Genomic DNA, 57,106 nt, shown 5'->3' on the forward strand with positions numbered 1-57,106 from the left:
CGTCGTCTCGCCGTAGTCGACGACGTAGCCGTCCGAGGTCTGGAGCGCGAGCATCTCCTTCGAGGGATCGCGGCCCTCGACGACCTTCGGTTCGATCTCTGCGATCTCCTCGCGGCCGATCGCTCGAAGTTTCGGGAAGAGATCGCCGAACCCTTCCGCCTCGAATCGGCGCTCGAGCTGCTCGACCTCCTCGTCACCGACCCCGAGCACCATCTTGCTGCGTTTGTCGTGCATCTCCCGATCGGGGTCGTGGTTCTCCAGGTAGCCCGCGAGGAGCTCGGCGCCCTCCTTGACGTCTTCGGCCTTCTCGAGCGTGTAGTTCGTCTCGATGTCTCCGAAGTGGAGCGTCTGAGAGTTGTTCGTGTGATCCGTATTGATCGCTGCGATCGACGGCTCCTTTTCGACCAGCGCGATGGAGTCGATATCGGAGAATTTTGCAGTCGTGTACAGAAGGGAGGCCCCACTGATCCCACCACCGACGATAACGAGGTCGTATTTGCCAGACATGATTGGTTCTGTTATATACCCTACCCGGACCTCGCGACTCCGCACAGATAACTCATATTTTTTCGAACGGGTTTTCGGTAATCGACGAACGGGGTATCGACACCCTCGATTTCGGCGGCCGAACTGCGACCGGTACGAGCCGTTCGACGGGCCGTCGCTGTAGAGTCTGTTCCTTTCGTATATGAACGCAGACATATACACGACGGGTGCTCACCGCGGCCGACCGATGCTCCAACACGGTCCCTGCAACCAACCGGCAGTGGTTTCGCCAGTACCGTCTCTCATCCCTGGCGGCACCGGGATCGCTCCGCTCAGCGCACGTCCGAACTCGAGGCTCGAGAGAGCAGATAGACGGCCACCCCGCCGAACGCGACGCCAAGTCCCGCGAGGACGGCGACGGCGGGAACGATCGTGTCGAGCGCGCCGTCGAACGCCGTCACCTCGAGGACGGTCATCACGTCTTCGTCGAGCATGATCGCACGCGCCGCGTCGACGCCGTACGTGACGGGGTTGATCCGAGCGAAGAGCTGGATCCAGTTCGGCAGCACCTCGAGCGGGAGAAAGGCACTCGAGAGGAACAACAGCGGGAACTGTAACAGGTTCGCGCCGATGATCGTCGACTCCTGATCGCGGGTCAAGACGGCGAGGGTGTTCGAGAACGCGATAAACCAGAACGAGAAGACGATACCGACGCCGATGATTCCGAGGGCACCGACGACTCCCGTCGTGATCTCCGCACCCAGAAGCACGCCGAGGCCGAGGATGATCGCGATCTGCAGGGCGATACGGAACACCTCGGCGAGCGTCTTCCCGACGAAGACGGCGGTTCGGTTCATCGGCGAGACGAGCACCTTCTCGAACATGCCGTTCTCGATGTCGTTGACCAGCCCGATCCCGGAGGTGACCGCCGACGCGAGTGCGACCTGAATCGCGATCGCCGGCACGAGGAAGGTGGTGTAATCGATGCCCGGACCCAACCCCTCGCTTACCGCCCCGCCGGCCACGTTGCCGAACACCTCCGTGAATAGCACGAGGAAGATGAACGGCTGTGCGAGCGAGACAACGAGGACGAACGGGTTTCGGACGGCCTTGAGGTTCCAGCGCTTGAAGTTGACCCAGACGTCCCCGGCGAACGTGTTGGACGAGCGCGGAATCTCGTGGTCGGCCGACTGTGTCTCGCCACTCACGACGTCTCCTCCGTTCCAGCGGCGGCTTCCGTCTCGACGCCACCGGCCGTCGACTCGATATCGACACGTTCGCCGGTAATCGCGAGAAACACGTCGTCCAGCGTCGGAGCGCGGACGTTGAATCCGGTGACCGTCAGCCCCGCGTCCCGAAGCGCGACGAGGAGATCCGTTCCGGATTCACGGGCCGTTTTCGCGGTGACGCTGATCCCTGTTTCCGTCCCCTCGACGATCGCATCCTCGAAGGCATCGAACTTCCCGGCGATCTCGACGGCCCGCGCTCTGGCATCCTCGCCGTCTTGCAACTCGATGTCGAGCACGTCGCCCCCGACCTGCCGTTTCAACTCGTCCGGCGAGCCGTCGGCGACGATCCCGCCGTCGAGGATCACCGCCAGCCGCTCGCAGAGCTGATCGGCCTCCTCTAAGTACTGCGTCGTCAGGAACACCGTCGTCCCGCGAGCGTTGATCCGCCGAAAGTACTCCCACAGTCGATTGCGCGCATTCGGGTCCAGCCCGGTGGTCGGCTCGTCCAGAAAGACCAGCGGCGGCCGGTGAACCAGCGCCGTCGCGGCGTCGAGACGCTTTTTCATCCCGCTGGAGAACCCCTCCGAGCGTTTGTCGGCGACGGCGGTGAGGTCGACGAGATCGAGCAGTTCGGCGGTTCGATCGTCGCGCTTACTGCGGGGAACACCGTAGGCCTCACAGGCGAACCGGATGTTCTCCTCGGCGGTGAGCTCCGGATCGATGCTCGTCTCCTGGGCCATGTAGCCGATCGACTCGCGGACCTTTCGCGGCTCCGCTCGGACGTCAAACCCGTTGACCCGCACCTCGCCGGCGGTCGGCGAGAGGAGCGTCGCGAGAACCTTGATCGCGGTCGTCTTGCCCGCGCCGTTAGGCCCCAAAAATCCGAAGAACTCGCCGTCTGCGACCGTCAGATCGACGCCGTCGACCGCCGCCGTTCCGTCGCCGTAGGTCAACTCGAGGCCGTCGATCTCGATGGATGGGGCCGTCGTCGGCGTCGTTCGGTCCACCGCTCCCTGTCGCGACTGCTCGCGCTGAGTTTCAGCATCCGCTACCGATCGGTCGTTCGACATAGCGTCGGTACGGGATCCGAGCTAAAATACGCCTCCCTTCCAGATCAGGCAGTCCCGGCGAAAACCGACGTTCGGTGTCGCGTTCGCCTATCATCGTCCCATCGGTCCGTTCCCCGACTGAGTCGACGGGAGACCCTTTTACGCTCGAGTTGCCGGTAGCGCCACGAAGAACGTCGACCCCTCGTCGGGCGCGGAGTCGACCCAGATCTCGCCGCCGTGTCGATCGACGACGCGCTGACAGAGCGCGAGCCCGATTCCGGTTCCATCGTATTCGTCGGGGCCGTGTAACCGTCGGAACACCTCGAAGATCCGATCGTGGTGTGCCGGATCGATACCGATCCCGTCGTCACGAACTGCGATCACCCGTTTCGGCCCGTCCGCCTCGGCGGTTATCGCTACTCGCGGACGTTCCCCGCCGTAGGTGATCGCGTTACACAACAGGTTCTGGAACACCTGTCGAAGCTGGTCGGCATCGCCGTCCACTCGAGGCAGCGACGACACGGTAATCTCGGCGCCGCGCTCGTCGATCTGTATCGCCAGGTCGTCCAGCACGTCGTCGAACAGCGCGTCCAACTCGACCGACTCGAACGAGTCGCCCTGGGTCTCGACGCGAGCGTACTGGAGTAGTCCCTCGATCATGTCCGACATCCGTTCGGCGCCGTCGACGGCGAACTCGACGAACTCCCGGCCGTCAGCGCCGAGTTCGTCGCCGTAGCGGCGCTCGAGCAATTGAAGGTAGCTCGAGACCATCCGCAGCGGCTCCTGGAGGTCGTGGCTGGCGGCGTACGCGAACTGCTCGAGTCGCTCGTTCGACTCCCGCAGCGCGCGTTCTCGTGCCTTGCGGTCGGTGACGTCGCGAACGACGCCGATCGTTCCCTCGTACTCGCCGGCGTCCGACGTGAGCGCGGTGAATCGGCTCTCGGCCGGGAGTCGATCGCCGTTCCCTCGCAGGATCTCGGCCTCGATGGTCGCCGCCTCCTGACCGTCGACCGTCTCCAGCGATCGCTCTGCGGCCTCGGCCGACACCTCGTCGCCGACCACGAGCGAACAGTGCGAGCCGAGCAGCGTTTCGCGCGGGTAGCCCGTCATCTCGACGTAGGCCTCGTTGACGACGGCGAATCGATACTCCTCGTCGAGCACGTAGATTCCGTCTTCGACCGTCTCGACGATCCGCTCGTACTGCGAGAGCTTCCGCGCTCGTTCGACGCGAGCGGCGACCGTACTCACGTCGCGGACGACGCCGACGGTCCCTCGAAACTCGCCGTCCTCGACGAGACAGTTGCATCGTAGTTCGCAGGGCAGCGCGTTCCCAGCCGCGGTCTCGATCTCGAGTTCGAGCGTCGGCGGGTCGACGTCGGTCTCGAGCGCCCGTCGGATCGCCGCCTCTATGCGCGAGATGTCGTCCTCACAGAGTACGAGCGAAACGTGTTCGCCGAGCAACTCGGCTCTGGCATACCCGGTCGCCTCGACGATTACGTCGTTGACGGCGACGAACCGTCCCGACGGATCGAGTTGGTAGATGCCGTCGTCGATGGTGTTGACGAGCGTCCGGAAACGCCGGAGTGCACCGTCTCGGTCCGTTTCCGCCCAAAACCCTGACTCCGTTGTCTCCCTCCGCTCGCTCATTGCGTCGTAGTCGCTACTGGGATAAATAAACCCTCGTAAACTGACGGTCGGTTGGTGACGCTATCGTCGCTTTCGGACCGTCAGTCCCTCGGATGGTTGTACCGAGTCGAGACTAGGCTCTCAGAATTCGGACGGGTCCGACGAGCGTTTACGTGTCCGCCGACGATGTGAGACGTGGATTCGAAGGTAGTTAGTCGACGATGGGCGGAACGGTCCGGAGAGTACTCGCCAGAATATTACGCCTACTACGGGCCGAACGAGACGAGCGAGACCATCTGTGACACGCTCGAGCGGTTCGTCGACCGAGACGCGGCTATCCTCGAACTCGGCTGTAGCTCCGGTCGTCACCTGGCACACCTGTACGAACACGGTTTCGAAACCCTGGCGGGAATCGACGTCAACAACGACGCGTTCGACGTGATGGCGGAGACGTACCCCGAACTCGCCGCCGAGGGAACGTTCTACCACGACCGGATCGAAGCCGTCGTCGACGATTTCGAGGAGAACCAGTTCGACGTCGTCTACTCGGTCGAGACGCTCCAGCATCTGCATCCGGACGTCGAGTGGGTCTTCGAGGATCTCGCGCGCATTACCGACGACCTCCTCATCACGGTCGAGAACGAGGGCGAAGCCGAGAGCGATTCAGCGCAGTCGGCCGACCCCGACGTGACTTACGTGAACGACGAGTTCCCCCTGTACCACCGCAACTGGAACCAGGTGTTCACCGAGTTCGCGTTCGTCGAAGTCGACGCCGAGTCGGGCAAGCGGGATACCGTTCGAACGTTCCGCTCGACGGCGGAGTGAGCCGGGCGTAACTGGGTGAGTCCTCACGGCAAACGGTGCGTTCCCGTGTGGCGCCGTCTATCGGCGGTTCAAGGGGTTTCTCGGGCTTCGGCCCTGAGGCAGTTCACACTCGTGTGAGGCCAGCTTCCAAGACCATTATTGACGCGGTCGACGAGTCAGCGGGCCCGTATCAGTGTCGCAGTATCTGAGGGCGTGAGTTACTTCCCTGGCGACGCAGCGATCACGAGAGCGGCGTCCGATCGATGGCTGGCTCTCATCTCGAAGAGACCCGTGCCTACTCATCACCGGTGCGTTCGCCGTGACGGGCGAACACGTCAGTTGTCGTGACGATACCATTGTGTGCCTTCGGATCCTTGAAACACGTAAAGGGCGACCGAACAGTCCGAGAGATCGCTTCGAGACACAAACCACGACATACGCCACTGCGACCCACGATAGCCACACCAGACACCGATTTACATCGACCGATGATCACGACCACTGACGACGCTCCACGGGTAACACACCACCTCAACCAGCGACGGTCCCGTTCGACGCTCGCTCGACTCGTCGAGCTATCCGACACGCCGACCGTGAGCTCCTCGCTCGACACGGACGAACCGCCGGCGCCAACGGGGCGTCGGTCACGATGACCGACGAGGGTCCGGACGAGGAGTTCGAGTTGGGGTCGGACGTCCGCGACACCCTCGAGAACGCCGTTCCGGACGACGTCTCGCCACACCGGCTCGACCAGCTCTACGACATCGCGACCGGATTCGTCGAACGCTCGACGGAGACTGCCGTGTACAATCACGTGATCGACGGCGCGTACGATCTCTTCGACGTCCGGTACGTCATCGTCGTGATTTCGCGGGGAGACACCTGGACGACGGTCACCAGTACACAGCCGGATCCGGACGTTCAGTTCGGACAACACCCCATCATCTGTGCGGCAGTCGAAACGGCACTGGACCGAAACGAGACCGTCGTGGTCGACGATCTCGAGGCGGCGACCGACGGTCTCGTTCCGCTGGAGAACGGCTGTGCGCTGTCGACACCGATCGACGACACGACCGTGCTGCAACTCGTCCGAGACGAGGACGACTTCGACGAGATCGACGTTCAACTCGCAAAACTCCTCGGGTGGACCGCCGGATCGCGTCTCGAGCAACTCTCGCTTCGCGGAGAGGTCGAGACGATGGTGGACACCCTCACCTCGTTTACCGACTTTCAGGAGGACGTTCTCGAGCAGACGGCACACGATCTCCGGACGCCGTTGACGGCGGTTATCGGCTACGCCGAACTCCTCGTCAACGAGGACGTCGGACCGCTCACCGACGAACAGCGAGCGGTCGCAGGGGTCGTTCGGCGAAAGGCGACCGATCTCGACGCCGCGATCGAGGCGCTGACGTCGTCGTTCGACACGGGGCTGGCGAACGTGCGCGCCGGCCGAAGTGGGGTCCCTGCCGGCGATCCAGTCGCCGTTTCGGATGCCGTCGACGGACCGTTCGTCCTTCTCTCCATCGACGACGGACTGGGGACGTCGCTTGCAGCACAGCTCGAGGGGCTGGACTACGACGTGACGATCGCCGACGATCGCGAGGCTGCTCGGGAGGCGATCCGCCGGACGCCGTCCTCGACGCTCCTCGCCGAGCTGTTTGCGATCGGCAACGCCTCCGACGCCAACACCGATGCGGAGGTCGAAAACGGCGTCGCCATCGCGGAGACGATCCGTCGTGAGGCGGGGACCGAGGAGACGACGATCAGGGTGGTGTCGTTCCTTCGCGACGAGCCGGGCGGGCTGATACAACTCGGCGCCTCCGCGTACGTTCCCGAGCGTTCGACGGCGATCGCGGAGGCGATCGAACTGGTACTCGGGGTGGACGAGGACGAACACCTTCGCCTGCTGGTGTTCGATACGACGGCGTCCGAGGAGCCGATAGCCGAGATTCCTGACCCTTGGGAGGTGACGGCACTCGATCAACTCGAGAGCGTCCAGGCCGGCTCGCAGACCGGCCCCTACGATCTCGCGCTGGTTCGCGTCACCGATCTCACCGATCGGGAACTGGAGGTCGTCCGGACGCTCCGACAACGACAGCGCGGGCGCAGGCTGCCGGTCGTCCTCGTCGATAGCGGATCGGTGGTGACCGACAGCCAGTACGCACTCGGTGGGAAACTGTTCATCCAGCGTCCGCCGTCCGTGTCGGATCTCGTGTCGATGCTGGTCTCCGCTCCGACCGACGACGACCGACTCTCCGACTCGTGACGGTACGCCCCTCGAACTGGACTGAGTGGGTGGGTTCATCCACGACTGGGTGAAGGGCGAGCAGTGCGACCGGACTGACGGCGGATGAACTTATTCGGCTGCTTCACGAACGGAGACGTATGACTACCTACCGCGGGAGCTGGGGCGCAGACGGAGTCGAGGCGTTCCTCCGAGAGGCGGAAATCCCGGTCCGAATCGCCACCCATCGGCCCGACGGCTCGCTGTGGCTCGTGACGCTGTGGTATCGCTATCGCGACGGCGCGCTCGAGTGTGCGACGCAGGCGAGCGCGGACGTGGTAGGCTTTCTCCGCAACGACCGGGACGTCGCGTTCGATATTTCGACGAATCGGATTCCATACCGCGGGATCAGAGGAAACGGAACCGTCACGATCTCGGACGACGACGGCAAGGCGGTCCTGCGGGATCTCGTCGAGCGCTACCTCGGCGGGGACGACCCCTCGCTCGCCAGGTGGTTGCTGGCAGACGATCGCGACGAGGTCCGTATTCGGATCGAACCGCGGGAGATCTACAGCTGGGACTTTTCGGATCGGATGGGGTCGGACACCGACGGCTGACCTGGAAGCCGGTCGCCCATCGCTTCGTTCGACATGCAGGTTCGAATCCGCTCGAGTCGCGCTCGAAAACACACCTCCTAGGTGATGAGTACGGCCCGGTTTCCAGCCACAGCGATCTCGAGACGCGATCCACTGCGGACGATATTCGTCTCTCGAGGGGAGCCCGGAACTCGCTCTCTCGAGGCGGTAGTACCTCGATAACAACGGTCGTGTAGGTGCCCCCATATGGGTGTGCAGCGTGCGCTGGTGTACTCCGTGACCTTTGGTAGAGCGACCCAAACAGCTACGGTCGAAACCCACCTCTCTCTACAGCGGGGAACTGCCATGCCAGCCGTACATGGCGACCAGCACGCACCGAACGGAAGGGCAAGATCGAACGCTGTAGTCGGTTAGATGCTTCGAACCATACTCGTTCTCTTCGCGACACGCTCGACCGGCGTTCGAGAGCGGGTGCGGAATTCAACTTACATCGACCCGGGGTGGGTCCGGATCGATACGCGGTCGCTGGCCGTCTTTCGCATCGTCGCCGGCGCGCTCATCGTCGCGGACATCCTGCTTCGATCGCGAAACTTCGCGTTCTTCTACACCGAAGACGGCGTCGTTCCCCAGTCGGTGGCGACGGAGCTGACGGTCGACAACGCGTTCTCGGTCTACTATCTCACGACGGATTCGACGATCATCGCGGCCCTGTTCGTCGTGCAACTCCTGGTCGCGCTCCAACTCATCGTCGGCTACAAGACGACGCTTGCGACCGTCCTCTCCTTCCTGCTCGTCGTCTCGCTGGACCACCACAACCCGTTAGTGCTCAGCTACGCCGACGTGCTCTTCCGACTGTTGCTGTTCTGGGCTATTTTCCTGCCACTGGGGGAACGGTGGTCCGTCGACGCCCTCCACGCCGAATCGGAACTGAGACCGGGGGTCACCAGCCTCGCCTCCGCCGCGATACTGGCCCAGATCGTCTACATGTATTTCCACAACGGCTACCACAAGACGGAGTCCGAACTGTGGACCGGCGGCGAGGCCACGCCCCTGATTATGGGGCTCGACAACACGACGTTCCTTCTCGGCGAGTTCACGCGAAACTTCCCGACGCTCCTCCAGTACGGCGGGCTGACGTGGTACTACATGCTGCTGTTCTCGTGGCTCCTCTTGCTCCTCCGCGGGCGGGCCCGAACGCTCCTCGTCGCGATGTTCATCGGCGGACACGCCTCCTTCGCGATCACGGTCCGAATCGGCGCGTTTCCCTACGTCTCGATGATGGGATTGGTCCTCTTCCTACAGACGTCGTTCTGGGACGATCTGTCCGCCGTGCGTCGCTCCGTCCCCGTCGATAGCGGTCGATTCGCGTCGCCTCGAGCCGAACTCGAGCGAGTCGCCTCCCGCTTCCCCCAGTTCGGATTCGACTCCGAAACCCGAACGCGGCTCACGTCGGGTCTCTCGACGCTCGTGCTGGCCATTGCAGTCGTGTCCGTCCTGGTGATTCCGGCGGTGGCAAACCTGCCGATCGCCGGCTTCGTCGACGACGAGGGCGGTCCCAAGGAGCGAGTCGACGACACCGCGGCGATCATCGGCGTGAATCAGCCGGAGTGGAGCGTCTTCGCACCCCATCCGCGAACCTCCGACCGGTACTACGTCTTCTCGGCGGCGACGGCCGACGGCGATCCGATCGACGTCTACAACGATCGGGCGGTTACGTACGAACGGCCGCACGACGAACTCCAGCAACAGTTCGGGACCTATCGGGAACGGTTCTACATGAACAGCGTCAGGAGCGGCGGTCCCAACGACATCGTCTCGGCGACGCTCGCGGAACACCTCTGTACGACGTGGCAGGACGATCACGGCGAGGAACTTACGCACGTCAATATGTACTACGTCGTCGAGGACGTGACGCTCGAGACGATCGACGAGCCGGCGGACCGTGACACGGAGATATACCCGTTCTACGCCCATGGCTGCGGCGATAACGAGCCTCGAGAGATCGCGCCGCCTGAGTGATGAGGATCGATGCCGACCGTTCGACGATCTGGACCGGCACGGACACTCCCGGTTGGTGAGTGGACTCGAGCCCGAGAACTCCCCAACCGATTCTTGTGCGTTCGGACACGAACGGGTGTATGGACGCGCCACCACTCGAGCTCCCGTCAGTCGGCCTCGGAACCATGGGAATCGACGACCCCGCGGTGATCGAGACGGCGCTCGAACTGGGCTACCGCCACCTCGACACCGCACAGATCTACGAGAATGAGGCCGTCGTCGGCGAGGGGCTCGCCCGCGCGCTCGAGTCGAACGTCGTCGACCGAGACGACGTCACCGTCGCGACGAAAGTCTGGGCCGACAGCCTCGCGCCCGAGGACGTTCGCCGGACGACCTGCGAGAGCCTCGAGCGACTGGGTCTCGAGACCGTCGACCTCCTCTACGTCCACCGGCCGATCGACACCTACGATCCCGAGACCACCCTGCCCGCCTTCGACGACCTCGTCGCCGACGGACTCGTCGGTCACGTCGGGGTGAGCAACTTCACGGTGGACGAACTCGAGCGGGCGCGAGGGATCCTCGATTCACCGATTGCGGCCCACCAGGCCGAGTACCATCCGCTGTTCCAGTCCGAAGAGTTGCTCGAGCAGGCCCGCGAGCACGGCTCCCCGCTGGTCGGGTACGCGCCGCTTTCGGGCGGCCGCGTTCGCGACGTCGAGGCGGTCGCTTCGGTCGCGGCGAAACACGAGACGACGCCCGAAGCGGTCGCGATCGCGTGGCTGGTTGCGAAAGAGGGCGTCGTGACGATTCCGAAAGCGAGCAGTCGATCTCATCTGGCCGCGAATCTCGAGGCGGTCGAATTAGAACTCGAATCAGAGGACATCGGCCGGATCGACGCCCTCGAGCGGGAGGAAGAGCTGTTTCCGGAGTGAGTGGGCTCTCCCGGCCGGTGGTCTCTCTGGTCGGCCTCGCCGAACGCCGAATCCGAGTCGGCTCGAGGCAGTAAATCAACGAGCAGCCGATCGACATCGAGCACCCCACTGCTGGTCCTCAGTCGCTCGAGTCCTTCCACTCGCCGATCGCTTCGTCCTCGAACTCACCCTTCGCTTCGCGTTCGTCCCGTCGGAGGAGGATACCGAGGAGCCCGAGATAGAAGCTGCCGACGATAGCGAGGACGACCGTGCCCGGCAGCGTCCCGATCGACGCCGCCTCGAGAAACGGCGTCTCGGGCATGAACGCGGTGATACGAAAGAGCCAGGCGAGCAACAGAACGCTGATCAGCGCGAGGTAGATGCGTCGGAGTCGGTGTTCGACCGCCTCGAGCAGCGTGATTTTCATCGTCGGGTCGCGATAGTCCGCGGCGAGTTTCTCGCGCCAGTCACCGTGCTCGACTTCCTGCGCCGGATCGAGGGTCGTCACGAGCAAGTTCTGCTGAAAGAGCCTCACTCGCGAGCGGTAGACGTCGTAATCTCGATACCGCCGGGCCTCGATGAGCAAGAACAGCGTCGCGACCAGGACGCCGACGAGGATGATATAGTGTGGGTTGTCGGGACTCGAGAACGCCCAGGTGAGGATCGCGGCCATCACCGTCACGCTCCAGGTCGTCGTCTGATCGAGCCGCGAGCGCCAGGTGGTCTCGCGATCCAGTTCACCGCGGTAGGCATCGCCGAGAGCGGTGCTCAGTTCGGAGACGTCCCGCCCTATCGTCTCGCCCACGTTGGCGTCAGTCTCCGTATCGGTGTCGTCGTCCATCTGGAACCACGTGTGATAGACGACCGCTGGGCGGAAATACTCGAGCGGTTGCACTGTGAGTACGGACGGCTGTTCGAGGGGGACTGTCGAGTCCCGGAGGGGCGTCTGTTCTCGTGCCGACCGGATCCTGCGGGACGCCTCGTGGATACGGAGTTCACACGGCTCTCGTCGTCGTGTTCGATGGGTCGCCACAGAGCGTGAGACCGTTCCCTACCGACTGATAGTGTGGATCGACAACCGGAGCGATGGACGGAGACGAGAGCGCACTCGACGCCAGTCCCGTTCTCGACAGGGGTCGGGAGTTCGTCCGTTTCACGCACACGGTCATTCCGTCTACCGAACGTGTTAAGAGAACAATAGCAACGATCGTTCCTCCTCCCAGACGTGACAAGGGACCAATAGTAAGTTGCTGTAATCTCCTGATACGATCTACAGTTGAGTGGCAGACGTCGGTTTCTCGAAGCAACGGGGGCAGTAGCAGGCTGAACAGTGATCTCTAGCTGTGCCTCGGTTCAACCGCCGCCACCGCCACAGAACATCGAAACCAACGTCACCGGCGACCGGTTCCAAACGAGGCGAGACGGCGGGGAGTGGACGGATATCCGCACTCGAGGCGTGAATCTCGGCATGGCGAAACCGGGTCGCTTTCCCGGGGAGGCGGCGATCACGAAATCCGAGTACAGTCGCTGGCTGAGACAGATTTCGGCGATGAACGCGAACGTGATCCGAACGTACACCCTCCATCCACCGGCGTTCTACGACGCACTCGCCGAGCACAACGTCGACCGAGAGGAGCCGTTGTTACTCTTACAGGGAAACTGGCTCAACGAGCAGGTGATGGACGAAGCGGGCGATATGTTCGATTCCGACGTGCTCGAGATTCAAAAAGAGCGGACGGAGAACGGTATCGATGCGGTACACGGAAACCTCTTTCCAGTGCTCGCTCACCGTGGGGGCAGTTCGTTTTGCGCTGGAATCCAGTTACACTCACAGTCCCGCGAAGGGCAACAGCAGCTGTTATGACAGGGCTCGGCTGCATCAACGCGGACGATTGGACAGTCGAGTGCTCCCACCAGACACCGCATATTCTCACCGTCACCATCACCGTCGACGAGTGGGAACCGCATCCGCTCCTGGTGGTGTTGGTGCTCGTCGTCGGTCTCCTGTATCTCCTTCCCCGTCTGGGGGTTCCGGCCGGTGCGCGCCGAACGTTTGCTGATCGACGCGAGCTGCTGTGGCCCATCTCCCTCGTGGAATGCTGGAGGGAGGTAGGCGAGTGATTCGCGGTCGAATTCGCCGTCGTAGCAGACTGAACCGAATCCGCCTCGTTCGCGAGTGAATCCTGACTCCGCCGCCCGTCGCATCGCTGCGTAGTCGTCTCCGTGTTCGATATCGACGATATCGTTCGGGCCGTCGGCGACCAGCATCGTCACACTGTTTACGTAGAGTGCGGCGTCGTCGATGATCCAGCCACCGACGTAGAGCAACTGGTTGTCGTGACGGATACGCCGGGCGTGAAACAGCGCCGGCATCGGGCAGGGACAGCCATCGGGCTGGACCGTGACCGCACCGACGAGACAGGAACTCATCGCAGTCCCACCACTGCTCGTCTCCTCGCCCCAGGTTGACGGGAGCGTCGCCGATCCATCGGCGTCGCTGTCACGGTCGCGGTGGTCCGGGACGGACCGCCACGATGGTTCGTTTTCATCGCTGGGGATCGTACAGACGACGACGCTCTCTCCCGTGCGTTCGACGGCGATACCCCGACCGCTGCCGTCGGTGTCGATCGCGAGGTGTGTCGACCGACAGACGACGTCGTTGTCGTCGCCCGCCTCAGTGGCTTCCCAGGAATTACCGCCCCAGCAGTATACGTTCCCATCGTCGGTCCCCGCCTTCGCCCGGCCCCACGCGTATACGCTGCCGTCGCTATCGAGACGGGACGCCTCGGCGGAGAGGTGGTCGAGTAGAATCCCCGGTGTGATCACGTCCGCGAGTGACTCTTCACGGCCAGTCACGCTGGCGTCTGGAACGACGACGACGAACCGCTGGGAGACTGTCGGCTCATCGTCGAGATACTCGTAGAGTTGATCGATCGTGTCCTCGTCGAACTCGTCGTCTTCGTCGCCGACGTCGATTTGGGATCTCCGCTTGTTCGACCGGACGCTGTTGTAATCCTGTGCCATCATCTTCGAATCCATGTAGATGCCGTCGAGATCGACCGTTCTGGAGGCGCCCTCGAGCTCACCGCTAGCGGCGATGGGCACGTACTCTTGGGTGTACTTCGTTTCCACTTGCTGGCGCTCTCCCGTTCGATTTGCTCCACCGGCGTAGAAAAACGACGGGCTCACCGTCGTCGTCGAGACGAGTCTCCCGACTGCTTCGTCCTCAACCCGACCCCGGATGTCGTCGACACATCCGCCCAGACTGATCAGTCCTACCGCTCCAGCCGCGGCGAGCAACTCTCGCCTCGGTATCGGTCCATCGCTTCCTCGACGACTGTGTGCACTCATATTATCAACTTATTTATGATACTCTAGAACTTAACAGTATCTGTAATTAGCGTTTCAGTTCGAGCATAGACCGTTACGAGTGAATTACGTGTGGAAACGCTTCAGGAAGCCTTTCGACATCGATCTCGTCACTCCAAACAACGGAGCGATAGATCAGATCTCTTCGAAAGTACACTTCGTAGTTCGAACATAAACCCAATTCCTGTCGATCAAAATGGACCGGAAGCCTGTCCCCATTACGTCCACACCGGCAACTACAGTTCTCTTCATCGCAGCCAGAACAAGGCCGATCTCTGCCGATGTTTGTGGCATCTCATACGGGAGATCGAGCGCTTCGGGAGAGGATTTCTCCAAATAAATCGGAGAGAACGAAGCGATCTCACCACTACACATCGTCGCCCAGACTGGCAAGTACGTCGTCGAGCCCATATAGAAGGCGGTCTGCGTGTTCGTTCTCGAACACGAGCGGCGGGCGGATCTTCAACACGTTGTCGTGCCTCCCGGACGTCCCGACGAGGATCCGACGTTGCCGAAGCCGATTGACGATTTCCACCGCTTCGTCAGTCGCTGGCGTCCACGTCTCTCGATCGGAGACGAGTTCCACACCGACCATGAGTCCGCTCCGTCGAATCTCGCCGATACGTTCGTACTCCGTAGCCAACTTCGCCAGACCGGAATGGAGATGCTCGCCAACTTCGCCGGCCTGTTCCAGCAACTGTTCGTCTTCGAGAACGTCGAGGACTGTGAGGGCCGCGGCAGATGACACCGGATTTCCGCCGAACGTGCTGAATATGCCGGAGCCATCACGGAGCGTCGACAGGATCTCAGATCGCGTCACGACGGCAGCAACGGGGTATCCGTTCCCCATCGGTTTGCCCATCGTGACGATGTCCGGAACGATGTCTGCCTCCTGAAATCCCCACGTGTTCGAAGCGGTTCGGCCGAACCCTGACTGTACCTCGTCGGCGATGATTACGCCGTCCGCCTCGCGCACGTGATCGGTCATCTCGGTCAGGTGCTCGCCGTCTGGAGGAAAAATCCCGGTGCTCGTAAACAACGGATCGAAGATGAACGCAGCGGGCCCCACGTTTCGGTTTTCGAGCGCATCCAGCGCACCGATCATCGGTTCTGAACGTTCGGTCGTTTCGCTCCAGTGGTGACTCGACCGCCGGACTGGCGGTGCGACAGTTTCGACGTGAGCCGGCTGGGTGCCGTCCGACCAGTACTTCGGCGACAGCGACGCTGTCGATTCCGTAATGCCGTGGTACGCGTGATCAGCGACGATCGCCCCGTCGCGTCCCGTCGCAGCGGTCGCCAGTCGCCAGGCGATATCGTTCGCCTCGCTCCCCGAGTTGACTAACAACACCCGGTCGAGCTCGTCGGGCATCGTCTCCAACAGTCGTTCGGAAAGCGTGGTCACTGATTCGTGTAAGTACCGCGTGTTCGTCGTCAACGTCCGAGTTTGTCCGGCAACGGCCGCCGCGACGTCGGGGTTTCCGTGGCCGAGGACCTGTACGTTGTTGTACGCGTCGAGGTAGCGGCGACCGTCCTGATCGAACAGCCAGACACCGTCGCCAGCGGCGAAGTGTACGGGATCACGGTAAAAAAGCGGTGCCGGCCCGAGAACCTCGCGGCGACGCGAGAGCAGGTCGGACGTATCGGTCCGCTGGTACGGAACGTCTCCTTCCAGGGCGGCGGCTTGCAGCAGTTGCCGCATCACATCCGGACCGGTTTCATCGAGCGCGATCAACGAATCCCACACTTCGGCGACGTCGGTGGTGTTGTGTTCGTAATTCGCGCCTTCCCGTACGTGCATGATCCCCCTGACGGCGAGTCGTGCCAACACGAGATCGGGCAGCAGCCGAAGTTCGTCCTCCTCGAGCGGCGTAACGGTCACGTATCCCCTGACAATGGACTGGGCCGCCGACAGCGGGTCGTCCCGGCGAGGCAGTACGTTCGCGAGCACGACGGCGAGGTCGCAGACGAGTGCCGTGTAGGTGAGGTCACCGAAGTCCGTGATCCCGCTCACTCGGTTGTCGTCGTCGAACAGCACGTTGTTCAGCCCGAGGTCGTTGTGCACGACCTGCGCCCGGAGCGAATCAAAGACCGGGTCTACGTTCGCTTCGAAACGGTCGAGAACGCGTTCGGCGGTGGCGCGTCGCTGCTCGTCGTCGATCTGGTCGAGCATCGCGTGGAAATCGGAGGCGTACCGAAGATCCCAGAGTACGTCGTACCTCGCGTCCGGGTGGAAAAAGCCCCGTAGCGCCTTCCCCATCGTTGCGACGGACTCGCCGTACGCGAATAGCGCGTCGCGCGAGAGCTCCCCGGGCGAGGGGGTCCGCCCCGGAACGAACGAGTACAGTTGCACAAAGTAGCTGTCGCCGTCCTCGATGAGTGTGGTCCACGGCTCTCCATCAGTCGTCGGAATGGTCTCCATTACCGGCAGGTCGAGGTCGGCCCGGTGTACGTGCTCAATTGCCTGCGTTCGGAGGTCGATCACGCCGCGGTCGTCCGCTGAATTGACTATTTTGAGGACGAAGGCGTCTCCGCTATCCGCGTCGATACGGAAGTTCTGATCCCGCTCACCGCCCAGTTTCGTCGCCGTTCCGGATACCCCGAAGGCACGATCGGCGACCGTCGACGCTCCGGTGGCATCGATTGGCGGCGGGTCGGTCACGATCGGTTCGGACCCGCGTATTTCGTCGATCATCTCACGCCACCTTTCGGACGGAGTTCATACATCGACTGCTCCGAGTGGGCTGTTAAACATTTTGTGCAGCAGAACATCCAGTGTCCTCGAGATGTCGCTGCTGCCCGTCTCATCGGCGCCAACCTGCAACGGCTCCGTCGTCGGTGGGACGTGGCTCAGCGAACGCTATCGACGAATCGACTCCTGCTCGCCGAGTCACAGAGGCATCGACCCAAGCACTACTGGAGTACAGCCACTCTCGTTATGAGTTAGCCATTGCATGCATTTTGTATCGGTCACCAGCAGGGCGAGGGTTCCGACCGTTCTCGACCAACCGTACAGAATCAAGTAGTAGAATGAGGCCTCGGCACTCATAGGGCTCGTCACCGCCGGGTGCCGAGTCCGGCTCGGAGCGAGTGACTCGTCATCGGCCACTCGAGCATAGCGCACTCTCTCAAAAGACGGTTTGGATTACTCGAGCGGGATCAAATACCAACGAAGTTGCTACGAGCCGCCCGCGAACGCGGTGTTGAACTCGTCGATCAGGTTCTCGAGTCGCGCCCGATTCTGATTCGAGAACGTCTGCGGGGCGCGGTCGGTGGCCGTCCGCGGGTCCGTCGTGGGGGTCGTCGTTTCGGCGGGGGTCGCTCGAGTTGTGGTTCGGTCGGGCTGTCGTTCGGTCTGGGTCTGCAAGTGTTGTGTGCTCATGTCGGTCGGATGGATTTTGTGTCGTCGGAATACGATGCTGGGGACTCGTCGGAGAGAAGGGGCGAGTTTACGCTACTACGTGTACGACCGACATCTGTACTCACCCCTACAGGCTCCTCCATTATAAAAGTTCATGATAGATAATCCTCCCACCGAAACCCGCGCGAAAGTAAGTGCTAAGGTAGCAACTAACACAGTCGACTCGAGACGGCGATCCGGCTGACGTGACGGCCACGGTGGCGAACCGGAGATGCGAGCCATCCCGTCCCGAGAGTCGAGGAAGCCCCGCGAGCGCTCGGGTGCGCGCTCACAAATTAAGGCGGTACGGGTGAGAGCACTCGAGTAGACGCTTCGATGGGTGGTGACGACGATTCCGAAACGGACGCAGCGATCGATGACCCTCCGAGACCCGCTCGGCCGGACGTGAGCTTCGTGATCCCGACGCGAAACGAGGCCGACTACCTCCGGGCCGCACTCTCGAGCATCGCGGCGCTGGACACGAGCTACGGCTACGAGGTGTTCGTCGTCGACGGCGGCTCGACGGACGATACGCAAGCGATCGCTCGAGCGTACGATGCGACCGTGCTCGAGGCCCCCGACTCGGGCATCGCTCGCGCCAGGAATCTGGGTGCGGCCGCCGCACGCGGTGAGTGGCTTGCGTTCGTCGACGCCGACACCGAACTCCGGGCGAACTACCTCACCGAACTGCTCGGCTACCTCGAAGCGAACGGGCTTGCAGCCGGCAGCTCCTTCTGTCGGATCACCGGCCCGCGACGCGCGAGGCTGATGGAGGTGACGATCAACCACGTCTTCCCGCGACTCGAGTACCCCATCCTCCCCGGTTTCAATTACGTCATCCATCGGCGCGCGTTCGACGAGTTGGGCGGCTTCCCGGAGGTTCCGAACGAGGATACCGCGTTCAGCCGGCGGCTCGCCCGCCGGTATCCGACGGGCTACTGTCCCGAGGTGCTGGTCGAGAGTTCCGGCCGCCGGATCGCCGCGGACGGCCTGACCGGCACGCTCTGGCACTACGCGACGCTGGATGTCGCACGAATTCGGCAGTCGAGACGCAGCGGGTTCACGCCGTAATCGACATTTCGGCACCCACAGGGCCACCGTTTTTTTGTTGTCGCCGTCGGAGGACCCTCCGTGACGATTCCCCCAGAGGCCGAACGACTGCTCGAGAGCGAGCCGCTGATGGCCCACCTCGGGACCAGCGTCGACGATCGGCCACACGTCGCCCCCGTCTGGTACCGCTACGCCGAGGATGACGCCGTCGAGATCGTGACGACGGGTCGGAAACTGTCGAACGTTCGCGAGAATCCTCGCGTCGCCCTCTCCGTGCAGGCTGACGACGCGGGACAGACGCGCTGGATGGTGACGCTGCTCGGCACGGCGACGGTCGTCGACGACGAGGACGAAGCGACCGACGCACGCAGGCGGATCAACGAAAAGTACGGCGCGGAATCCGAAGCCTACGCCGAGAACACGCTCGTCCGAATCGACGTGGGTTCGGCGAGTTACCAGACGTACTGACGGTCCCGTTCGTCTCGCCTCGCGATCGGTATCGGTCGAACCGTTGCTGATCCGGACCGTCAGGCTACGTACAGTGGCCCGTGCTGTTCGTCAGCCGAGAGTCGGTGCGATGGCCGGCGAGACCGATCGAAATCGAATCGCCCCGTGAGCGCCAGTCTCAACCCGCTGCCACTTTCGCCCTCGAACCGCCGCGTTCGAACGTAGTAGGGAGAGGATACGGACTGTAACCGACCCTAACAGGTCTTGTACCGTGATCTATTGTCCCGTATGTGCTGGATTACGATTACTACGTTCGTTCTGTGATTAGTCGAGTAACAGACAATGGACGACCTGACTGGATTCCAACGAGACCTCCTGTACGTGATCGCCGGCGCCGACCAGCCGTCTGGTCAAGATGTAAAATCCGAGATAGAAGCCTACTATAGCGCAGACATCAACCACGGTCGGTTGTATCCGAATCTCGACACGCTCGTGAACAAGGAACTGGTCGACAAAGGCCAGCACGACAGGCGAACGAACTACTACGAAATTTCCGAGAAGGGGAGCCGGTCGATCGACGACCGTCAGCGGTGGATACAACAGTACATCTAACCGGTAGCTCGTCCGTCGTCCCGACTGCACGTCCAGCGTCGCCGCCCACTACTGCGTCTCGAGTCGTTCGAGCGCGGCCGCGACCACGAGCGGCAGCGTGATCGTCGCGTCCGCGTAAACCGAGACGTTCTCGGCGTCTTTCTCGAGTTTTCCCCACGACCGGGCCTCGTCGAGCGTCGCGCCGGAGAGCCCGCCGGTCTGTTTGGGGTCCATCGTCAACTGCACGCCGTAGTCGTAGGCCCCTGGTGTGACGAGCATCGTCTGGAGGGTGAAGTTCTTGGGGACGCCGCCGCCGACGACGAACGCGCCGGCCTCGTCGGCGTCGAACGCGATGTCGGTGAGCGGCGTCATGTCCGAAAGCGCGTCGAGCGAGAACGGGCCAGTCTGGGAGTACATCCAGGCCTGCAGGCCGAGCACGGAGTCTTGGACGGCAGGACAGTAAATCGGGACGTCGCTCTCGTAGGCCGCGGCGGCGATACCGGGGGCTTCGTCGACACCGTCCCGCTCGTTCACCTCGGCGTTGGCTCGCCCCAACTCTTCGGTGAGACGCTGGATCGAAACTGCCCCCTCAGATTCGCACTCAGCCTCGAGCACCGGAAACACCTCTTCGCGAAGGTGGCTTTCGAAGTCGGCGAAGAACTCCTGTGGGAGGTAGACGTTGTAGATCCGATCGACGCCCTCGTCGCGCAGCGTCTCGTCGTGTTCGCGCTCCGTCTTCCCCTCGGCGTGGACCTGTCCGTGGTGGTGTTTGCCGCCGATCGCCTCGATGGCGTCGTGGGTGAGGTTCGCGCCGGTCGTCACGAGGACGTCGATGTGGCCCTCGCGGATGAGGTCGGCGACGATCCGGCGCATTCCCGTGGGGACCATCGCGCCCGCGAGCGAGAAGAAGACGGTCACGTCGTCGTCGAACATCGACTCGGTGATGGCGACGGCCTCGTGGAGATCGGCTGCCCCGACGCCGGCGCTCCCGTACTCGTCGGCGAGTTCGCCGACCGTCATTCCGGCGCGCGCCTCGGCGTGGCCGATCGGATCGTGCGAAAACGTCTCGCGCTCTGGGTCGTGATGTCCGTCGTCCCCGTCCGCTGGATCGTCTGCGTGGTCGTTGCTCATATTCTCGAGTCGGCCGGCCAGCGGTTTGAACGCCGCGATTCGGTGCGCGTCTCGGATCGGAACCAATCATACAGACCGGTCGGCGGAGATGGCACTATCGTAGCCACTGCAAGTCAGTGCACACCTGATCGCCAGGCAGGTCGGCGATCAGTGTGTAACCCGTTGCAGTTGGTACTATCTCGCCGCGCCTGCATCGACAAAAAGTGAAGCGACGTCTCTCGTGCGTTACGGCGCGAGTGGACCACCGTTCGACGGTCGGCGATCCCCGCTGTGTGCTCGGTTAGCAATCGGATTCAGTAGTCACCATTGCAATCGGTACATTCCGTCTCCGTATCGGCCTTCTCGGTCGCGACCTCCTTTCCGTCGTGGGCGATCGTGACGTACGTCTTCTGTCCCTCGAGGACGGTGACCCAGAAGCTCTCCGAGCCCTTGCCGTCGGGGTAGAGTTTGCCGCCCTGTCCGTCGCCGTCGACGGTCCAGTTCGCTTTTACTTCGTGCTTCGTGTCGTTCGTGACGCGGAACTTCGCCTCTCGGATCGTCCGTTTGTCGGCGTCGTCGTCCTCGTCGGCTGCGTCCTCGCCGTTGTCGTAGCCGTCGTCGTCGTGGCCGTTGTCGTCATCACCGTTGTCGCCGTTATCGTCCTCGTCGACTTCTTCGCCGTCTTCGATGGTCTCGCCGTCGGGATCGAAGTCCTCGTCGGCTGCCTCCTCTTCGCCGTTGGGGTCGCCGTTCTCGCCGTTCGTGTCGGTATCACCACCGTTGTAGCCGGCGTCGTCCTTGCGCGTCCGGTAACAGACGGCCTCGAGGTCGAGTTTCTCCGCGATGCCTTTCGTCTCGCACTCGAGTTTCTCGACGTCCGCGCTGGCGACCTTCTTGCCGTCCGCGTAGACCGTGACCGTCGAGTCTTTCGTGACGGTGCCGACCCAGAACGTTTCCGAGTCTTTCTCCGGGACCGTCAGCTTCCCTTCGAGACCGTACTCGGCGTCGTCGCCGTTGTCGTAGCCAGTGTCGTCGCCGTTATCGTAGCCATCGTCGTCGTGGCCATTGTCGTCGTCGCCGTTGTCGTCCTCGTCGACCTCCTCACCGTCTTCGATCGTTTCGCCGTCGGGGTCGAAGTCCTCGTCGGCTCCTTGCTCGTCGCCGTTTGCGTCACCATTGCCGACCCCGCCGTGGGCACCGTTGTCGACCGTCCAGTTGACCTTCGCGGCCTCCTTGGTCTCGTTGTAGACGCTGAGCTTCGCGTTGCCTTTCTCGAAGCAGACGAGATCCAGTTCGAACGCGCCCGTCTTCGGGTCGGTGTCGGCCGCGTTCTTATCGTCCGCCTTGTCGTCCGAATCGTCGCCGGCCATCACGCTCGAGATACCAAGCGCGCTCCCGCCGAGTACCGTTCCCGCAGCGCCGATACCGAGCAAACTCTCGCGTCGTGAAAGTGAATTGAACTTTGTCATCGTTGGTCTTCTCGACGGACTAATCTCCGTGACCGTCGAGCTCGATCGAGTCTCTTCCCTCCCGAAGTATTGTTACTCGAGGACTATCGTCCCGAACTGATTTACAGCTATCTCTGATTGTATTCGACGAGAAATTGTTGACCAAATTACAACGTATGGAATAGGGTAGAACGCCGATCCCCCTGACGATATCGGGCGGAATTCCCTCACTACCCTCAACCTGATTACACGAGGTGCTTCGAGATATCGAGTTCGGAAAAATCGTTGTCGGTACTGAGCGATCGGGAGCGTGTCAGCCACGGCTCGCGCCCGGAAACGAGCGGCAACCAACGGTCTACGACGGTCGGCGAATCGACTCCGGAGCGATAAAACGTCGGTCGCGTTGTTCGGCTGAGGCCGCGATTCGACGGGTGCGATCGTTTACTGGCCACTGAGTCGAGGGACTGCTCGTCGGCGAGGCCAGGACGGTGCGTAAGCGCACCGTATCGTTCGAACACGGTCGTTTCTGCTGCATACGATTCGACTACGGGGGGTGATCGCGGTGAGCGAACCGGCTACAGTCCGGTCGGTTCCTCGAAGTAACTCGTCTCGAGGCCCCACCTTTCGACCAGTTCCTGCAGCGCGCGGACGCCGAACGTCTCGGTGGCGTAGTGACCCGCGAGGAAGACGTGGATACCGGCCTCTCGAGCTTCGTGGTAGGCCTTCTGTTTCCCCTCGCCCGTAATCAGCGCGTCCGCGCCGGCCGCTTCGGCTTCGTCCAGCCAGTCGGTGCCGCTGCCGGTGACGATCGCGATCTCCTCGATCTCGTCGGGGCCGAACTCGAGCGCCGGGACGGGTCGACCGCCGGTCTCGAGGCTCGACTGCAGCCGTTCGCGGAGTTCGTCGACCGTGTAGGACTCGGATGCGGTACCGCGCTGGCCGATGTACTCCGGCCCGAGCTCTCCGAAGGGGGCGCGGTCCTCGAGGTCGAGCACGTCGGCGACGCCGGCGGCGTTGCCCAGTTCCTGGTGGCCGTCCAGCGGGAGGTGCGAGACGTACAGCGCGAGGTCGTTCGCGATCAGGGGTTCGATCCGGTCGTACGTTCGCCCGGTTACCCGGTCGAAGCCGCCCCACGAGAGGCCGTGATGGGTGACGAGCGCGTCAGCGTCGGCCTCGACCGCGCGCTCGAACGTCGCTTGCACGCCGTCGACGGCGAAGGCGACGTGTTCGACCTCGCCGGCGTCGGGGCCGACCTGCAGCCCGTTCGCGCTGGCGTCGAGGTCGGCGTAGTCGTCGGTGCGCAGTTCCTCGTCGAGACGGTCGACGAACGTCGCGAGCTCCATGCCCCGAGGTTGTCCGGCGAGGTCCTTGTATTCGACTGGTTCCGCGTCGAGTCCGTATTCGACTGGTTCTACGACGAGTTGGCCGTATCGAGCCGGCGCAGCGAGCGAGCGCGATCGAATCGAGTGAGCGACGACGGCCGCGACGAGAGCCGCTCCCTACATCAGGTAGAACAGCGGGAACAGGAACACCCAGACGATGTCGACGAAGTGCCAGTAGAGCCCGAAGAACTCGACCGGTCGAGTATCCTCGAGATAGGCGTCGACGCTCGCGATCCGGTAGAGCATGAAGACGGCGATGAGCAGGCCGAGGAGCACGTGCAGGGCGTGTAACCCCGTCGTGACGTAGTAGATCGTGTACTCGAGCCCGTACCACCAGTACTCGCCGTCGGCGAACTTCACGTTGTACTCGTACGCTTTGACGCCCATGAACGTCAGTCCGAGCAGCAGTGTCGCGCTCAGGGCGCCGAGCAGCCCCTGCTTGTGCTGGCGCTCGGCGAAGGCGAGCGCGAGGACGACCGTGAAACTCGAGGTGAGCAGGATGTAGGTGTTGAGCAGGCCGGGCCAGGCGGCAAACGGCACGGTCACCCAGTTGTTCCAGCCCATGTGCAGGCGCATGAAGATGTACGAACCGATCACGGCGCCGAAGACGACGACGTCGGACGCCAGGAAGAACCAGACGCCGAGTTTCGTGTTGCCGACGCCCTCGAACGGCCAGCGCTCGGCGATGGCCATCTCGGGGGCATTGAACTCCTCGCGTCCGTACTCGAAGAGCGTGAACGCGAGAATCGCCACGCCGAGTACGGTGAAAATCGGATACAGCACGGTCGGCTCGGCGGCGGTGCTGGCGTCCTCGAGCCCGCGCGCCTGGGCGAACTCGAGTACGTACGGCGTCAGCCCCGAGAGCCCGAGGAAGAACACGAACGCCCCGAGTCCGATCCCGAGCGGCCAGATGCTCGCGTGATCCGCGTGTTCGACCTGACTCGCCTCCTCGGTCACCACGCCGCCGTCGGTCGTCGCCGACGTGTCGTCGACGAACTCGAGTCGGCCGCTGGCGTAGCTCGGCCGGCCGCTCCAGTTCTCGAGCGGCGGGGGAGAGGGGATCGCCCACTCGGCAGTGCGGGAGAACTCCCACGGGTTGTCAGGCGCATCGGGGCCCGAGATCCAGCTCTTCGCGAACGTGTAGAACATGATCAGGAACGACGCGCCGAGGACGAACGCCCCGACGGTCGCCAGCTGGTGGTAGAACTGCATCCCCTCGCCGTAATCGAAGACGCGCCGCGGCGTCTCCCAGGCGAGGAACATCGGGAAGTAGAGCAAATTAAAGCCGATGAAGTAGACCGCGAAGTTGAGCTTCCCGAGCGTCTCGGAGTACATCTTCCCGGAGAGCTTCGGCCACCAGTAGTAGAGGCCGGCGATCAACGCGGTAACCCCCGAAACCATCACGTAGTGAAAGTGCGCGACGACCCAGTAGGTGCCGCGGAACTCGTAGTCCAGCACGACCGCGCCGAGGAAGACGCCCGTGATGCCGCCGAGGATAAAGAGGACGAGCGCACCCAGCGAGAAGAGAAACGGGGTCGTAAACCGGATTCGCCCTTTGATCATCGTGTAGATCAACGCGAAGACCATCAGGTCGAACGGCAGCGAGATCCCGATGGTCGTCGCCATGAACAGCGTCTTCACCTCGAGGTTGATGGTCGTCAGGAACATGTGGTGCATCCAGACCAGGAAGGACTGAACGGCCACGAGCACCATCGAGATGATGACCCACTTTCGGCCGACGAGCCGGCGACCACAGAAGGTCTGAAACGTCTCGAACATGATCCCCAGCGCGGGGAAGAAGACGATGTACACCTCCGGATGCCCGAAGAACCAGAACAGGTGCGCCCACAGCAGACTCGAGCCCTGATCGGTCGCCATATACTGCGTGAGGAGGATTCGATCGCTCGCCTGCAACAGGAGGGCGGCGAGCAGCGCGGCGAACGCGAACAGCATCATCCAGACCGTCAGCAGCCACGACCAGGTAAACAGCGGCATGTTCCAGAGGCCCAGCCCCTCCGCACGCGACCGATGAATCGTCGTGAGGAAGTTAACGGTCCCGATCGTGATCGAGAAGACGAACAGGATCAGCGCGAGGATCGCCGCGTTACCGCCGGTCGTCGCCTCCATCGCCGGCGTGTACATCGGGACGTTCAGCGGCGCGTACATCGTCCAGCCGCCCGCGTACGATCGCCCCTGAAAGAACGACAACACGAACAGCAGCCCCGAAAAGAGGTAGAACCAGTAGCTCAGCGCGTTTAGCCGCGGGAACGCGAGATCCTTCGCCCCGATCTGCAGCGGGACGAAGTAGTTCGCGAACCCGGTCGCGATCGGGGAAAGGAACCAGAAGACCATCAGCAATCCGTGAGTCGAGACGGACTGATTGTACTCGCTTCCGGTCAGCAGCCCCGTTCCGCCCGGCGCCCACAGGTGGATGCGGAATATCAGTGCGAGAACGCCGCCCAGCAGGAGGAAAAACAGGGATGTCGCCAGATAGAGGAGGCCGACGTCCTTGTGATTCGTCGTGACGAACCAGCGCTTGACGGACGTCATCGGGGGCAGGTCGCTCATCGGGACACCCCTCGAGCAAGCCCGCTCGATTCTTCGGTCCGGTCTCCGCGACGTTCGCTGTGTGATCGGCGCGACCGTCGTCGCTGAACGCTTCGATGCGGCAGCCACCTCGGGGACCGACGAACCAGGAAGCCCATAGTCGAAACGTTCCACACCCAAGCCCCGTATGAATGTGTGTGACGCATGTGCAAGGACACGGTCGCAGGGGACGAGGTCCCTTCAACTTCCTCGAGGCGACGATTTACCGTCCTGCGCGCAGATACAGACGATATGTCACGCGAAACGGTTTCCCACGAGGACGGCGCGATCTACGAGTTCACGCCCGATCTCGAGGCGCTCGCTACGGTCGACTCGGGCGCTGAACTGACGATCGAAACGAGAGATAGCTTGGACGGCGCGGTGCAGACCGAATCGGACGTGATCGAGTCGGTCCCGGAGGAGGTCAACGCTGCAACGGGACCGATCGCACTCGAGGGTGCCCAACCCGGCGACGTGCTCCGCGTCGAGATCGAGGAGATCCGAATCGCCGAGGAACACGGCCGCGTGATCACCATCGACGGCTTCGGCCTGCTCGACGGCGACGCGGATATCGAGGCCCCGCGGACGCGGATGACACCGGTTTCGGCGGACGGCGAGACGCTCGCGTTCGACGACCTCGAGGTCCCGATCGACCCCGTCATCGGCACGATCGGCGTCGCACCCGAGTCGGAGTCGTATACGACGCTCGTGCCTCACGACCACGGCGGCAACCTCGATACGACCGATATGACGGCGGGTAGCATCGCCTACTTCCCCGTCTTTCAGGAGGGCGCGATGCTCGCGATGGGCGACTGCAAGGCCGCGATGGCCGACGGCGAGATGTGCGGCACCGGCGCCGAAATCGCCACGGAGATCGACGTCACGCTCGAGGTGATCGACGGCGACGCGGTCGATATCGACCTCGAGCGCCCGCTGGTCGAGACGGACGACGCCTGGAAGACCATCGCGAGCGCCGAGACGCTCGAGGCGGCCTGCGAACTCGCGAACCGGGACGCGATCGAGTTGCTCGCTGCGGAACACGGTTTCGACACGACCGACGCCTACCTGTTCTCGAGTCTGGTGGGTGGTCTCGAGATCAGTCAGGTGGTTGACCCGCTGGTGACGGTGCGAAACGCGGTGCCGAAGGCGCACCTGTCGTCGCCGTTCTAACCGCCTCGTATCTGTCTCTTGGGCGATCGGTACGTTTTCAATGCCGCTTCGAAATCGTCGCCGGAACATCCGTGACGAGCCCGTGTTCCGACGCGAATAACACAACAATTACCCTATCTCGCTGTCAGGTTGGCGTATGGATTCGATCGGTGTCTCGTTCGACGTCTCGTTCGATCCGACGTTCGTCTATCTTCTGCTCGTGTTGTTCGGAGCTGCGTCCCTCTATCAGGCGTTCAAGGCGTTCAGGCGGTACAGATCGATCCGCGGTGCAGCGGCGACCCTCGATCGTGAACGAGCCAGCGGGGATGCGACGATCGTCTCCGGACCGGTCTCGGTCCTCGAGTCGGCGACGCCCGAACGCGAACCGCCCGAAGCGGTGTCCGCCGTCGACCACCGGTCGGCGCTGTTCGCGTGGCGGATCCGTCGTCACTCGAGTTCGCCCGGCCGTCGCGGTTCGTCCACGACCGAGACCGCCGAGGGCGGACTGGCTGTCGGCGAGTTCGATGTCCGACACGAGGGGCGATACGTCCGGTTCGACGAGGACGCACTCGCGCCTGAATCGGAGGGCCCGAACAAGCCGTACGACCCGTTTGATGATCCAGCCCTCGATCTGGGTGATCCGACGGCCGACGTTCGACTCGGCGAACCGGATCCGGTGACGAAGGCCCTCGAGCGACTGCGGTTGATCGGCGATCGCGGGCTCTTCGGCGATCCGGAACTCGGATTCAGCGTCGGCGGGAACTCGGTAACGCCCGATCGATACCAGGCGTTCGTCGTCGGAAACGGCGACGAACTCTCGATCGAGGGGACCGTCCGGGAGACGCGAGACGGTCCCGTGCTGGAACCCGCTACCGAAACGACGCCGACCGTGGTGGCCAGCGAGCTCGGCGAACGCGGCTCGAAATATCGATCGACGGCGATTCGTCACGCCGTTCACGCGGTCGTATTGATCGCACTCGGACTGTGGCTCCCGTCGCTGTTTTGAGCCCTTTCCGCCGTACGGCATCTCCGCCTGTTCTTCCTTTCGGTCACGACAGGTCCTCGATCGGTAGCATTAATTGACATCTCGAGCGAGTCGAACGCGTGTCCTCCTCGACCGACAGACGAGCCGATCGCGACGCCGTCGTCGCCGTCGTCCGACGATATCACCGCGTCGAACGACTCTGTAGCATTGCCGCTGCTGTGGCCGTCGCACTCGTCGCCTTCGTTGCGATCGTTTCGCTTCCGTTCCTCGTCGGCCTCCTCGCCGCGATCGGTCTCCTTGTGCTTGCCCGTGTACCGGTTCTTTCCCGAACGACGACGACGCGAGTGGTCACCGACGCGGATATCGACGCTGTCGTCGCTGATTTCGACGGTGCCACGCCACCAATGCTCGCCTTCCAGTGGGGGCTCGCCGACGACGTTCGCCCGACTGCAGACGGCGGCGTCTACGACTTCTCGTACGCCTTCGGCTTGCAGTCTGCGACGGTGACGGTGGAGAGCGCCCTCCGCTCGTCCGATTCGCCCGGCACGGACGACTCGAACGGGGACGATAGCGCCTCGACGCTCGAAATCACGACGACCGCGAACGACCGTTCGTGGGGGACGTACACGATCACGATTCGAGACCGTGGCGACGAGACGTCCGTCGAAATCGAGGGCGAACCGAACAGGCGGTTCGGGCTGCGCTATCTCGTACAGGGCGGGCTCACCAACCGGTACTACGCCGACGTGCTCGCTGCACAGGGATACACCACCGTCGAACGGGAGACGTCGCTGTCGCTGTTTTGAGGCGCCGACACTCGAGAACGGGTGTGCCCATCGCTTTAGCGATGGTTGGGAACTACCGACGGCGACTCACTCACCGGTAGCGGCCGCCTTCGAGAAGACGAACTCTCGAACCAGTTTTCCGGCGAGCGACGCGGCCTGGCCGTCGTCGCGGTCGTTGACCTCCACGACGTCGAACCCGCCCGCGTGGGGAGCCACTTCGCGGACGATATCGCGTATCTCGCGCGGCTCGAGCCCGAACGGCTCCGTCGTTCCCGTCCCCGGCGCATAGGCGGGGTCGGCGGCGTCGATATCGACGCTGAGGTAGACGTCACGGTCCTCGAGTCTGTCGCCGAACGACCGGTCCGCGACGTCCTCCGGCGGGACGACGGTCACGTCGTCCTCGCTCGCACGGTCCCACTCCGCCTCGCTGCCCGTTCGGATCCCGAGGAGGACGATTTCCTCGACGGACTCGACTTCGAGGATTCGCCGCATCACGGCGGCGTGGGACAGTTCGTTCCCGTCGTACGCCTCGTAGAGGTCGAGGTGGGCGTCGAGACAGACCACAACCTCAGGTTCGACCGCGCGGACGCCCGCGAGCGAGACGGTGTGTTCGCCGCCCAACAGCAATGGGACGGCGTCGTCCCAGACGATATCGCGCAGGGTTCCCTCGAGGTACTCGAGATACGCTTCGGCATCGTCCCAGGCGCGAACGTCGCCGCGGTCTTCGACGCCGAGGTCGGAAAAGTGCTGGTCCGTCCGGTGGTCGTAGTCGTCGAACGGCTCCGCAAAAGTCCGAATGCGTCGGGGACCGAACCGGGTCCCCGGCTGAAAGGTCGTCGAGACGTCCAGGGGCGCACCGACGACCACGAAGTTCGCGCCAACACGGTCGGGTTCTCGCCCTCGCGCGTCGGAATCCTCGCGTCCGTCGGTCGCCCCGGGAAACATCAGACGATCTTTCGCTGGTCTTCCATCTCGAGGTACTCGATGTTCTCGTCGGGGGAGACGTCGACGTCCTCGGGGATGCGCATCGTGAGCGTTTCGTACGTCTCGAGGTCCATGACCTGCATGTCGTCGCCGTCGACGGAGACGACCTGTCCGTTCTTCCGTTCGATGATCGGGACCCAGATCTTCGCGTCGACGGGCTGGGAGAGCGAGCGCTTCTTGCCGTCGAAGACGCCTGCGGCTTCGACTCGAGCCTTCGCACTGCCGTGTTTACCCGGCTTGGCGGTCGAGTAGGCGTTGATTTTGCAGGCTGCGTCGTCGATCATGACGTAACTTCCTTCCTGGAGTTCGCGAACTTCGGTCTGCTGTTTCGCCATATCCCGGCGTAATCAACCGACGGCCATAAACCGTTTGGAATGGACGCTGGGCCGACTTCAGTGTGCTAACACGTCCGAACCGTCCGGTGCGGCCGGTGTACTGGGGGTAGATCTTCGGGGACAGCACCGAGTGGAACCGTTTGCAGCCAGTGGCTCTCGAGCGAAATCTCTACTAACCGGCCGACGAAGGCACGACTGATGCCAGGCAGCCTCGTCGCCGTCCTCGGTGTCGTCGCCGCGTTCCTCTCCGGTCTCAGCATCGCCATGGTCGTTCGACACCGCAGGCGTCGCCACGCCCGGTCCGAACTCGCGGACGCCCTCGACGACCGACTGGCCGAGGCGTTGGGTCCGGGAACCGGCTCCCACCTCGAGCGCTCGCCGGCCGTCCGCCGAATCGCCGTCGTCGATGCGGATGCCGAGAGTCGCAGCGGGCCGGCGGGCGAAGGTGACGGATCGGCGGGCGAAGGTGGCGGGTCGACGGACGAGGACGATCGAGCGATGCTCGTCCCGATCGTTCGCGTCGACCTCGAGACCACCGACGCGCCGGGGATGAAGATCATCTTGGAGTACGTCGCAGACGTGCTCGAGGCGATCCACCCCGAACTCGAAGCGCGCGACGAACGCGTCCACCGCTACGACGTCGAGTTCACCTTCGGTCCCGGCGGGTTGATCGTCGCGGGAGAGTGTCGCCGCGTCTCCGTCGCGCCGGAACTGGCCGCTCGACTGCTCGAAGACGAGCGCTACGGCGCGTTCGAACTCCGACGCGACGTCGAGCGTGCCGACCGAGACGACGACAGTCCGACCGCCCTGTGGGACGACTGTCGGTCGTCGGCCGACCGTCACTGACTGGGGGTGTTTGCGACGAATACTACTACTCGGTCGACCCGCTACGACTGCGTCTCCATCGGTCGGCGACGGATGCAAACCCGAACCACGAGGTATGTCAAGAGTTAACACACCCCGGCGCGTAACGGTTGTGAGTGTTCTTCGGCGTCGGCGGTGAGACACCTGTCTCCCGGAGCGACGAACGCTCGGAAAGTGGTCCACAGATGTCGACGATTCACGAATCCGCGGCGGTCGAGACGGCGACGAAGGCCGAAGAGCAACAGGTCATCAATACCCTCGTGCTGGCGTTCGGTTCGGATCCGATGATGCGCTGGTTCTATCCGTCGCCGAACGACTACATGGAACACTTCCCGGAGTTCGCCCGGATCTACGGCGGCAAGGCGTTCGAACGCGGGACCGCCCACACCCTGCACGATTTCGCGGCGGCTGCGCTCTGGCTTCCGCCAGGTGTGCATCCGGACGAAGACGCGTTGGTCGCGCTGTTTCAGGATGCCCTGCCCGAAGAGCGCCTAGCCCACGCCTTCTCAGTCATGGAACAACTCGAGACGTACCATCCCACCGAGCCGTACTGGCACCTGCCGCTGATCGGCGTCGGCCCCACCCAACAGCGCCGGGGGTACGGATCGGCGCTGATGGAGCACGCACTCGAGACGTGCGATCGGGAGGGCGAACTCGCGTACCTCGAATCGAGCAACCCCCTGAATATTTCGCTTTACGTCCGGCACGGGTTCGAGATACTCGGCGTGATCCAGGAGGGTGCGATGCCGCCGCTCATTCCGATGGTGCGCACGCCACAGGAGTGAGAATCACCGGATCGGCTGCCGACGAGCGAGGAGGGATCCGAAGCACTCAGTCGTCGTGGGTCGCCGGCTCGTGCTCTCGCTCGTGGTGCTGTTTCTCCTGGAGGTGTTCGATCGCGTGGAGTTCGACGACGGGGACGACCTTGGCGACGGTCAGGAAGATCAACACGACCATCCCGATGGTGCCGATGACCGACGCGATCTCGATGAAGCTCGGGAAGTAGTCGCCGGGCGTCGCCGCGTAGATGTTCATCGTCGGGTACATCAGCCCCTCGACGACGAAGAGGATCTTCTCGAGGAGCGTCGCGGTGAGAACCGCGAGCCCACAGGCGACGGCTCGCTGCTTGGTGAACAGCGACGGGCGAATCGTCTGTGCGAAGATGAAGGCCAACACTCCGGCGACGAGTCCCATCGAGAAGAGATAGATGGGATGTGAGAGCGTCGCGAACGTGACGTACTCAACGTCGATCGGGGCGGTGAAGCTGCCGGTGACCATCTGCTGGAGCTGGAGCCAGAGGAACAGCAGGGAGAAGAAGCCGAGCCACAGGAGCAGCCCGCGGAAGATGTCGTCGGTGATGATGTGATCCCAGTCGTAGGCCCGGCGGAAGGCGTAGGAGAGGAGGATCACGCCGCTGATCGCCGAGGTCAGCGCGATCGTGAGGAACTGCGGTCCCTGCACCGCGCCGAACCAGCCGGGCATGCTCGGGATCAGGGCGAACAGCCACGGAATCACGCCGCCGTGGAGCAAGAGCGGGGCCATGATGATGATCGCGAGCGCGAGCCACCAGACCATCCGCTGGACGATCTCGTCTTCTTTCTCTGAGTAGCCGATAGTCAACAGTTTGTAGATGGGACCGAAGTGATCCGGCAGATCACCGCGCAGTCTAGTGACGTCGTACCGGAGCGTGAGTGCGAGATAGGTCGCCGTCAGCACGAAGTAGGCCGTAATGACGGTGACGTCCCACACCAGTGGCGAGGCGTGGATCGTGATGTGGTAGTGCGTGATGATGCTCGTGACCATCCGGTCTGGCCGTCCCAGGTGGACGACGATGTAGAAGCCGGCTGCCGAGAGCCCGGCGATGGTCAGCAACTCGGCCAGCCGAGCGACCGGCATGTAGCGTTCCATCCCCAGCAGGCGGACCGCAGCGGAGAGGATGATCCCCCCGTGGGCGATTCCGACCCACCAGATGAACGCGCCGATGTACAGCCCCCAAGTCACCCCGCCGCCGGTCCCCCAATCGGAGAGCCCGGTGACGACCATCCCCTCGTAGAGCTGGTAGAGCCAGCCGATAAAAAAGAGGGTGAACGCCAGCCCAGCGACTCCGGCCAGGACGAAGTATTTCGTCGACGTATTCTGTATCGGCCGAAGGATATCGGCCTTCTGTGGCGATTTCGTGCTCATCGTGCGAGAGTCTCACAATCATACCGTCGCCACGTCCGTCATTGCATCCGTTGGCCTTGCAAGCACTCCACCCGTCGTCGACCGTTCACGCCCCGCTCGCCGTCGAACGGCTCGTGACACGTGTTACCGAGGGCATCACTCAAGTGTCCGCGGACCGAACACCTTGATATGGTGCTGCTGGTGGCCCTCGACGAGTCGGAACCGGGCTGGGCGGCACTCGAGTACGCTCTCGAGGAACACGCCGACGACGAGATCGTCGTCGTCCACGTCGCCGATCCGAACCGGAGCGGCTACGGCGAGTTCGCCCATCTCGGTGCGGAGGCGATGCGCGAACGGATGCGCGAGGCAGCGTCCGGTCTGTTCGATGCGGCCCGTACTCGAGCGACCGATCGGGGCTGTGAGATCACGACGGAACTGCTGATCGGTCAGCCTGCGCCGGCAATCGTCGAGTACGCGTTGGATCACGACGTCGACCGCATCGTGGTCGGCAGTCACGGTCGGTCCGGCTTCTCGCGCGTCTTACTCGGCAGTGTAGCGGAGCGTATCGCCCGACGGGCATCCGTTCCCGTGACGATCGTCCGCTGACCGTTCGCCATATCGACCGTCGGTAAGCGGACGATTACTTCGCTCGCCGATCTGCCCGCTCGTGTCTCACCTGGTAAGTATAAATTGTGATACGTGTGGACTTCCGGTCACTCCGTCGCAACTGAATAAACTAATGAGGCTCCGAAATAGTTTCGCGGTATGAACAACCGCTACGATGTGGTTATCGCAGGCGCTGGCCCAGCCGGTGGCCAGTGCGCACGCGACCTCGCAGCCCGTGGATACGACGTCGTCGTCCTCGAGACCGAGTCCGAGGACGAGTTCCCGCGCCAGAGCAACAAGTCGACCGCGGGGACGTTCCCCTCGATGATGGCCTCGTTCGGGATTCCCGACGACGTCGTCATGCAGTACACCGACAGCGTCGTCCTCGAGTCGCCGACCGAACACTACGTCCGCGAACAGCCCGGCGCGGTCCTCGAGTTCGCCGACTTCAAGCGCTTCCTCGTCGAGGACAGCCGCGCGGACGGCGCGGAGTACCGCTTCGACGCGCGCGTCACCGCGCCCATCGTGGAGAACGACGAGATCGTCGGCGTCCGGTACAACGGCGACGAGGAGGTTTACGGCGAGATCGTTATCGACGCGACGGGGCCGGCCGCGCCGCTCGCGAAGAAACTCGGCGTCGTCGATCTCAAGCGGGAGAACCACGCGATCGGCATCGAGTACGAGTTCGAGGGCATCGACATCGACCGCCCCGGCTTCGCCGATCTCCACGACGCGATGATGCTCCGACTGGATCACGAGCTCGCGCCCGGCGGCTACTCGTGGATCTTCCACACCGGCGGCGATACCGCCAAGGTCGGCCTCTGTTACATCCAGAACGGGAGCCACGAGCAGTACGCGCGCGACGGCTACTCGATCGACGACTACCTGAACCACTGGCTCGAGACGGACCCCCGCTTCGCGAACGCCGAGCGACTCGAGGGGAAACAACACCGCGGCTCCGCGCACATCCAGCTGCCGGGCCAGATGCACACCGACCGGTTCATGGCCATCGGCGACACCGTCCCGACGGTCGACCCGCTCTGGGGCGAGGGGATCAACAAGTGCATGCAGTCCGGCCGGATGGCCGCTATTGCGGCCGACTCCTGCCTCAAGCACGGCGACGTGAAGCCGACCGCCGAGAATCTCGAGGTGTACGATACCCTCTGGCACCGCGACGTCGCTCCGAACGTCAAGACCCGCCAGCACATGACGCAACTGCTCTATCTCGCGTCGAACGAGCGCTACGACAAACTCATGCGGGATCTCAACCGGTTCGACGAAGAGACGCTGGCCGAGGCAAATCGCGGGAACATTCGAGCCGTATTGAAACTGCTCGGTCCGAGCGACGCCTCCCTGCTCGCCCGATTCGCGAAACAGCAGTTCGGATTCTGACTCGACCGATACGACGCGATCACTCGCTCTTCCCTGCGTCGCTACTCCCGGCTCTCGACCGATCGAGGCCGCAGTCACCGAACGGTTAATGGTTCTTGGCTTCGAGACGTGCCAATATGTTGACTCCCCGCCCGGACACCGACGGTTCTCCTCTCTCGAGGCGAGCGCTGCTCGCCGCCTCTGGTGCGCTGGTCTCCGCGACGGCCGGCTGTGCTGGCTTTCTGGAGGACGACGATTCCCGGTCCAACGGCGACCTCGTGGACGACGTGCCGGCGGAAACGGCCGTCCTCGCTCACCTCGACGTCCCCGCGGTCGCGGACGCGGGTGCGCTCGAGACGGACGAGGATGTCTCGGATTCTGACGGCGACACGGCCGATACGGACGATGATACGATCAGTGCGGACGACGGTGCAAACGGTGCGAACGACGACGCTCTCGAGGACGACGGCTCCGTCGACCCGGGCTACGTCGCCGATCTCGCGGCGGCGGTCGAGGCCCGAACCGGGCTCGACCCGCTCGCGGCGAACGAACTGTTGCTGTTCGGGGACGGCGACGCCGAACTGAACGAGACGAGCCTCGGGGACACCGAGTCGGACGACTGGGAGCGGATCGACGCCGTGGTCGACGGCGACTGGAGCGAAGACGATGTCGTCGACTCGCTCGAGGCGACCACCGACGTCGCGTACGAGGAGACGACGTACGCGGAGGAGTCGGTGCTGTACGAACCGGAAACGGGCGGGGACGATCCGTACACCCCTTCCCTCGGCGTCCTCGGCGACGACCGATTCGTCGTCGGCGACGGGGCTGCCGTGCGATCCGTGCTCGACGTCCGATACGGCGAGAGCGATCCCGTCTCCGGGCTGGTTCGCGACGCGTACGAGGACGCCCGCGGCGCGCAGTTGACCGTCGCCTCCGAGACCGACGGGCTCTCGGTTCCCGAGATGATCGAGCTGTTCGTCGACCTCGAGTTCGATATCCTCGACGAGGTCGACGCCGTCGGCCGGAGCTACGCCCTCGTCGACGCCGGACTCGAGTTCGAGATCGACCTCCACGTCGGCGACGACGGCGACGCCGCAGAACTCGAGACCGTGCTGCGCGGCGCGCTTCCGTACCTCGGGAGCATCGACGAGGAGTTCGACGAAGTACGCGACGATATCGACCTCGAGCGGAACGGCCCGGTGGTAACGGCTGCCTACGAGGGGGAGGCCGACGCCGTCCTCACCCTGCTTTCCGTGCTCGACGGGGTGTAACGTCGCGTGGACCTGCTGGCGCTGTTGCGAAAGGAATCGATCACCGTCAGGCGAAATCTGGGATTGATTCTCGTGCTCCTCGTCTTGCTTCCCGGCGGACTCGTCGCAGGGACCGCCGTCTTCGAGCAGACGATCCCCCGCGACGTACCCGTTGGCGTCGTCGCCGAGGAGGGGACGACCGAGGACGATATCGCGATCGCCGAAGCGGGGATGGTCGCGTTCGCGACGCCGGTCGAGTACGAATCGGCGGCTGACGCGCGCGAGGGACTCCAGCGCGAGGAAGTGTATCTCGCCGTCCACGTGCCGGGCGACGTACTGAACGAGAGCGGCGAGGCGAACGTGACGATCGTCTCCGATCGCGCGTTCGTCCCGTTCGAGGAACCGGTCAACGAGAGCGTCGGCGTCGCCGAATCCGAGATCGACGGGCTCGTCCCGGCCGACGTCACCGTCGATCACGAACAGGTCGGCGCGGAGCGGAGCCTCTCGGAGTTCCTCGTCCCCACCGGTCTGTTCGCGTTCGTCACGCTCTACGCGCTGGTCTTTCTCCCCTATCAGGTCCGGTCCGAGCGGCTGGTGCTCGATCGGCTCCAGACCGAGTCGCGACTGGATACCGTCGTCGCGAGCAAACTGCTGTTCTACGGCGCCGCGCTCGCGATTCCCGCAGCTGTCGTCGCCGCGATGGCGTACTGGTTCGGCTACGACGTGACCGTCCTCTCACCGCTGTCGGTCGCCGTCTTCGGACTCACGTTCGTCTATCTGGCCGCGGTCGGCCTCGCCGTCCTCTTCGCGCTCGGGCTCCGCCAGACCGCCCTGTTCGTCAACCTCGGGCTCGCGCTGGCCGTCTTCGGACTCTCGAGTCTGGTCTACCCGACCGGCTTCTTCTCCTCGGCGCAGGGGACGATCTCTCGAGCGCTGCCGACCTACTACTCGGTGGTCACGACCCGGAGCGCGATGCTTCGCGACGCGCCGGCGTCGCTGTACGCCGACTACCTGTGGTGGCTCGTCGCGACGACGCTCGCCTCGCTCGTCGTCCTGAAACTGGCGCTGGCCGTCTACGAACGGAGGCGCTGAGATGACGGACGCCGACTCGACTCACGACGCCGGCTCCGATTCCGCGAGCCGAGACGCCCCCGACGGCGATGATAGTTCGCTCGCGCTCGTCGACGTGACGAAACGCTACGGCGAGACGACGGCGCTCGAGGACCTCTCCCTCGAGTTCCGTCCCGGCACGTTCCACGGCCTGATCGGCCCGAACGGCTCCGGGAAGACGACGCTGTTCGCGCTGCTCGCCGGCCTCACGCAACCCACGAGCGGCCGGATCGAGCGCGCCGACGCGACCGCCGACGTCGGCTACAGCTTCCAGGAGCCCCGATTCTACCCGTCGCTCACCGTCCGCGAGAACCTCGAGATATTCCGCGGGTTCGTCGACGACCCGCCGCCGGACGCCTGGACCGAAACCCTGCTCGAGGAGCTTCGACTCGAGCCCGCCGCGGACCGGCGGGCCGACGAACTGTCGGGCGGCTTTCGCAAGAAACTCGACCTCGGACTCGCGCTGATCAAGCGTCCGCAGTACCTGTTGCTCGACGAGCCGCTGGCCGACGTCGACGACTACTCGCGGCGCCGCATCACCTCCTTCCTCGACTCGTACCGCGAGGCCGACCGGACGGTCGTCGTCTCGACGCACAACGTGGCCGCGTTCGCCGACCAACTCGATCGGCTCTCCGTCGTCGTCGACGGCGACCTCCGGTACGACGGCCCGCCCGCGGAGGACGTCGTCTCGCAGTACCGGACGCTGTTGGAGTGACGGCGCTCTTCCGCGAACGTACATCGTTCCCGACGGGTCCGAGAGGGTTTTACCCGGGTCGTCGTACGCGTCGCTATGTTCGAGACGATCCTGCTCCCGACCGACGGCAGCCAGCACGCCGAAGCCGCGGCCGAAACCGGCCTCGAGCTCGCGGGCGTCCACGACGCGGCGGTTCACGTCGTCTGCGTGGCCGACACCGGTCCGCTGAGCGATCTCCGCCTTCCCGGCGACGCCGCGAGCGCCGAAGACGCGATGCGCCAGCGCGCCCAGGAGTCCGTGGACGCGATCGTCGAACGGGCCGAAAACGCTGGTCTCGAGGTGATCGGCGTCGTTCTGGAGGGGCCGCCCGAGCACGAACTGCTCGAGTACGCCGACGAGGCCGGCGTCGACCTCGTCGTGATGGCAACTCGTGGTCGGGGCGGGGTCCACCGGATGGCGCTGGGGAGCGTCTCCGATCACGTGATTCGGTTCGGCGACGTTCCCGTGCTCGTGGCGAACTCGGGTTCGCGTTCGGCGTGAGACCGGTGGGGGGTCTCACCGGGGTGATTGACCTCGAGCGTTCACTCGCTGGGCTTATTGACCAGCGAGCGTTCTATCAGGTTCGAATGAAGTTCATAGCGTCGTGCCGAATACAGGGCGCGAATGCGACACTAACCGAACGTCAGTGAAAGGGACTCGTAGTCAATCGCTATATGCTATGTATGCAGCACGCATCGACACGCACATAACGAGTTGTAGTGAGCGCTCAGTTCAGCATATCTCTTGGAGACATTGCGACTTGAACGTAAATGGCTAACTCGACTATCGCTCACCTGCGCAGCGTTCCAAACCGCCACCCCGAAAAGAGCAGTAATCCGATTCCGATAGCATACAATACTGATCTGACTACGATGAGTGCGTTCCCGTCCGTCCAATGACTCTTCGTCGTGAATCTCGGCGTCCAATAATATTCTCCGTTGTGTTCGATGATTTCCCCGCGCTCGAAAGCTTCGACCCGCTCTCCATGGACGGTGACTGAGCCAGTCTCAACGGCCGCCTGTACTTCGGGTGGACGGTCGGCTGTGGACACGGCGACGTGTTCGGCCGCATCCATGTGGGTAATCTCCGTAAGCGTGAGCACCGTCCCGTCCTCTCCCGATTCGTGTTCGGGCAAATACGGTTGACTATCGATTCTCACGACCGGATACCATCCCGGTCGCTCGTAGCTGATCCACGGTTCTTCAAACCACTGTACGTGGTCATCGTATTCGACAGAGCCCTCTTCGAGGATCTGTTCCTCCAGCGCACAGAGGCGGACGCCCGGACAGTCCACGATGTTCTCTTCGTCCTCAGCATAGGTGATTGCACCCGCTGCTGCCGTTTCGTTCTCGATCTGTTCGACGTGGTACGTTCTCTCGACGCCTCCACCATCTGGATAGAGAACGATTGGATTCAACACAAGGGCAACGCCGAGGAGGGCGGGGACGAGTATCCAGTAATGGCGAGCCATTATACTATCCAACACTAAATAGTTAGCATATAATAATTACGTCGCATAGTTTATAGGTCTACTGAGCGGTTGGTGAATTACCGTCGAAATGATACAAACGAAGCCATCATGCTGCATACATGCTCTGTACTGAGCGCTTCGGTTGTTCGCCACATCGATTGATACCCGGAAACGACGCTCCGGTGCCGACCAGTCGCTCAGCGAACGATCTCGTTGATCGCCTCGGTTCGACGGCCGATCGACCAGCCGAACAACGCGAGGCCGACGTAGACTCCGAGTGCGGGCAGGACGTACGCCTCGAGGATCACCTCAGGTGTGAATCCAAACCCATCGAGCGCCGCGGCGAGCAACACCGAGACGAGAAAGAGCGCGATGCCGACGTCCGCAAAGCGCATACTGGGGAGTTCCGTCGGCTGCGAGCCGATGCGACCCACCGCGTAGAACGCGAGAGTGTAGGTCAGCCAGCCGAAGACGAGGGCCAGTGCGGTCGTGAACACGTCGTCGGGGTACTGCTGGGGGACGACCGAGAGGTGAACCACCAGCGTCACGAGCGCGGCGCTCGCGAGGAGCACGAACAGGAGCGGCCGGGAGGCTGCGGTCGAATCGCTCATTCGATGCGGGCTCCGTGTTCGTCGATCTCGCCCGCGACGATCCGCGTCGAGGAGATGCGCTCGCCGTCGTCGGCGAGGGTGTACGGGGCGACGATTCCGGAAATCGGCTCGAGCCCCCGCCGTCGGCGTCGGTCGTTGATTTCCTCGAGTTCGGGGGCCGTCTCCGGTGAGACGACGAGCGCGTCGACCGCGGGGTCGTCTTCCGCGATGCCGTACTCGCTCGTGAGCTCCCGAATCTCGACGTCGCGATTCCACTCGTCGAGACGGTCGATGGCGTCGGTGACCTGCTGAACCCGGTCGTCGAACGCGGGAATCTCCCGGGGCTGGTGGCGGGTCTCGACCGCGAGGTCGTCGCTCGTCAGCGCGACGACGACGCCGTCGTCGCCGAACCGGAGCGCGTGCTCGAACAGGGTCCGATGACCGTCGTGCAGCGGGCCGAACGTCCCGGCGACTGCGACGTACATACGAGTCCCGGCAACGGGGAGGCCCATAGGTGTGTCACGTTCTCTCGACTGCTGAACTCGAGGGACGCTATCGCGACTCGATCGAATGGGCGAATATATCCGTTCGAAGAACGATTCGCGAACTAGAAACGTTGGTCTCGATGTCGCTGACTACCGAACTCTCGATCGTCTTTCTCGTCGGTCTCGTCACCGGTCTCGCCACCGGGTTGGGTGTTGCGCCGTTTTTCCTCGTTCGTGAGATCGCCGACCGCTGGCTCGTCGTGCTCTGGGGCCTCGCCGTCGGTATCCTGCTCTCGGCGGCCCTGTTCGGGCTCCTCGGCGAGGCGCTCGCCGAGGGCGAACTCACACACGTCATCGCCGGCGTGGTCGGCGGCGTCGCGTTCGTCTACCTCGCCGACCACCTCGTGTCGGGGTACGAGTTCTCCCCGCGGACGGTCTCGGCCGTCGATCCGCGGACGGTCGTGCTGACCGTCGGCGTGCTGACGATCCACAGCATTCCGGAGGGGATCGCCGTCGGCGTCGCGTTCGCCGATCTCGGGACGGGTGAAGGGCTCGAGGTCGCGGGTCTCACGGTGCCGGCGCTCGCCGTCTTCATGGGAATCGCCATCTCGATCCTGAACGTGCCCGAGGGGCTCGCCATCGCCATCCCGCTGATCGCCTACGGGATGGACCGCTGGAAGGTCGTCGGCTGGGCCGTCTTCTCCGGTCTGCCACAGCCGATCGGCGCAGTGGCGGCCTACTACTTCGTCAGCACGCTCGAGGGCCTGCTGGCGGTGAGCTTCGGGTTCGCCGCGGGGGCGCTGTTCTACCTCGTCGTCGTCGAGTTCGTGCCCGCGGGGATCGACGCTGGCCGATCGCTCCCGCAGCGGGGACGACCACGACTCGTCGCCGGCGCCTGCGTCGGCTTCGTGGCGACGCTTGCGATCATCTTCGTGGTCGAAGGCATCGGAACCGTCTGAGTTCGGGTCGGTAACCGGGATTCGGCAAGTAGAGGTGTCTCAATTATCGCTTCACCCAAACCTATTAACTATGCAACACACGAGATAGTAATCGAGAGCAAGAATATGATTGAGACTATCGTGATGATTTTATTCTTTCTAATAGTAGTACTTACTGCTGGACTCCCAGCATGGGTGCTTATTCGGTGGAACGTGCAAAGACGCGATAACGACGATACGGACAGTTAGAAGTCTGTCAAATAGCTTGCTTGCAACCGAGCTATTAGATAGTGAACGTGATTCTCCGTTCAGTTCGCCGGAATACACCCCGAAATACTCGATCGCCCAGATCGTGTTACGACTTAGACTCGATCCCGACTACCTCGTCGGTCCACACCACGTCCGCGAACTCGCCCTCGAGGTGGGCCAGCGCGGTTCGGTGAACGGTCTCCGCACCGAACGCCTCGCCGTCGAACTGTCGATCGAAGGTTGCGGTCGCGTCGGCGACCACGACCGGATCGAACCCCAGATTCTCGGCCATCCGCGTCGTCGTCGAGACACAGTGGTCGGTCGTGAGCCCGACGAGGAGGACGGTCTCGAGGCCGCGCTCCCGGAGCCAGTCCTCGAGGTCCGTCCCGATGAACGCACTGTTGACCGACTTCGTCATCGTCGCCTCGTCCTCGAGCGGGGCTGTTTCGGGTTTGAACGCGAAGCCAGGTCCATCGCCCCGCAACGGCGAGTCGGGTTCTGTGGAGTCGTGGCGAACGTGGACCACCGGCCGATCCGTCTCGCGCCAGCGTGCGAGCAGTCGCGCCGCGTTCGCCTCGGCCTCGGGATTGTTTCGCTCGCCCCACCCGGAGTCGTCGAACCCCGTCTGAAGGTCGATCAGGAGGAGCGCGGCGTCCTCGAGTCGGTCGTCTCCGTAGTTTCGCTCCTCTCCGCGGTTCCGATCGCCTCCGCAGTTCCGACCTGCCATTACGGCAACCTCGCGGCCGGTTTCGGATGCTCCCGCGTGACCGTGATCGGACACGTCGAGGGAGCCTGCGCTTCGTCTTCTGAAAACAGGTACTGGGGCCACTCCCGGTCGGTGTCGACGCCCCAGTCGCCGAGGTCGGCGTGCGGGCAGACGCCGTCGTACTCCTCGAGTCGGTTCTGGATGACTTCGCGGGCGTGCTGACCGGCCTCGGTGTCGCCCGTGACGCCCATGTTCTCGAACAGCGCGCGGGGTTGGAACGTGATCTCGAGACCGATCGGACAGTACCGACTCTTTCGCTCCTCGTAGAACGGCGCTCGGCAGGTCGGGAACATCGGCTCGCCGCCGAGACAGAACTCCCAGTAGGGGTCGTCCGGATCGGTGGGAATGTCCTCGGGCCAGGGCTCGGGATCGTGGAGGTGTAACGTCTGGAGAATGTGCCAGAGCGCGTCGTGGTACTCCCGTTCGGAGAGGGACCGCTCGGGCGGCTCGAAGAAGGTGACCAGCGACGCGCGCTCGGAGTGGCCCTGATATATTTCGAGGTACTCGAGGATGCGATCCCGGAGCGTCAAGAGTGCGTCCGCGTCGCTCATCGAGGGGACGGCGGTGTAGAGCGGGTCGCCCTGCTGGACGGACTCGGCGCCGAAGAAACAGGGAAACGGGGTTCCGTTTCGCTCGCCGAGCAGCCCGTCTCGGAACGTCCCCCAGTGGTCGACGACCCATCCGGGGGTCTCGCCGGCCTGCACGCGTCGCTCGAGCGTCTCCTGATCCATCAGCGACTGGATACCCGGCTCGTTCATACGTTCCCCTTCGGCCTCACGAAAATGTAGCTTTTGTTTCCCTGACGCCCACCAGCCGAACATATGTGGGTGTTATTCCCCATCCCGCGATCGATCTTCCGCTATTCGACCCGTTCGATCGGTGCCCCGGTCGCTACGTCTCCGCCTTCGAGAATCCGCGCTCGAAGCCCGCCGCGGTGGACCAGCGCCTCCCGGACGCCCTGTTTCTCGAGGTGTCGCTCGAGGTACGAACACGGCTCACAGAGTTCGACGCCCTCGCAGACGACGTCGCCGACGCGGAACCGCTCCCCGACGAGGTGGTTCAGCGCGACCCCCTCAGTCGTCACGTTCCGCCGGTGGACGCCCGGCTCGAGGCTGATGTCGTACTCGTCCGCGACGCCCTCGAGCGCTTCGCGTTCGATGAGCGTGAGGTCGCTGCCGTCCCGATCCGCGAACGTTCCGTCGGTGTCGAAGTAGCGGTCGCCCTCGAGGCCCTGTTTTGCGACGGCGCGTACTTCTTCGAGCTGTTCCATCGGTTCACCCTGTTCGGGTGCGATGTGGATCGCGCGTACGTTGGCAGTCATGTGTGTCTCGTGGGGGTGGCTCGAGTTATATTCGATGGATCCGATTCGGACGACCGACCCGTTTCGACGCGTGATCGCTCATACCGTCTCGGGTAACCAGCCGCCGTCGACCTTCACGTTCTCGCCGCTGATGTACCCGCTTTCGGGATCCAGGAAGAAGTACAGCGGCTGAATCAGGTCCTCGAAGCTCGCGGGGCGGTCGCGGGGGAGTTCCTCGGGAAACTCGTCGGAGTTCTCGACGACGTACGGCGAGACGGCGTTGACCGTCAGGTCGTCTTCCTGCGTGTCGGCCGCGAGCATCCGCGTGAACATCAACACCCCGGCCTTGGCGACGAAGTAGGGGAAGTTCTTCGGGCTGACGAGCCCCTTCTCGCTCGAGGCGTAGCCGACGTTCACGATCCGACCGTAGTCGCCGTCGCGCAGGTTCGGTAGGGCGCGTTTCGAACAAAGGGCGGTGCCGTTGAGGTTGGTCTCGAGTACCCGGTTCCAGGTGGCAAAGTCGATCTCTTCCCAGTGGGCGGGCGCGAAGTCGCCGACGTTGTTCACGAGAACGTCGACGGGGCCGAGTTCGGACTCGACGGCCGCGAAGACGCCGTCGACGCTCTCCGGATCGGTGACGTCTCCCTGCACCGTCATCGCGTCGCTCGCCCCCCGATCCGTGGCTTCGTCGGCCACCTCGCGCGCCGCGTCGGCGCTCGTGTGGTAGTGGACGGCCGTCTTCGCCCCGCAGTCGGCCGTCGCCAGCAGGAGCGCCCGGCCGACGCCCTTCGCGCTCCCCGTTACGAGCACCGTCCGATCCGACAGATCTGGTCCGTCCATGTCTCGTCTCTCTCAACGGGTTCGGCGTGGAAAAAGCGTCCGGAACGACGGCCCTTGTGTGGCGTACGTGGCCCGCTGCGGCCGAAATAGACGGAACGGGACGTTCGCAAAAAACGTGGCTTTACGGTACTCCATTGGGATAGTGGCAGTATGGAGTTAGAAACCGTCCTGCTCGCCGTCGGACCCGGCGACGCCGATCGAATCGACGAACTGGCGAAATCCGTCGTCGAAGTAGCCAAGCCGGCCGACGCGACCGTCGTCCTCGCACACGTGTTCACCAGCAGCGAGTACGACGACGTCCTCACGCGACTCGAGTTCGACCGCGCCACCGACGAGATCGATCCCGACGACGTCGCTCGACGCCACCAGTCGATCATCGACCTCCGTACCGTCCTCGACGAACACGACGTCGATCACGTCATCAAGGGTGCGATCGGCGAGCACGGACCGACGATCGTGGATCTCGCGACCAGCAACGACGCCGATCGAGTGATCGTCGGCGGCCGTCGCCGATCCCCGACCGGGAAAGCGGTGTTCGGCTCGACGGCCCAGGAGGTTCTACTGTCGGCGCCGTGTCCGGTGACGTTCGTGCGGAGCGACGATATCGACGAGTGATCGGACGAGACGTCGACGCGGTAGTCGCGCTGCGTTGTTCGGTTTCCGGCGCTGTCACTCGCTCCCGACGCCAGTAGCTGCGTTGTCACCTTGATCTCGAAACGGCGACGAAGACCGCTCTCGAGTCGGTTTCGCCCGGTTCGGGAATACTGCGACGACGAGAATACTTAAGCGGGTGGCACCACCACTGTGGTGGTATGGCGATCGATACGATACTGCTTGCTGTCGGGCCGATGGATACCGTCCGAGCGGGGGAACTCGCAGATACCGTCCTCGAGATCGCGGAGCCGCTCGATGCGACGGTCGTGATCGGTCACGCGTTCACGGAAGACGAGTACGAGGATATCCACGACGACCTCGGCTTCGACGCCCGCGTCGAGGACGTCGACCCCGACGAGGTCGCCGCCCGACGCGCACCGGTGGGGGATCTGGAGGAGATCTTCGCCGACGCCGGCGTCGACTACGAGGTCCGCGGCGCACTCGGCGAGGTCGGTAGCAAGGTCGTCGACATGGCGATCGAGGTCGACGCGGATCGGATGGTCGTCGGCGGCCGACGACGCTCGCCCGCGGAGAAGGCCGTGCTGGGCTCGGTCTCCCAGGAGATCATCCTGCAGGCACCCTGCCCGGTCACGTACTTCCGCGACCTCGACGTCATGGAGTAGCCGGCTGCTTCTGCTTTCGTCGGTCCTCGGGCGCCGAATCAGAGTACCGGCTCGTCGGGCCCGCTCGAGTTGGCTCCCGTGTTCTCGTACGGATAGCTGACATAACCGTTTGTAAACACTACTCGTACTCGAGTACGATCTGTGTAGTTAAGTACGGCGACGGCACTGTCTAGGACAGCATGGACTACTATGCCGGCGTCGATCTGGGCGCGACCAACGTCCGGGCGGTCGTCGCCGAACAGGACGGGACGACGATCGGCGCGGACCGCCGGGCGACGCCGCGCGGACCGACGGGAATCGACGTGACGGAGGGCGTCTTGCGGACGCTGCGCGGCGCGTGTGGCGACGCCGGGATCACGCCGACGGAGATCGTCGCGGCCGGAATCGGCTCTATCGGACCGTTCGATCTCGCAGAGGGGACCGTGATCGATCCCGCGAACCTTCCCGATTCGATCGATCGGATCCCCCTGACGGGTCCCATCGAGAAACTGATCGACAGCGACGAGGTCTACCTCCACAACGACACCAACGCCGGCGTCATCGGCGAGCGGTTCCACGCCGACCGAAACCCCGACGACATGGTCTACATCACCATCTCCTCGGGGATCGGAGCCGGCGTCTGCTGTGACGGCAACGTGGTGAGCGGCTGGGACGGCAACGCCGGCGAGGTGGGCCACTACGTCGTCGATCCGCGCGGCCGACTGACCTGTGGCTGCGGCCGCGACGGCCACTGGGAGGCCTACTGCTCGGGCAACGCGATCCCGGACTACGCCCGACTGCTCGCCGAGGACGACCCGACCATCGAGACCGATCTGCCGCTCGACGGACCCGATTTCACGGCGAAAGACGTCTTCGATCTGGCCGGCGAGGACGAACTCGCCGACTACGCGATCGAGCAACTCGCCCACTGGAACGCGATGGGCGTCACGAACGTCATCCACGCGTTCGCGCCGATCGTCGTCTCATTCGGCGGCGCCGTCGCTTTGCACAACGAGGAGCTGGTCGTCGACCCGATCCGCGAACGCGTCGCGGAGTCGGTGATGACGAACGTCCCGGAGATTCGCGTCACCGACCAGGGCGACGACGTGGTCGTCGAGGGCGCGCTCGCGAGCGCGCTGACCGGCGGGACGGGCGACCGCCAGCGGCTGTAGTCTGTGGCCGTCTCGCTCGTCGGGTTCGGCGGCCGTTTCTCGCTCGGCGGCGCCGAAGAGGTAATCGATTCCTGTTAATTCGGTATTTCTTGTACTGTTGGGGAGAACGCTTATTGTGTACGGTAATTTCTGACCGTCCACGATGGTTACGGGGGATACGGTCCGGGGGGACTGCGAGGAGCTGTCGATACTCCTCGTCGATCCGGATTCGGTGACGTTTACGAAGCGGTCCGTCGAGGTCGCGCTGTGCGAGACCGAGGATGATTCGGCGACCGTCGACGTCGACCTCGAGTTCGAGTGGCACCAGATCTGTCACGGCTGCGGCGAGCGAAAGTGGTTCAGTTCGATGATCTGTGACGACTGCCGGGACAGACACGGCGTCTGACGATGGTATCGAAGCGTGATTCCGGCGTGCCGCCTCTCGCTCTCCGATCGGCAGACGCTCACTCACTGACCGGGAACCGACCACGCGTTACTTGAGCGGCGGGTACGAGGCTATCGTATGCAGCGACGAGAGTTCCTCCGGACGAGCGGGGCGGCCGGAGTTGCCGTGGCGCTCTCGGAAGCCGTCCTCACGGCGACGACTCGAGCCACGGCGGCCGCGGCCGAGAGCACGCCCGACGGCTACGAACCGCTCGGACGCGTCGCGGTCACCGGAGCCGCCGAAGCCGTCGTCGGCGACGACGGGGAGACGGTCTACCTCGCCACTACAGACGGCTTCGCGACGGTCGATATCAGCGACCCGTCCGAGCCCGAACTGCTCGCGGACCGATTCCCGCTCGAGGTCGGCGACACGCCGTTTCGAGAGATCCTCGACGTGAAAGTCGACGGCGACCGACTGGTCGTCGCCGGCCCGGCGAACCAGCACGAGGACGATGTCTTCCACGGGTTCGAACTGTACGACGTGAGCGACCCAGCCGATCCGGTCGCCGTCGGCGAGCCCTACGAAACCGGCTATCACATCCACAACTGCTTTCTCGCGGACGACCTGCTCTACGTGGTCGCCAACAGCGAGGCGGAGAACCCGCTCGTCATTTTCGACGTCAGCGACGACGACGCCGAGGAGATCGGCCGCTGGTCGCTCGTCGAGCACGAACCGGAGTGGCAGGAGCTCTACTGGCTCGCGCGGTACAACCACGACGTCTACGTCCACGACGAGATCGCCTATCTGGCCCACTGGAACGCCGGGACCTACCTGATCGACGTGAGCGACCCCACCGACCCCGAGTACGTCTCGCGCGTGAGTGACACCGACCTCGAGGAGTCGCTCGCGCTCGAGGACAGCGAGGCACAGATGGGCCTCCCGGGCAACGACCACTACTCGGCGGTCGACGACACCGGCGACCTCCTCGCGGTCGGCCGGGAGGCCTGGGCGACGGGCGGCGACGAGCCCGACGGCCCCGGCGGGATCGACCTCTACGACGTGAGCGATCCGGCGAACCCCGACTCCCTCGCTTCGATCGATGCACCCTCCGCGGACGACGCCTCCTACTACGGCGAGGAGTGGACGACCGCCCACAACTTCGAACTGCGCGAGGACCGCCTCTACTCCTCGTGGTACCAGGGCGGCGTCAAGATCCACGACGTGAGCGACCCGGCCGAGCCCGAGGAACTGGCCCACTGGCGCGACACCGATACGGCCGGCTTCTGGACCGCTCGCGTCGCCGACAGCGAGACGTTCGTCGCGAGCAGCACGCCCCTCATCCCCGGCGCGGAGACCGAGGGCGCGCTGTACACCTTCCCGACCGATCCCGACCCCGACTCGAGCGCGTCCGGCGGCCCGCTCGATTCGATCCCCGGATTCACCGGCGCGGCCGGTCTCGCCGGCGTCGCCGGCGGGGCCGTCGCCCTCGAGTGGCTCCGTCGTCGCGACGACGCCGATCGGTAACCGCCTCGCCGCCGAAATCCTCAGGATTGATCCTGATGGATGGTAGCAGCTGTCAAAACCTTATTCACCGCTCGAGCCCGTAGTTCGAGTAATGACTACTCCCGACGCGGCAGCCGACGCCGAAACCGACGGCGAGCCACCGCTCAAAGAGCGCGTCGAGTCCTGGCTCACCCGCGAGATGCCGATCATCCAGATGCACGGCGGAACGAGCGCCGTCCGGGAAGCCGACCCCGAGACCGGCGAAGTGATCATCGAACTCGGCGGCGGCTGCGAGGGCTGTTCGGTCAGCGGCATCACCTCGAGCAACATCGAGGCCGAACTCCTCACGTGGCCCGAAATCGACGAGATCACCGTCCGCGTCCCCGATCCCCGCGAGAGCCTCGGCGGCCCGGATCAGGCCGAGTCGATCATGGGGGTCGACCGCACCGAGGGTGGGCGCGGCGACTGGGGCTCCTCGAATCCCGGGAAGGATCACCTCTGAGTCCCGGACCGACTCGAGTCCCGCCGACCGGAGTGGCGGTCGACGCTCGACTGAAATCCCGCCCAACCCGGTGTGTGCATGTCGGTAACAGGGGCGGATCATTTTGGGAATTCCTATATCCTTTTACGCGCCCATTACGGAGTCGTATACCATGATGACGTGTGAACGCCCGAAAGCAGGAGGTGACGGCAGTGAGTGACGATTCCGCCGCGGAAGAGAACGCGGAGACGGACGGCGGTGTTCGCGCTTACACCGTCCGCCTCGAACTCGTCGACGAGCCCGGCGAGTTGCTTCGCGCGCTCGCACCGATCGCCGACAACGGCGGGAACCTACTGAGTATCCACCACGAACGCGGCAACATGACCCCTCGCGGGCACATTCCCGTCGAGGTCGACCTCGAGTCGCCGCCGGACCGGTTCGACGGCATCGTCGACGCCCTGCGCGACGCCGGCGTCAACGTGATTCAGGCCGGCGCGGAACACTACGGCGAGGAGATCAACGTCGTGCTGGTCGGCAACATCGTCGAGCACGACCTTTCGAACACGCTCTCGCGGATCGAAGACGAAGCGAACGCCGTCGTTCGGGACCTCTCGCTTTCGGCACCCAACGGCACGGAAGCGGTCTCGAGTGCGCGAATCCGACTGGCCATCGACTCTGGCCGGTCCGACGCGGCGCTCGAGGCGATTCGCTCGATCGGCTCGGACAAGGAGCTCACTGTCGTCGAACCCCTCCTCGGAGGTGACACTGCATGAAACTCGCAATTCTTGGTGCTGGTGACGTCGGCCGCTCGGTGGCCGATCTCGCGGGCGAATACGGACACGACGTCGTCGCGCTCGCCGACTCCACGACCGCCACGGTCGACGCCGACGGGATCGACATCGAGGGCGCACTCGAGCGCAAAGCCGGCGGCGACGCGCTGGGCTCGAGCGATCCCGCCGACGTCTTCGAGAGCGAGTACGATGTCTTGGTCGAGGCGACGCCGACGACGCTCGGCGACGCCGAACCCGGCTTCTCGCACGTCGAGCGCGCACTCGAGGCCGACCGTCACGTCGTGCTTGCGAACAAGGGCCCCGTCGCGGAACGGTACGAGGAACTCCGCGCGCTCGAAGCCGATAGTGCGGGCTCGATCCGGTTCGAGGCTACCGTCGGCGGCGCGATTCCGGTGCTCTCGACGATCGAGGACTCGACGCCACAGGCCGTGACCGCCGTCCGGGGTGTCCTGAACGGCACCGCGAACTTCATCCTCACGCGGATGGCCGCGGAGGGACTCGACTACGAGCACGTCCTCGCGGAGGCCCAGGATCTCGGCGTGGCCGAAGCCGATCCGACGTTCGACGTCGACGGCACCGACGCCGCGCTCAAGTTCGTCATCCTCGCGAACGTGCTCGCCGACGGCGGGTTCTCGCTCGAGGACGCGACGGTCGAGGGCATCCAGTCGATTCCCGGCAGCGCGCTCGACCTCGCCGCGGAGGACGGCCGAACGATTCGGCTCATCGGCGAGGCGACCCGCGACGGCGTCCGCGTCGGACCGCGACTCGTCCCCGAGAACGGCCCGCTGGCCGTCACCGGGACGCGAAACATCGTTCAGATCGAGACCCGAAACGCGGGCTCGCTGCACTCGAGCGGTCGCGGTGCGGGCGGCCCGGAGACGGCGACTGCCGTCCTCTCCGACGTCGGACGACTGCCGCCGCTGTAAGGATCGGTTCGTGGCCAACTCCGTGCATCGGCCGCAGTCGCCCCCGTCTACACCGACGGCTCATTCTCGAGTGACCCGTGTGGTTCGTCGATCAGTTCGGGAATTTTCTTGACTTCTTTCGCGCACGTGTGACGACGTCGAACTGGTGGTGGTGCATCACCGCCGAACTCTCCTTCTGCTGCCGACCTACCGCTTTACCGCCGACCTATCGCTCTCCGGTCGAACTCCCGCTCTCCCACTGGATCTAGCCCTTCGGTGGCCTGCGGGCGACGGGAGACCGATCGGTTCGGGGGCTGTCGATGCTCGAACGGCGCCTCCTCGCCGCTCAGTTGCTCTCGTCGGCCGATGGAAGCCGTGAATCGGAGTCCCCACACCGTGTGAACGCTAGGCAAACCGCAAGAAGGCGCGGGGTTCGGCAAAATACGCTTTCGAAATGGTTTTAACCGCAACGAGCAAAAGAGACCGATATAAGCGCCTCTGCGCGTGAGCTACAACAATGAGCGAACAACACCAGAACCTGGCCATCATCGGCCACGTTGACCACGGGAAGAGCACGCTCGTGGGACGCCTCCTGTACGAGACAGGCAGCGTACCAGAGCACGTCATCGAACAGCACCGCGAAGAAGCAGAAGAGAAGGGCAAGGGCGGATTCGAGTTCGCCTACGTCATGGACAACCTCGCCGAGGAGCGAGAGCGTGGTGTCACCATCGACATCGCCCACCAGGAGTTCTCGACGGACGCCTACGACTTCACCATCGTCGACTGTCCTGGCCACCGCGACTTCGTGAAGAACATGATCACGGGCGCATCCCAGGCGGACAACGCCGTCCTCGTCGTCGCCGCTGACGACGGTGTCGCGCCCCAGACCCAGGAGCACGTTTTCCTGGCCCGAACCCTCGGTATCGACGAACTCATCATCGGCATCAACAAGATGGACGTCGTCGACTACAAGGAGGATACCTTCAACGACGTCGTCGACGAAGTGAACCAGCTGCTCAAGCAGGTTCAGTTCCAGACCGACGACGCCTCGTTCATCCCGATCTCGGCGTTCGAGGGCGACAACATCGCCGAAGCCTCCGAGAACACGCCGTGGTACGACGGCCGTACCCTGCTCGAGGCACTCAACGACCTGCCGGCGCCGGAGCCACCGACGGACGCGCCGCTCCGACTCCCGATCCAGGACGTTTACACCATCTCCGGCATCGGTACCGTCCCAGTCGGACGTATCGAGACCGGTGTCATGAACATCGGCGACAACGTCTCCTTCCAGCCCAGCGACGTGGGCGGCGAAGTGAAGACGATCGAGATGCACCACGAAGAGGTGCCGAAGGCCGAGCCCGGTGACAACGTTGGATTCAACGTTCGTGGCATCGGTAAGGACGACATCCGCCGCGGTGACGTCTGTGGTCCAGCCGACGACCCACCGAGCGTCGCCGAGACGTTCCAGGCCCAGGTCGTCGTCATGCAGCACCCGTCCGTGATCACGGCCGGTTACACGCCGGTCTTCCACGCTCACACGGCTCAGGTCGCTTGTACGATCGAGTCCATCGACAAGAAGATGGACCCAGCAAGCGGCGAGGTTGCCGAGGAGAACCCCGACTTCATCCAGTCGGGTGACGCTGCTGTGGTCACCATCCGACCACAAAAGCCACTCAGCATCGAGCCGTCGAGCGAGATCCCAGAACTCGGGAGCTTCGCCATCCGCGACATGGGTCAGACCATCGCGGCCGGCAAGGTCCTCGAAGTTCACGAGAAAGAATAAATGCAGCAGGCACGCGTTCGACTCGCGGGCACGAGCCCAGAAGACTTAGACGACATCTGCGACGACGTCCGCGAGATCGCGAACAATACCGGCGTCAACCTGAGCGGTCCGATCCCGCTGCCGACGAAGACCCTCGAGGTGCCGACCCGGAAGTCGCCTGACGGCGAAGGGACCGCCACGTGGGAGCACTGGGAGATGCGCGTCCACAAGCGCCTGATCGATCTGGACGCCGACGAACGCGCACTCCGCCAGCTCATGCGCATTCAGGTGCCGAACGACGTCTCGATCGAGATCGTCCTCGAAGACTAACGGTCGATTCGCGTTTTTCACCGTTTTTGCGCGTTGATTGCTGGTCCGTAGCGATAGCTGTCCGATTCGGCGACTTCCTGAGTAGATACGGATCAGTCCACATGCGATGGCGCGTGCTGGGCCGCGGTGAGGCATGCGAGGTCGAACGAGGTGAGACTTCGATAACGTGAGCGATGGCCTTCGGGAATCGCGTGACGATTGACGTACCGTCGCTCAAACGCACGCGAGGTCGTCGCGAGCCTCGCGAGCGACTGCTCGGAAGATGTCCCCCACTCGAGGCCACACTGAGAGTTCGGCTATTTTCACCACCACGTACCCCACTCGAGTCGACCCCGCCGTTCTCACACTCTACGAGTCAGTGCGGAGGCTTTTGTCGGTCGCCGTCGCAGAGACTCCTATGTCGAGGCGCTCGCGGTCGCAGTCAGTTCCCTCTCTCGGGTCCGACGCCAGTGGGGACGACGGGTCGGCCGAGGGCTCGAGCAGCCCCATCGTCGAACTCCTGATCGTCTTCGTCGTCGTCTTCGCCGCCCAGCAGGTGGCGGCGATTATCGGGATCGGCGTGATGGCCGGCCTGTTCGTTCTCGCGCCGCCGTTGACGACCAACCCGTGGACGATCGTCACGAGCGTCTACGCCCACGGCGGCATCGGCCACCTGGTGTCGAACAGCCTCGCGCTGATCGTCTTCGGCTGGCCCGTGGCGCGGGCGACCACCCGACTTCGATTCCACACGTTCTTCCTCGTCACGGGCGTGATTGCCGGGATTTCGCAGATCGTCCTCAGCGGGTTCCTCGAGGGGATGCCCCTCGTCGGCGCCTGGTTCGAACAGGCTCCGGTCCTCGGCGCTAGCGGTGCCGTCTTCGCCCTCCTGGGCTACCTGATCGCCTCGAACCGGCTGTCGACCGGGCTGGCCTCGTTCGTCGACGTTCCGCAGTGGCTGGCCGTGCTCGTGTTCGTCGGGCTGGCGGCCGCGGTGACGCTGGCGACCGCCGCGCCCGGCGTCGCGCTGCTCGCACACTTCACCGGGCTCCTCGTGGGGCTGGTGGCCGGGCGAGCTCGCGTGTTACACGTCGGCGGGTCGGATGGGCGTGGCTCGAGGCTGTAGCTGACTAGAGTGGTGCGATACCATTCGAGTCGTGAGTGTGTCCTCGAGACAAGCGTTTCGGCGTGGACGAAGAATAATCGTGATTACCAAATCACGATTATACTACTCACGATTATACTATCTGCATTTGTGGTTCGAACGAGTGTCGTGGTGGCACCTCTCGAGTCGTCCTCGAAACACAAGCTACAAATAGAAACCGAGGTTAGAAACGGTCGAGGGCTCGTAGATCAGTGGTAGATCGCTTCCTTCGCAAGGAAGAGGCCCTGGGTTCAAATCCCAGCGAGTCCACTATTTTGCGCCGCGAACAACTCCGTGAGCGGCGCAAATAGTCGTCGAAGCTGAATTTGAAGCCTTGGAAGTCGTGGTTCGAAAGACGCGTAGCGTCTTTCGTCACTACAATAATTCTCCCTCCAGAGAGACGTCTGGAGGAAGGGGGTTCGGTTTGAACGCGATATCACCTCCAGAATTCACTAATTTTCCAGACATTTCTCCGGACTGGAAACGGTCTACGCTCATGAATTCTATCAAATGAGGGGTGCATAATAAACTGCTTTGCGTATAGGTACAATATGGGTCTATTTCAACCCGCCATATTGTACCGCTTTTAGCATCCGGTTCAATTAGATGGTGATGCTGTACGATGCCTAATAGAGAGAAGACGGGTTGAAGCGTATTTCGAGAAGGTACAATAAGCAGTTCACTGAAGAAGTGTATTGAAGCGTATTCCAAGAAGATACAATAAGCAGTTCACTGAGGAAGTGTATTAAAACGTATTCTGAGAGGGTACGATAATAGAGAATGAACTCCTGATGGCTAGTCTGAAACCGTGACATTCTTCGTGCCCTGAAGGGCGCGGCTTCCCGTACCGCAGGTGGGATACTATCAGGGGGATCGGTCGCAACGAATGGACATTTCGACGACCGTGGCCGCTTACTACACACGGGTGTTGATCACGGGACCGATGATTCTCGATGCGTTCGCGAACGTCGGCACTCGAGCGTCCGATACCCAGCGGCGACGGCCTCGAGCAGTGGTCGATGTCGAATACCGACCCGACGGTTATTCGCGGCCTCGAGCTGCCTTGGAGGACTCCCGGCGGCGGGAGCGAAACCGGATTCGTCGGTGCTATTGCTGATCGGTGAACCGACTCGAGTAGTGGCAACGCTACCCCTTTCCTTCATTTAGACAACCAGAACTTCAGTAGCGGCTGATTTTCGCAATTTCAGTTGTGCTCGGACTCTCGAGGGCGGGGTCGGTACCGCGATCGCACTGCAGAGTCTGTGGGATCGTTTCGCGCGAAAACCCCCTTGGCGGGTGGCCCAAAGGGACTAAGCTAAAAAATTCCAACGCCCCACCGCCGCCACCGCACGCAGATTTCGAGTTGAAGCACATAAAATAGGGGTTAGATTGAGACAGACCACAGCCATCAGTATATTTATCATACTTGCATCTCTACCATTTCAAATAGCGATCTTGAGTAATATATGACACCTGTGATTGGTACTGTTGGAACGATCATACTCTCTGCATTTTCTGGAGCGGCGGCATTGATGTTGCTTAGAATTCTATTAAAGAGAAGACGGTTAATGGCAGCTCTTCATGAGGAATTACTCAACATTCACGTCAAGTGTCGCGTGTTTTCAGAAGATGGAGGCCATGCATTAGAAGACGCGCTAGTACGAGCACCAACAACTGAATTTGACCGTTCAGCCTTCCAATCGCTCAAGACAAAAGATCCAGCATTATACGTCAAGATCACTCGATATTCCTCTGATTTGTCAAAGTCGTACGGAACCCTTACTGGACTAGAGTATGTTGAAAAAGACGGCCTTTTACCATATAAGAAGTATAACCTGAACGACCAAGACGAATATGAGAAGTTAAAAGAAGAATTCGATGGAATGAAAGGATTTGTGAATGGAATTATAAGTGAAGTTGAGGAATCATCGAAGAATAGTATAACGGAAATTGAAAACTATACTCAAGAGTCTCTGATTCGCCGTGTTATATACTGGGGCTGTTTCAGAAGTATAAATATAGATCCCGATAACCCAGAGTAATAACCTGTCTAAAACGTAGTTCGTGAGCTGATGTTCTCATGTCCGCTTAGAAGGGTACGGAGGTTTAAGTGCGAAAACGAGGCCACGACAGTCCGTGGTGCGC

55 protein-coding genes and 1 tRNA gene (1 of these 56 cut by a window edge) are annotated in these 57,106 nt (G+C 63.2%); 34 read left to right on the plus strand and 22 right to left on the minus strand.

The window, feature by feature from the left end:
- From BLT08_RS01000 to BLT08_RS01015, 4 genes are all read right to left on the minus strand, one after another.
- Window positions 1–507, minus strand: partial view of an FAD-dependent oxidoreductase gene (locus tag BLT08_RS01000; RefSeq protein ID WP_090302942.1) — the 5' end (the start) only. 834 nt of this gene lie to the left of the window's left edge; the window shows 507 of its 1,341 coding nt (coding positions 1–507); it begins with the start codon at window positions 505–507; its stop codon lies off the left edge, out of view.
- 311 nt (window positions 508–818) lie between these two features.
- Complete coding sequence (locus tag BLT08_RS01005) at window positions 819–1,694, minus strand: ABC transporter permease (protein WP_090302943.1); 876 nt, start codon at window positions 1,692–1,694, stop codon at window positions 819–821.
- Window positions 1,691–2,785, minus strand: a complete 1,095-nt coding sequence (locus BLT08_RS01010) for an ABC transporter ATP-binding protein (RefSeq protein WP_090302944.1) — start codon at window positions 2,783–2,785, stop codon at window positions 1,691–1,693. Before BLT08_RS01010 ends, BLT08_RS01005 begins: the two co-directional genes overlap by 4 nt.
- Window positions 2,786–2,923: 138 nt before the next feature.
- A complete protein-coding gene (locus BLT08_RS01015; RefSeq protein ID WP_090302945.1) occupies window positions 2,924–4,411 on the minus strand; it encodes a sensor histidine kinase in 1,488 nt (495 codons plus the stop codon).
- 174 nt (window positions 4,412–4,585) lie between these two features.
- Here BLT08_RS01015 and BLT08_RS01020 point away from each other — a divergent pair, with 174 nt between their 5' ends.
- The 5 genes from BLT08_RS01020 (at window position 4,586) to BLT08_RS01040 (ending at window position 10,944) form a co-directional block, all read left to right on the plus strand.
- Entirely contained in the window at window positions 4,586–5,215 is a 630-nt protein-coding gene (locus BLT08_RS01020; protein ID WP_090302946.1) for a class I SAM-dependent methyltransferase, read from the plus strand.
- A gap of 628 nt (window positions 5,216–5,843) precedes the next feature.
- The gene (locus BLT08_RS01025) at window positions 5,844–7,460 is read left to right on the plus strand and encodes a histidine kinase dimerization/phospho-acceptor domain-containing protein (RefSeq protein WP_090302947.1); all 1,617 of its coding nucleotides are present in this window, start codon (window positions 5,844–5,846) and stop codon (window positions 7,458–7,460) included.
- 119 nt (window positions 7,461–7,579) lie between these two features.
- Window positions 7,580–8,035 carry a pyridoxamine 5'-phosphate oxidase family protein gene (locus tag BLT08_RS01030; protein WP_090302948.1) on the plus strand — a complete coding sequence of 152 codons (456 nt, stop codon included), beginning with the start codon at window positions 7,580–7,582 and terminating at the stop codon, window positions 8,033–8,035.
- 393 nt (window positions 8,036–8,428) lie between these two features.
- Window positions 8,429–10,033 carry an HTTM domain-containing protein gene (locus BLT08_RS01035; protein ID WP_090302949.1) on the plus strand — a complete coding sequence of 535 codons (1,605 nt, stop codon included), beginning with the start codon at window positions 8,429–8,431 and terminating at the stop codon, window positions 10,031–10,033.
- A 119-nt stretch (window positions 10,034–10,152) separates the two neighbouring features.
- Window positions 10,153–10,944 carry an aldo/keto reductase gene (locus tag BLT08_RS01040; protein ID WP_090302950.1) on the plus strand — a complete coding sequence of 264 codons (792 nt, stop codon included), beginning with the start codon at window positions 10,153–10,155 and terminating at the stop codon, window positions 10,942–10,944.
- Window positions 10,945–11,062: 118 nt separating this feature from the next.
- Here BLT08_RS01040 and BLT08_RS01045 read toward each other — a convergent pair whose 3' ends face one another.
- Complete coding sequence (locus tag BLT08_RS01045) at window positions 11,063–11,764, minus strand: DUF2270 domain-containing protein (RefSeq protein WP_090303894.1); 702 nt, start codon at window positions 11,762–11,764, stop codon at window positions 11,063–11,065.
- A gap of 627 nt (window positions 11,765–12,391) precedes the next feature.
- Here BLT08_RS01045 and BLT08_RS22390 point away from each other — a divergent pair.
- A complete protein-coding gene (locus BLT08_RS22390) occupies window positions 12,392–12,787 on the plus strand; it encodes a hypothetical protein (protein ID WP_175529207.1) in 396 nt (131 codons plus the stop codon).
- Here the strand turns inward: BLT08_RS22390 and BLT08_RS23265 are convergent.
- The 3 genes from BLT08_RS23265 to BLT08_RS01070 all read right to left on the minus strand — a co-directional run bounded on the left by BLT08_RS23265 (window position 12,709) and on the right by BLT08_RS01070 (window position 17,671).
- The gene (locus BLT08_RS23265; RefSeq protein WP_217636363.1) at window positions 12,709–14,055 is read right to left on the minus strand and encodes an HU family DNA-binding protein; all 1,347 of its coding nucleotides are present in this window, start codon (window positions 14,053–14,055) and stop codon (window positions 12,709–12,711) included. The genes BLT08_RS22390 and BLT08_RS23265 overlap by 79 nt on opposite strands.
- A gap of 604 nt (window positions 14,056–14,659) precedes the next feature.
- Window positions 14,660–16,984 carry an aminotransferase class III-fold pyridoxal phosphate-dependent enzyme gene (locus BLT08_RS01065; protein ID WP_090302954.1) on the minus strand — a complete coding sequence of 775 codons (2,325 nt, stop codon included), beginning with the start codon at window positions 16,982–16,984 and terminating at the stop codon, window positions 14,660–14,662.
- 483 nt (window positions 16,985–17,467) lie between these two features.
- Window positions 17,468–17,671 (minus strand): hypothetical protein, encoded by a 204-nt coding sequence (locus BLT08_RS01070; RefSeq protein ID WP_090302955.1) that lies wholly within the window; start codon window positions 17,669–17,671, stop codon window positions 17,468–17,470.
- A 354-nt stretch (window positions 17,672–18,025) separates the two neighbouring features.
- Here BLT08_RS01070 and BLT08_RS01075 point away from each other — a divergent pair, with 354 nt between their 5' ends.
- The 3 genes from BLT08_RS01075 (at window position 18,026) to BLT08_RS01085 (ending at window position 19,798) form a co-directional block, all read left to right on the plus strand.
- Window positions 18,026–18,760: a glycosyltransferase gene (locus BLT08_RS01075; RefSeq protein WP_090302956.1), complete on the plus strand. Its 735-nt coding sequence runs from the start codon at window positions 18,026–18,028 to the stop codon at window positions 18,758–18,760.
- 60 nt (window positions 18,761–18,820) lie between these two features.
- Window positions 18,821–19,207, plus strand: a complete 387-nt coding sequence (locus BLT08_RS01080) for a pyridoxamine 5'-phosphate oxidase family protein (RefSeq protein WP_090302957.1) — start codon at window positions 18,821–18,823, stop codon at window positions 19,205–19,207.
- Window positions 19,208–19,528: 321 nt separating this feature from the next.
- Window positions 19,529–19,798, plus strand: coding sequence for a PadR family transcriptional regulator (locus BLT08_RS01085; RefSeq protein ID WP_090302958.1), 270 nt, complete (start codon window positions 19,529–19,531; stop codon window positions 19,796–19,798).
- Window positions 19,799–19,846: 48 nt separating this feature from the next.
- Here BLT08_RS01085 and BLT08_RS01090 read toward each other — a convergent pair whose 3' ends face one another.
- The 4 genes from BLT08_RS01090 to BLT08_RS01110 form a co-directional block, all read right to left on the minus strand.
- On the minus strand, window positions 19,847–20,908 hold the full coding sequence (locus tag BLT08_RS01090) for a deoxyhypusine synthase (RefSeq protein ID WP_090303895.1): 1,062 nt from the start codon (window positions 20,906–20,908) through the stop codon (window positions 19,847–19,849).
- A 293-nt stretch (window positions 20,909–21,201) separates the two neighbouring features.
- On the minus strand, window positions 21,202–22,356 hold the full coding sequence (locus BLT08_RS01095; protein ID WP_139171244.1) for a hypothetical protein: 1,155 nt from the start codon (window positions 22,354–22,356) through the stop codon (window positions 21,202–21,204).
- A gap of 554 nt (window positions 22,357–22,910) precedes the next feature.
- Window positions 22,911–23,678: a Nif3-like dinuclear metal center hexameric protein gene (locus tag BLT08_RS01105; protein ID WP_090302961.1), complete on the minus strand. Its 768-nt coding sequence runs from the start codon at window positions 23,676–23,678 to the stop codon at window positions 22,911–22,913.
- Window positions 23,679–23,834: 156 nt separating this feature from the next.
- Window positions 23,835–26,285, minus strand: a complete 2,451-nt coding sequence (locus tag BLT08_RS01110) for a cbb3-type cytochrome c oxidase subunit I (RefSeq protein WP_090302962.1) — start codon at window positions 26,283–26,285, stop codon at window positions 23,835–23,837.
- 270 nt (window positions 26,286–26,555) lie between these two features.
- Here BLT08_RS01110 and BLT08_RS01115 point away from each other — a divergent pair, with 270 nt between their 5' ends.
- The 3 genes from BLT08_RS01115 (at window position 26,556) to BLT08_RS01125 (ending at window position 29,243) form a co-directional block, all read left to right on the plus strand.
- Window positions 26,556–27,473: an acetamidase/formamidase family protein gene (locus BLT08_RS01115; RefSeq protein ID WP_090302963.1), complete on the plus strand. Its 918-nt coding sequence runs from the start codon at window positions 26,556–26,558 to the stop codon at window positions 27,471–27,473.
- A 136-nt stretch (window positions 27,474–27,609) separates the two neighbouring features.
- The gene (locus BLT08_RS01120) at window positions 27,610–28,458 is read left to right on the plus strand and encodes a copper transporter family protein (protein ID WP_090302964.1); all 849 of its coding nucleotides are present in this window, start codon (window positions 27,610–27,612) and stop codon (window positions 28,456–28,458) included.
- A 98-nt stretch (window positions 28,459–28,556) separates the two neighbouring features.
- Complete coding sequence (locus BLT08_RS01125; protein WP_090302965.1) at window positions 28,557–29,243, plus strand: hypothetical protein; 687 nt, start codon at window positions 28,557–28,559, stop codon at window positions 29,241–29,243.
- Window positions 29,244–29,309: 66 nt separating this feature from the next.
- Here BLT08_RS01125 and speB read toward each other — a convergent pair whose 3' ends face one another.
- Window positions 29,310–30,167 (minus strand): agmatinase, encoded by an 858-nt coding sequence (speB, locus tag BLT08_RS01130; protein WP_090302966.1) that lies wholly within the window; start codon window positions 30,165–30,167, stop codon window positions 29,310–29,312.
- Window positions 30,167–30,541, minus strand: a complete 375-nt coding sequence (locus BLT08_RS01135) for a translation initiation factor IF-5A (protein ID WP_090302967.1) — start codon at window positions 30,539–30,541, stop codon at window positions 30,167–30,169. Before BLT08_RS01135 ends, speB begins: the two co-directional genes overlap by 1 nt.
- 198 nt (window positions 30,542–30,739) lie before the next feature.
- On the opposite strand from BLT08_RS01135, the gene BLT08_RS01140 reads away from it, so the two are divergent.
- Both BLT08_RS01140 and BLT08_RS01145 read left to right on the plus strand, forming a co-directional pair.
- Window positions 30,740–31,387 (plus strand): hypothetical protein, encoded by a 648-nt coding sequence (locus BLT08_RS01140; RefSeq protein ID WP_090302968.1) that lies wholly within the window; start codon window positions 30,740–30,742, stop codon window positions 31,385–31,387.
- A 203-nt stretch (window positions 31,388–31,590) separates the two neighbouring features.
- Window positions 31,591–32,190 (plus strand): GNAT family N-acetyltransferase, encoded by a 600-nt coding sequence (locus tag BLT08_RS01145; protein WP_090302969.1) that lies wholly within the window; start codon window positions 31,591–31,593, stop codon window positions 32,188–32,190.
- A gap of 46 nt (window positions 32,191–32,236) precedes the next feature.
- On the opposite strand, the gene nrfD is transcribed toward BLT08_RS01145, so the two are convergent.
- Window positions 32,237–33,589: an NrfD/PsrC family molybdoenzyme membrane anchor subunit gene (gene nrfD, locus BLT08_RS01150; RefSeq protein ID WP_090302970.1), complete on the minus strand. Its 1,353-nt coding sequence runs from the start codon at window positions 33,587–33,589 to the stop codon at window positions 32,237–32,239.
- 168 nt (window positions 33,590–33,757) lie between these two features.
- Between nrfD and BLT08_RS01155 the strand changes: the two genes are divergently transcribed.
- The 6 genes from BLT08_RS01155 (at window position 33,758) to BLT08_RS01180 (ending at window position 39,139) form a co-directional block, all read left to right on the plus strand.
- Window positions 33,758–34,174, plus strand: a complete 417-nt coding sequence (locus BLT08_RS01155; RefSeq protein WP_090302971.1) for a universal stress protein — start codon at window positions 33,758–33,760, stop codon at window positions 34,172–34,174.
- Between the two features lie 159 nt (window positions 34,175–34,333).
- On the plus strand, window positions 34,334–35,566 hold the full coding sequence (locus tag BLT08_RS01160) for a digeranylgeranylglycerophospholipid reductase (RefSeq protein ID WP_090302972.1): 1,233 nt from the start codon (window positions 34,334–34,336) through the stop codon (window positions 35,564–35,566).
- A gap of 116 nt (window positions 35,567–35,682) precedes the next feature.
- Complete coding sequence (locus tag BLT08_RS01165; RefSeq protein ID WP_090302973.1) at window positions 35,683–36,816, plus strand: hypothetical protein; 1,134 nt, start codon at window positions 35,683–35,685, stop codon at window positions 36,814–36,816.
- Between the two features lie 6 nt (window positions 36,817–36,822).
- Complete coding sequence (locus BLT08_RS01170) at window positions 36,823–37,887, plus strand: ABC transporter permease (protein WP_090302974.1); 1,065 nt, start codon at window positions 36,823–36,825, stop codon at window positions 37,885–37,887.
- 1 nt (window position 37,888) lies between these two features.
- Window positions 37,889–38,620, plus strand: a complete 732-nt coding sequence (locus BLT08_RS01175) for an ABC transporter ATP-binding protein (RefSeq protein ID WP_090302975.1) — start codon at window positions 37,889–37,891, stop codon at window positions 38,618–38,620.
- Between the two features lie 75 nt (window positions 38,621–38,695).
- A complete protein-coding gene (locus BLT08_RS01180) occupies window positions 38,696–39,139 on the plus strand; it encodes a universal stress protein (protein ID WP_090302976.1) in 444 nt (147 codons plus the stop codon).
- Window positions 39,140–39,428: 289 nt separating this feature from the next.
- Here the strand turns inward: BLT08_RS01180 and BLT08_RS01185 are convergent, their stop codons facing one another.
- The 3 genes from BLT08_RS01185 to BLT08_RS01195 all read right to left on the minus strand — a co-directional run bounded on the left by BLT08_RS01185 (window position 39,429) and on the right by BLT08_RS01195 (window position 41,184).
- The gene (locus tag BLT08_RS01185) at window positions 39,429–40,109 is read right to left on the minus strand and encodes a DUF8127 domain-containing protein (RefSeq protein WP_090303896.1); all 681 of its coding nucleotides are present in this window, start codon (window positions 40,107–40,109) and stop codon (window positions 39,429–39,431) included.
- Window positions 40,110–40,306: 197 nt separating this feature from the next.
- Entirely contained in the window at window positions 40,307–40,720 is a 414-nt protein-coding gene (locus tag BLT08_RS01190) for a hypothetical protein (protein ID WP_090302977.1), read from the minus strand.
- Window positions 40,717–41,184 (minus strand): phosphopantetheine adenylyltransferase, encoded by a 468-nt coding sequence (locus BLT08_RS01195; RefSeq protein ID WP_175529208.1) that lies wholly within the window; start codon window positions 41,182–41,184, stop codon window positions 40,717–40,719. The genes BLT08_RS01190 and BLT08_RS01195 overlap by 4 nt, the downstream gene beginning before the upstream one ends.
- Before the next feature lie 140 nt (window positions 41,185–41,324).
- Here BLT08_RS01195 and BLT08_RS01200 point away from each other — a divergent pair, with 140 nt between their 5' ends.
- A complete protein-coding gene (locus BLT08_RS01200; protein ID WP_090303897.1) occupies window positions 41,325–42,143 on the plus strand; it encodes a ZIP family metal transporter in 819 nt (272 codons plus the stop codon).
- Window positions 42,144–42,477: 334 nt separating this feature from the next.
- On the opposite strand, the gene BLT08_RS01205 is transcribed toward BLT08_RS01200, so the two are convergent.
- The 4 genes from BLT08_RS01205 to BLT08_RS01220 all read right to left on the minus strand — a co-directional run bounded on the left by BLT08_RS01205 (window position 42,478) and on the right by BLT08_RS01220 (window position 45,277).
- Complete coding sequence (locus BLT08_RS01205; RefSeq protein ID WP_090302979.1) at window positions 42,478–43,098, minus strand: cysteine hydrolase family protein; 621 nt, start codon at window positions 43,096–43,098, stop codon at window positions 42,478–42,480.
- Window positions 43,098–43,895, minus strand: a complete 798-nt coding sequence (locus BLT08_RS01210; protein WP_090302980.1) for a YqcI/YcgG family protein — start codon at window positions 43,893–43,895, stop codon at window positions 43,098–43,100. The genes BLT08_RS01205 and BLT08_RS01210 overlap by 1 nt, the downstream gene beginning before the upstream one ends.
- 101 nt (window positions 43,896–43,996) lie before the next feature.
- Window positions 43,997–44,458, minus strand: coding sequence for an MOSC domain-containing protein (locus BLT08_RS01215; protein WP_090302981.1), 462 nt, complete (start codon window positions 44,456–44,458; stop codon window positions 43,997–43,999).
- A 78-nt stretch (window positions 44,459–44,536) separates the two neighbouring features.
- Window positions 44,537–45,277 carry an SDR family NAD(P)-dependent oxidoreductase gene (locus tag BLT08_RS01220; protein ID WP_090302982.1) on the minus strand — a complete coding sequence of 247 codons (741 nt, stop codon included), beginning with the start codon at window positions 45,275–45,277 and terminating at the stop codon, window positions 44,537–44,539.
- 150 nt (window positions 45,278–45,427) lie between these two features.
- On the opposite strand from BLT08_RS01220, the gene BLT08_RS01225 reads away from it, so the two are divergent.
- The 13 genes from BLT08_RS01225 to BLT08_RS22395 all read left to right on the plus strand — a co-directional run bounded on the left by BLT08_RS01225 (window position 45,428) and on the right by BLT08_RS22395 (window position 57,003).
- On the plus strand, window positions 45,428–45,892 hold the full coding sequence (locus BLT08_RS01225) for a universal stress protein (RefSeq protein WP_090302983.1): 465 nt from the start codon (window positions 45,428–45,430) through the stop codon (window positions 45,890–45,892).
- 197 nt (window positions 45,893–46,089) lie between these two features.
- Complete coding sequence (locus tag BLT08_RS01230; protein ID WP_090302984.1) at window positions 46,090–46,554, plus strand: universal stress protein; 465 nt, start codon at window positions 46,090–46,092, stop codon at window positions 46,552–46,554.
- A 179-nt stretch (window positions 46,555–46,733) separates the two neighbouring features.
- Complete coding sequence (locus tag BLT08_RS01235) at window positions 46,734–47,705, plus strand: ROK family protein (protein WP_090302985.1); 972 nt, start codon at window positions 46,734–46,736, stop codon at window positions 47,703–47,705.
- A gap of 142 nt (window positions 47,706–47,847) precedes the next feature.
- Window positions 47,848–48,090 carry a hypothetical protein gene (locus tag BLT08_RS01240; protein WP_090302986.1) on the plus strand — a complete coding sequence of 81 codons (243 nt, stop codon included), beginning with the start codon at window positions 47,848–47,850 and terminating at the stop codon, window positions 48,088–48,090.
- Window positions 48,091–48,207: 117 nt separating this feature from the next.
- Complete coding sequence (locus tag BLT08_RS01245) at window positions 48,208–49,593, plus strand: hypothetical protein (RefSeq protein ID WP_090302987.1); 1,386 nt, start codon at window positions 48,208–48,210, stop codon at window positions 49,591–49,593.
- 91 nt (window positions 49,594–49,684) lie between these two features.
- The gene (locus BLT08_RS01250) at window positions 49,685–50,074 is read left to right on the plus strand and encodes a NifU family protein (protein ID WP_090302988.1); all 390 of its coding nucleotides are present in this window, start codon (window positions 49,685–49,687) and stop codon (window positions 50,072–50,074) included.
- Between the two features lie 182 nt (window positions 50,075–50,256).
- Window positions 50,257–50,826 carry an amino acid-binding protein gene (locus tag BLT08_RS01255; RefSeq protein ID WP_245724159.1) on the plus strand — a complete coding sequence of 190 codons (570 nt, stop codon included), beginning with the start codon at window positions 50,257–50,259 and terminating at the stop codon, window positions 50,824–50,826.
- The gene (locus BLT08_RS01260; protein WP_090302990.1) at window positions 50,823–51,770 is read left to right on the plus strand and encodes a homoserine dehydrogenase; all 948 of its coding nucleotides are present in this window, start codon (window positions 50,823–50,825) and stop codon (window positions 51,768–51,770) included. Before BLT08_RS01255 ends, BLT08_RS01260 begins: the two co-directional genes overlap by 4 nt.
- 496 nt (window positions 51,771–52,266) lie before the next feature.
- A complete protein-coding gene (gene tuf, locus BLT08_RS01265) occupies window positions 52,267–53,532 on the plus strand; it encodes a translation elongation factor EF-1 subunit alpha (protein ID WP_090302991.1) in 1,266 nt (421 codons plus the stop codon).
- Window positions 53,533–53,841, plus strand: coding sequence for a 30S ribosomal protein S10 (gene rpsJ / locus BLT08_RS01270; protein WP_006090080.1), 309 nt, complete (start codon window positions 53,533–53,535; stop codon window positions 53,839–53,841).
- Window positions 53,842–54,238: 397 nt separating this feature from the next.
- Entirely contained in the window at window positions 54,239–54,943 is a 705-nt protein-coding gene (locus BLT08_RS01275; protein WP_090302992.1) for a rhomboid family intramembrane serine protease, read from the plus strand.
- Between the two features lie 216 nt (window positions 54,944–55,159).
- Window positions 55,160–55,231: transfer RNA gene (locus BLT08_RS01280), tRNA-Ala, on the plus strand.
- Between the two features lie 1,196 nt (window positions 55,232–56,427).
- A complete protein-coding gene (locus BLT08_RS22395; protein ID WP_139171246.1) occupies window positions 56,428–57,003 on the plus strand; it encodes a hypothetical protein in 576 nt (191 codons plus the stop codon).
- Window positions 57,004–57,106 lie beyond the last annotated feature (103 nt).

Source organism: Natronorubrum texcoconense (assembly GCF_900100335.1).
Classification (GTDB): domain Archaea; phylum Halobacteriota; class Halobacteria; order Halobacteriales; family Natrialbaceae; genus Natronorubrum; species Natronorubrum texcoconense.

Coding starts and splice junctions, on each gene's coding strand:
- BLT08_RS01095 (WP_139171244.1), bottom strand. CDS start 22,356: ATGACAAAGTTCAATTCACTTTCACGACGCGAGAGTTTGCTCGGTATC.
- BLT08_RS01240 (WP_090302986.1), top strand. CDS start 47,848: ATGGTTACGGGGGATACGGTCCGGGGGGACTGCGAGGAGCTGTCGATA.
- BLT08_RS01165 (WP_090302973.1), top strand. CDS start 35,683: ATGTTGACTCCCCGCCCGGACACCGACGGTTCTCCTCTCTCGAGGCGA.
- BLT08_RS01105 (WP_090302961.1), bottom strand. CDS start 23,678: ATGGAGCTCGCGACGTTCGTCGACCGTCTCGACGAGGAACTGCGCACC.
- BLT08_RS01195 (WP_175529208.1), bottom strand. CDS start 41,184: ATGTACGTCGCAGTCGCCGGGACGTTCGGCCCGCTGCACGACGGTCAT.
- BLT08_RS01085 (WP_090302958.1), top strand. CDS start 19,529: ATGGACGACCTGACTGGATTCCAACGAGACCTCCTGTACGTGATCGCC.
- BLT08_RS01205 (WP_090302979.1), bottom strand. CDS start 43,098: ATGGCAGGTCGGAACTGCGGAGGCGATCGGAACCGCGGAGAGGAGCGA.
- nrfD (WP_090302970.1), bottom strand. CDS start 33,589: ATGAGCACGAAATCGCCACAGAAGGCCGATATCCTTCGGCCGATACAG.
- BLT08_RS01175 (WP_090302975.1), top strand. CDS start 37,889: ATGACGGACGCCGACTCGACTCACGACGCCGGCTCCGATTCCGCGAGC.
- BLT08_RS01155 (WP_090302971.1), top strand. CDS start 33,758: ATGGTGCTGCTGGTGGCCCTCGACGAGTCGGAACCGGGCTGGGCGGCA.
- speB (WP_090302966.1), bottom strand. CDS start 30,167: ATGTTTCCCGGGGCGACCGACGGACGCGAGGATTCCGACGCGCGAGGG.
- BLT08_RS01010 (WP_090302944.1), bottom strand. CDS start 2,785: ATGTCGAACGACCGATCGGTAGCGGATGCTGAAACTCAGCGCGAGCAG.
- BLT08_RS01065 (WP_090302954.1), bottom strand. CDS start 16,984: ATGATCGACGAAATACGCGGGTCCGAACCGATCGTGACCGACCCGCCG.
- BLT08_RS01190 (WP_090302977.1), bottom strand. CDS start 40,720: ATGAGCGATTCGACCGCAGCCTCCCGGCCGCTCCTGTTCGTGCTCCTC.
- BLT08_RS01215 (WP_090302981.1), bottom strand. CDS start 44,458: ATGACTGCCAACGTACGCGCGATCCACATCGCACCCGAACAGGGTGAA.
- BLT08_RS01235 (WP_090302985.1), top strand. CDS start 46,734: ATGGACTACTATGCCGGCGTCGATCTGGGCGCGACCAACGTCCGGGCG.
- BLT08_RS01090 (WP_090303895.1), bottom strand. CDS start 20,908: ATGAGCAACGACCACGCAGACGATCCAGCGGACGGGGACGACGGACAT.
- BLT08_RS01030 (WP_090302948.1), top strand. CDS start 7,580: ATGACTACCTACCGCGGGAGCTGGGGCGCAGACGGAGTCGAGGCGTTC.
- rpsJ (WP_006090080.1), top strand. CDS start 53,533: ATGCAGCAGGCACGCGTTCGACTCGCGGGCACGAGCCCAGAAGACTTA.
- BLT08_RS01200 (WP_090303897.1), top strand. CDS start 41,325: ATGTCGCTGACTACCGAACTCTCGATCGTCTTTCTCGTCGGTCTCGTC.
- BLT08_RS22395 (WP_139171246.1), top strand. CDS start 56,428: ATGACACCTGTGATTGGTACTGTTGGAACGATCATACTCTCTGCATTT.
- BLT08_RS01040 (WP_090302950.1), top strand. CDS start 10,153: ATGGACGCGCCACCACTCGAGCTCCCGTCAGTCGGCCTCGGAACCATG.
- BLT08_RS01160 (WP_090302972.1), top strand. CDS start 34,334: ATGAACAACCGCTACGATGTGGTTATCGCAGGCGCTGGCCCAGCCGGT.
- BLT08_RS01015 (WP_090302945.1), bottom strand. CDS start 4,411: ATGAGCGAGCGGAGGGAGACAACGGAGTCAGGGTTTTGGGCGGAAACG.
- BLT08_RS01210 (WP_090302980.1), bottom strand. CDS start 43,895: ATGAACGAGCCGGGTATCCAGTCGCTGATGGATCAGGAGACGCTCGAG.
- BLT08_RS01230 (WP_090302984.1), top strand. CDS start 46,090: ATGGCGATCGATACGATACTGCTTGCTGTCGGGCCGATGGATACCGTC.
- BLT08_RS01110 (WP_090302962.1), bottom strand. CDS start 26,285: ATGAGCGACCTGCCCCCGATGACGTCCGTCAAGCGCTGGTTCGTCACG.
- BLT08_RS01025 (WP_090302947.1), top strand. CDS start 5,844: ATGACCGACGAGGGTCCGGACGAGGAGTTCGAGTTGGGGTCGGACGTC.
- BLT08_RS01250 (WP_090302988.1), top strand. CDS start 49,685: ATGACTACTCCCGACGCGGCAGCCGACGCCGAAACCGACGGCGAGCCA.
- BLT08_RS01180 (WP_090302976.1), top strand. CDS start 38,696: ATGTTCGAGACGATCCTGCTCCCGACCGACGGCAGCCAGCACGCCGAA.
- BLT08_RS01140 (WP_090302968.1), top strand. CDS start 30,740: ATGCCAGGCAGCCTCGTCGCCGTCCTCGGTGTCGTCGCCGCGTTCCTC.
- BLT08_RS01185 (WP_090303896.1), bottom strand. CDS start 40,109: ATGGCTCGCCATTACTGGATACTCGTCCCCGCCCTCCTCGGCGTTGCC.
- BLT08_RS01115 (WP_090302963.1), top strand. CDS start 26,556: ATGTCACGCGAAACGGTTTCCCACGAGGACGGCGCGATCTACGAGTTC.
- BLT08_RS01120 (WP_090302964.1), top strand. CDS start 27,610: ATGGATTCGATCGGTGTCTCGTTCGACGTCTCGTTCGATCCGACGTTC.
- BLT08_RS01045 (WP_090303894.1), bottom strand. CDS start 11,764: ATGGACGACGACACCGATACGGAGACTGACGCCAACGTGGGCGAGACG.
- BLT08_RS01145 (WP_090302969.1), top strand. CDS start 31,591: ATGTCGACGATTCACGAATCCGCGGCGGTCGAGACGGCGACGAAGGCC.
- BLT08_RS01135 (WP_090302967.1), bottom strand. CDS start 30,541: ATGGCGAAACAGCAGACCGAAGTTCGCGAACTCCAGGAAGGAAGTTAC.
- BLT08_RS01245 (WP_090302987.1), top strand. CDS start 48,208: ATGCAGCGACGAGAGTTCCTCCGGACGAGCGGGGCGGCCGGAGTTGCC.
- BLT08_RS01225 (WP_090302983.1), top strand. CDS start 45,428: ATGGAGTTAGAAACCGTCCTGCTCGCCGTCGGACCCGGCGACGCCGAT.
- BLT08_RS01070 (WP_090302955.1), bottom strand. CDS start 17,671: ATGAGCACACAACACTTGCAGACCCAGACCGAACGACAGCCCGACCGA.
- BLT08_RS01275 (WP_090302992.1), top strand. CDS start 54,239: ATGTCGAGGCGCTCGCGGTCGCAGTCAGTTCCCTCTCTCGGGTCCGAC.
- tuf (WP_090302991.1), top strand. CDS start 52,267: ATGAGCGAACAACACCAGAACCTGGCCATCATCGGCCACGTTGACCAC.
- BLT08_RS01075 (WP_090302956.1), top strand. CDS start 18,026: ATGGGTGGTGACGACGATTCCGAAACGGACGCAGCGATCGATGACCCT.
- BLT08_RS01220 (WP_090302982.1), bottom strand. CDS start 45,277: ATGGACGGACCAGATCTGTCGGATCGGACGGTGCTCGTAACGGGGAGC.
- BLT08_RS22390 (WP_175529207.1), top strand. CDS start 12,392: ATGGCGAAACCGGGTCGCTTTCCCGGGGAGGCGGCGATCACGAAATCC.
- BLT08_RS01035 (WP_090302949.1), top strand. CDS start 8,429: ATGCTTCGAACCATACTCGTTCTCTTCGCGACACGCTCGACCGGCGTT.
- BLT08_RS01260 (WP_090302990.1), top strand. CDS start 50,823: ATGAAACTCGCAATTCTTGGTGCTGGTGACGTCGGCCGCTCGGTGGCC.